This is a genomic window from Streptomyces kanasensis (assembly GCF_043077165.1).
Lineage (GTDB): Bacteria > Actinomycetota > Actinomycetes > Streptomycetales > Streptomycetaceae > Streptomyces > Streptomyces changanensis.
In genome coordinates this window covers 1-46,258 of sequence record NZ_JBIBSF010000007.1, presented here as the reverse complement: position 1 = coordinate 46,258, position 46,258 = coordinate 1, and the positions used below count along the sequence as shown (strand labels likewise).

Here is a 46,258-nt window from a genome sequence, read left to right as displayed (position 1 = left end):
CGTGGGGTCCTGGCCCGCCCCCCGGGGGGGCCGGGGTTGGGCGGTGGGGGCATGCGGGCCCCCCGCGCCCCCCCCCCCCCCCGGCCGGGCGCTCGGGGGGGGGGGGGCGCGGCGCCCCCCCCCCCCTCCGGCGTACCCGCCCCCCTCCCCCGGCTCAGATCAGCGGCCGCGACGGCTTCCCCCTCGCCTCGTCGATCTCCACGTGGGCCTTCTGGAGCAGCTGGGTGGCGATGTCCATCAGCGCGCGGGCGCCCGCGATCTCCTCGCCGACCCGCAGCTGCCCGGAGTCCGAGGGGTGGCGCTGGGCCTGACCGTGCCCGCGTACCTCGGTCCCGTCACCGAGCCGCACCAGAGCGGCGGCCCGGGTGCGGTCGCCGTCCTCGCGGAACTCCATGTCGACGTGCCATCCGACGAGTGTGTGCATGCGGATCACCTCCGGTGGTTCCCTTCCAGAATCCCCCGACCGGCCCGACCGCGCCCCTCCACCGCGACCCGGGCCGTCCGCGTCCTGTCCCCCGCCCGGGAGAAGGAGCTCCAGGAGCAGCAGAACGCCCTCTTCGCCGCCGTCCCCGTGCCCGAGGGCGCCGACCGGCTGACCGCCCCGGCCGCCACCCCGCCCCGGCCGCATCCCGCCCCGGCCGCATCCCGCCGGCGCACCGGTCGCCACGCCCGCCGGACGACCCTGACCCCGGTCGGGGCCGCCCGCCGGACGGCCCCGACCCCGCTCCCCACACCCGCCGGACGACCCCGACCCCGGTCGGCCACCGGCCACCCCCGCCGCGAGTGACCGCCGGTCAGCCCCGGCGCGCCGCCGGCCGGGCGGCCCCCGTCGGCCACCGGCCCGCGGGTCGCCCCGGCCGCGCCCCGGAGAGGCCGGCGCCCCCGACCCCCGGGCCGTTCCCGGCCCCCGGCCCCAGCCCCGATCGCGCCCGGCCTACGATCCCCCCATGCGCTACGCAGACGGCCCGACCGCGACCGCCGAGAGCACGATCGACGCACCCCCCGCGCGCGTGTGGGAGCTCGTGACCGACATCGGCCTCCCCGCCCGCCTCAGCCCCGAACTCCGGTCCGCTGCCTGGCTGGACGGGGCGACCGCCCCGGCCGTGGGGGCCCGCTTCGAGGGGCACAACGACCACCCGCTGGTCGGCACCTGGCGTACCCACGCGCACGTCGTGGAACTGGTCGAGCAGCGGGCGTTCGCCTGGGCGGTCACCGACCCCGACGACCGCTTCGGCGGCGGGGAGCCCGACCCGGACCGGCCGCTGGCGACCTGGCGGTTCGAGCTGTCACCCGTGCCCGGGGGCGGCACCCTCCTGCGCCTCTGCGCGCGCCTGGGCCCCGCCCGGTCCGGGGTGAGCCTGGCCATCGACCGGGCGCCGGACCACGAGGAGCGCATCGTGGCCGTCCGCCTCGCCGAGCTGCGTACCGGCATGGCGGCCACCCTCGACGGCATCAGGGCCCTGGCGGAGGACCGCCCTCCGGCGCCCTGAGCCCGCAGGGTCGCCGGGCGACCGGGCAGGATCCCGTCGCAGAAAAGTTCCGACACCGTGTCATCCGGGTCCGTCCCGGGAGGAGTTCATACGGGTGGAGAGGCGCCACTCCGTCGAGTCCACCCGCACTTCCCGAGGAGACCCGCATCCATGACCCGGATGAAGCAGTACGTGGCGACCGCCGCCGTGGCCGCCGTCCTGGCGGCCGTGCCGACGGGGGCGTACGCCGCCGAGCGGACCGCCCCGCAGCGGGGCGCCGTGGCCGCGCCCGCCGAGCAGGGCGCCACCACGTCCCCGATCCGCACGGTGCGGTCGGGTGAGCGCGTCGACACCGGGCGCGGCTACACGCTGTGGCTGACCCCGCAGGGCAAGCACTGGTCGGACCCGGACGGCGTCGAGAACTTCCGCAGCGTCGTCGACGGCAACATCGACCGCTCCCGGCCGGGCGTCAGCCACCAGTCGGAGGGCGACCGGAACGGCATGTTCCACTCCGGTGTGTTCTACGGCGCGAAGAAGGCCGCCCGCGTCGAGCTCGTCGCCGCCGACGGAACGCGGACCCCCGCGTCCCTCGTCCGGCTGCCGGGGAACCCGGACTGGGGCGCCTGGTACGTGCACACGCCGCCGGCCACCGGCGAGAGCGGCCCGGGCGTGGCCCTGTACGACCGCTCGGGCCGGCTCCTCGCCGAGCTGCCCGTCCGGGACTTCTGACCGGTCCCCCGCGACTCGTGGCAGGGCCCGGTTCGGGGCGGGCCCTGCCACGGAACACCCGGGACGCCGGCCCCCTCGCCCTCCGGCCACCGACCGCCCCAGCCCCGCCACCACCACCGCCACGGGCCGCCCCCGACCGCCCGACCGGTCCGAGCGGCCCCCACCGCCCCACCGCCCCACCGCCACCGCCACCGCCACCGCCGTACGAACGCGAGGTTCCGCACCGTGCCGCACGGGTCCGACGCCGAGGCCACCGACTTCGCCGACTTCGCCACGGCCGCCTGGCCCCGCCTGGTGCGCACCGCCCAGCTCCTCACCGGTGACTTCCACGAGGCGGAGGACCTGGTGCAGACGACGCTCGCCAAGGTCTACGGCCGGTGGCGGAAGGTGCCGCGCGACCAGATCGACCTGTACGTGCGCCGCGCCCTGGTCAACAACAACCTCAGCCGCCTGCGCCGCAGACGGGTCGTCCACCTGCTGACCCCGTTACTGCCGGACACGGCCCGGCACGCCCACGCCGGCCACGCGGACACGATCGACCAGCGGACGGCGCTCATGCGGGCGCTCGCCGACCTCTCCTCCCGGCAGCGGGCCGTGATGGTGCTGCGGTACTGGGAGGACCTGAACGAGCAGGACATCGCGGAGGTGCTCGGCTGCTCGGTCGGCACGGTCAAGACGCACGCCCGGCGCGGTCTGGAGGCGCTGCGCGCCCACCCCGTCCTCGACCCCCACCTCCACGCCTCCCCGGGAGCAGAGCGATGACCCCCGAATCCCCGGCGGACACCGAGGCCGCCGCCCGCAGGCTCCGGGTGGTGTTCACGGAGACCGCCCGCGACATCGCCCCGGCCCCGGTGCCGCTGGCGGCCATCGAACGCGCCGGCCGCGCCCGCCTGCGGCGCCGCTCGGCGGCCCTGGCCACGGGGTGCGCCCTCACCGTGACGGCGGTGGCCCTCACGTTGACACAGTTCCTGGCACCGGCGCGGTCCCCGTCGCCGGCCGTCCCGGCCACCCCCGTGCCGGGCCCGACCGTCCCGCCGTCCCCGCCCCCGTCGCCGTCGCGGCCCGTATCCCCACCGGCCGCGCCGCCCAGGGTGGTGGCGGCCGGTGAGCGGGTCGACGCGGGGGGCGGCTGGAAGGTCTGGCTGACCGCCGAGGGCAAGCACTGGTCGGGCCCCGACGGCTTCGTGAACTTCCGCAGCGTCACCGACGGAAACGTCGACCTCGGCGAGCCGGGCCTCAGCCACCAGTCGGAGGGCGACCAGAAGGGCACGTTCCACTCGGGGGTCTACCACGGCACGAAGGGCGCCGCCCGCGTGGAGCTCACCGGCCCGGACGGCACCAGGACGTCCGCCACCCTGCTGGAGCTCCCCGGCTCGCCCGGCTGGGGCGTCTGGTACGCCAGCACCCCGCCCCGCCCGGAAGCGGGCGCGGGCGCGGGCGCGGGCGCGGGCGGCGACCGCCTGGCCCTCTACGACGCCGCCGGCACGCTCCTCGCCGCGCTACCGGGCTAGGTCCTGTCGGGCAAGGTCCTCGACCCCCCGGGCGGCACCGCCCCTGTCGCAGCGATCCGGCTCCGGCACCGAACACGCGCCGCACAGGAGCTCGCGGGAGGCCCTCACCGCTGCCAGAGGAAGGCGGCCCCGCCGCAGGGGCGGCAGTGGAAGACGTAGCCGCGGCCCCCTCCGCCGAAGTTGGCGGAGGTCTCGAAGTCGGACCCCTCTTCGAGTTCGGCCGTGAAGCTCATACGGGCGGTGCAGGAGGGGCAGCCGGGAGTCTCGTCGCCCTGGAGCCAGTCGGGTTCGCCACCCAGCCGTCCCAGCACCGGCTCCGCGGTCGGGGTGTCGGCCGGGTGGGGGCGCAGGGCCGTGACCGCACCGAGCAGCGTCTCCCCCTCGGCGGGGACGGTGGCCGCCGACAGCGGTCCTTCCCACACGTAGGCGCGGTTGGCACCGGAGGTGGCGTCCCAGTCGTCGCACATGCCCGGGTCGTTCTGGCAGAAGAAGACGCCGATCACCCCCGGATCGAGGGGCAGCTGGGCGAGGAACTGCATGGGCCCGCCACACTCGCGGCAGTTCGGCCAGACGAACCCCTCCGGGACGAGCGGCACTCCCCCCGTGCGCGGTCCGGGGGCGTCGGCTACGGCTTTCCCGCCGTGTACCAGAAGCATGGCCGAAGCCTAGGCGCGACCTCTTCCCCTCCGACCGGGAGGGGGGCCGGGCGCCGGCAGAGCCGAGGCCCCCACCACCGACCGCCGACCGCCGGCTACCGGCTACCGGCCCAGCCGCTGCGCGACCTCCGTCGCCCAGTACGTGAGGATCATCTTCGCCCCCGCCCGCCGGATGCCGGTGAGGGACTCCAGGATCGCCTGCTCCCGGTCGATCCAGCCCTTCTCCGCCGCCGCCTCGACCATCGCGTACTCGCCGCTGATCTGGTACGCCGCGACCGGCACGTCCACCGCGTCCGCGACCTTCGCCAGCACGTCGAGGTAGGGACCGGCCGGCTTGACCATCACCATGTCGGCACCCTCGTCCAGGTCGAGCGCCAGCTCCCGCATCGACTCCCGCAGGTTCGCCGCGTCCTGCTGGTACGTCTTGCGGTCCCCCTTCAGCGACGACCCGACCGCCTCGCGGAACGGCCCGTAGAAGGCGGAGGCGTACTTCGCGGTGTACGCGAGGATCGACACGTCCTCCTTGCCGATCGTGTCGAGCGCGTCGCGGACGACGCCGACCTGGCCGTCCATCATGCCGCTCGGCCCGACGACGTGGACGCCCGCGTCCGCCTGGACCTGCGCCATCTCGGCGTACCGCTCCAGCGTCGCGTCGTTGTCGACGCGCCCGTCGGCGTCCAGCACGCCGCAGTGCCCGTGGTCGGTGTACTCGTCGAGGCACAGGTCCGACATGATCACCAGGTCGTCCCCGACCTCGGCCCGCACGTCCCGGATGGCGACCTGCAGAATGCCGTCCGGGTCGGTCCCCGCCGTCCCGGCCGCGTCCTTCTTCGCGTCCTCCGGCACGCCGAACAGCATGATCCCGGAGACCCCGGCCTCGACCGCCTCCACGGCGGCCTTCCGCAGCGTGTCCCGGGTGTGCTGCACGACGCCGGGCATCGCCGAGATCGGCACCGGCTCGCTCACGCCCTCCCGCACGAACGCGGGCAGGATCAGGTCGGCCGGATGCAGCCGCGTCTCCGCGACCATCCGCCGCATCGCGGGAGTCGTCCGCAGCCGCCGCGGCCGCGCACCGGGGAAGGATCCGTACACAGTCATGCCCCTCACGCTACGCCCGCCCCACCGGTGCCTTTGCCGACGCCCAGTCGGCGCCGCCGGTCGGCGGGCCGCTCCCACCCGGTACCGTGTCCCGGCCGTGACCACACCGCCGTCGGGGGAGACAGACCGTGCGCAGTGCCGCCGTGACAGCAGCCGGGGACCGCGTCCGCTGGGTGGAGCTGCCGGGCCGTGACCCGGTGCGCGTCTACGTGCACGGCCTGGGCGCCACCTCGCCCGCGTACTTCGCCGCGACCGCCGTCCACCCCCTCCTCGCCGGTCACCGCTCCCTCCTCGTCGACCTGCTCGGCCACGGCCACAGCGACCGCCCCACGTCGTTCGCCTACACCCTCGAGGACCACGCCGACACGCTCGCCGCCGCCCTGCGCGCCGCGGACGTCGCCGGGGCCGAGCTCGTCGCGCACAGCATGGGCGGTTCGGTCGCCGTCGTGCTCGCCGCCCGCCACCCCGACCTGGTCTCCCGGCTCGTCCTGGTCGACGCCAACCTCGACCCGCTGCCCCGCCTGCCCGGCACCGCCGGGAGCAGCGGCATCGCGGCGTACACGGAGGAGGAGTTCGTCACCGGCGGCTGGCGCGAGGTCCGCGACCGGGTGGGCGCGCACTGGTGGTCGACGATGCGCCTGGCGGGCCTGGAGGCCCTGCACCGCAGCGCGACCCATCTGGTCCGCGGCACGGTGCCGACCATGCGGGAGCTGCTGCTCGCGCTGCCGGTCCCCCGCACGTACCTGTTCCCCGAGGCCGACGCCCCGTTCCCGGGCGCGCGGGAGCTGGCCGCGGCCGGGGTCACGGTGGCGGCGGTCCCCGACTGCGGCCACAACGTCATGCTGGACAACCCCGAGGCGTTCGCCCGGGCCGTGGCGGAGGCGCTGACCGGCTGAGGCGGCTGTCGGTGCGGGCGGCTAGCCTGCGCGGGTGACGCAGACGCCCGGTGACGACCGCCGCCTCCCGCCCGCCCTCGCCGACGTGGCCCGCGTGGGTTTCGACTACGCCGAGGGCGAGGGCATCGACTTCGAGCCGTACGACGCCTTCGAGGCCGCCGAGGAGACCACCGACTGGTTCCGCCACTGGACCGGCAACCACGACCTGGACGGCGACGCCTACCACGTCTTCGGCCAGGACGGCTCGGGCGGTCTCGCCGCCGTCTGGTGCGGGCGGCCGGGCCGGCCCCTCGCCGAGCAGCCCGTGGTGTTCCTGGGCTCGGAGGGCGAGTCCGGCGTGGTCGCCGGGAACCTCTCCGACTTCCTGTGGGTGCTGGCCGACGGCGTCGGGCCGCTGGAGTCCGTGCTGTACGGGGCCCCCGAGCCCCGCCCGAGCGCGCCGCGCACCGAGCTCACCGCGCTCGCCGAACGCCACGCGACCACCCCGCGCCGCCCGGCCCGCGACATCATCACCGAGGCCCGCGCGGAGTTCCCCACCTTCACCGAGGACCTCGACGAACTGTGCCGCTGACGTCCGGCTGACGCCCCCGGCCGCTCAGGCGGGCCGCCGAGGTAGCCGGCGTCACCCGCGGGCGCGGCGGAGGCCCGGCCGGTCATCTGGGCGCCCCACCGGCCCGGGGCCGGCGAGGGTTCCCGCCCGCAGGACCGTGCGCCGGTCGTGAACGGGACGTCCCGCGGACATCCGCTGCTCCTGCGGCTCGGCCTCCCGGCGGCACGTGGGCTGAGCGCGGTGCGGGAGTGCCCGCTTCCCCGCGGCTGACGGGCCTGACATTTCGTCAGGGGACTCCGCGTGGCCTGACGACCGCGCGAACACGAGCGGCGTTCGAGTTCTGCTTCGCCATGGGTCCGACGATCGCCATGGCGCCACGAGAGGTCCGACGGCACCACCCGGGGGGCCGTGTCGTGGCCGCCGGGGCCGTGGGTGCGGGTCGTGGCCGCCGGGGCCGTGGGTGCGGGTGGTGGCCGCCGGGGCCGTGGGTGCGGGTGGTGGCAGCGGGGGCCGCTCGGACCGGTCGGGCGGTCATTGCCTTGTCGCGCGGTCGAACCGGGCCGCCCAGTCCCGGAGTTGGTCGATCATCTCGGGCGGGTCGACCACGCGGAACTCGGCACCCAGGGAGCCCAGGGCCAGGGTCGGCCAGTCCAGCGAGTCGCTGGTCAGGCGGACCCGGCAGTGCTCGGCGTCCACCTCCTCGACCGTGCTCCACCGCCCGATCCGCTGCCGTACGGTCGCGGCCGGCGCGTCCACCAGGGCCGTCACTCGGTAGGGGCGGGGCAGGCCGCCGATCCCGGCGCGGACGAACTCGGCGGCGTCGCCGACGGGCAGGGCGCGCGGGCGGAACGGCGTGCCGGTGCCCTCCGGCGCGGTGAGTCGGTCGACCCGGAAGCTGCGCCAGTCCTGCCGGGTCAGGTCGTACGCGACCAGGTACCAGCGGCGTGCGAGGCGGACCAGCCGGTGGGGCTCGACCTCCCGGTCGGTGCGGCGGCCGTCGGCGGCGGTGTAGCCGAAGCGGAGCCGTTCGCTGTCCCGGCAGGCCAGCGCCAGCGTGGTGAGCATGCCCGGATCGACGTCCGCCCGGTCCGGGCTTCCCCAGCCGGCGGGCACGGTCATCGCGCGCAGCGCCTCGACCCGGTGGCGCAGCCGGGCGGGCATCACCTGCGCCACCTTGGCCAGCACCCGGATGGACGATTCGGCGATGCCCTCCACTGCGCCCTCCGCGGCGGTGTGCAGCCCGACGGCGAGGGCGACGGCCTCGTCGTCGTCGATCACCAGGGGCGGGAGCGCCGCGCCCGCGGCGAGCTGGTAGCCGCCGTCGACGCCGCGCTGGGCCTCCACCGGATAGCCGAGCTCGCGCAGCCGATCGACGTCCCGGCGCAGGGTGCGGACCGAGACGCCGAGCCGGTCGGCCAGTTCGTTGCCAGGCCAGTAGCGGTGGGTCTGCAGGAGGGACAGCAGTCGCAGGGTCCGGGTGCTGGTGTTCGCCATGCCTCCGATTCTCCCGGCAATTCAGGACGGAAAGTGGCCGCTATGGCTCCTACCGTGGTCGTAGAACGAGGAACACGGAACCCACCGGAGGCGGAAGACCATGACCGAGACCTCGAACCTGAACGGGACGACCCCCCTCACCGGCGAGCATGCCGACCTGCTGCAGACGCTGGGCATGCACCGGAACTTCCTGCGCTTCACCACCCAGGGCCTCAGCGACGAGCAGGCCGGGCGGCGGACCACCGTCAGCGCCCTGTGTCTGGGCGGCCTGATCAAGCACGTCGCCGAGATGGAGCGCCTCTGGGTGGACTTCATCCTGGAGGGCCCGTCGGCCATGCCCGACTTCAATGCCATGGCCGAGGGCGACCAGGCCACGCGGGCGGACGAGTTCCGGCTGCTGCCCGGCGAGACGCTGGCCGGTGTGCTGGCCGAGTACGAGGCGGTGGCCCGCCGGACCGACGAGCTGATCGCCGCCCTGCCCGACCTGGACATGGACCATCCGCTGCCGGAGGCGCCGTGGTTCAAGCCCGGCCTCCGGTGGTCGGCCCGCCGGGCGCTGCTGCACGTCATCGCCGAGACCGCGCAGCACGCCGGTCACGCCGACATCGTCCGCGAGTCCCTGGACGGCGCCAAGACGATGGGATGACCGGGCCGCCCGGCCCCACCCGGACGGAAACCGGTGGTAGGCGGGTACGTCCGCCGGGTGCTTCACGGCGGCGGCGAGGTCGGCGGCCGGCGCGCGGTGGACGGCGGCCGGGGCGGCGCCCCGCGCGAACCGGTCGGCGCCACCCGGGGCCGGCCACGCACGTCGTAGGGGCAGGTGCGGGGTGAGGCGCCCGTACCCGCGGCGCGGGCCCGCGAGGAAGGGGGTGTGACCGAGATACGGGTCAAAGGGGCAACGGGATGATCTTGAAGCCCTGAGCGCCGTCGGCCGTCACCCATTCGGCTCAGTGTCGTTGGTGGTGATGTTGAGCGTCGTCTGGGGCCTGGGGTGGGTTGTGACATCGATCGAACGGACCGCGTATCCACGGTTCAAGCGGCTGATCACCGCGCATGAGCTGCATCTGTTCTTCTCGCCGACTCGCGATGAGCTTCAGTGGGCGGCTGATGCCACAGACTGCGATGAGCATCTGCTGGCCCTGTTGGTGATGTTGAAGTCGTACCGGCGCATGGGGTGTTTCCCGGCGCTGGAGGACGTCCCGGTGATGGTGGTGGACTTCGTGCGGCGGGCGGTGGAGCTGCCGGAGGGCACGCTGCCGGTGTACCGGGCGGAGAGGACGGCGAAGCATCACCGTGGCCTGGTCCGTAAGCGGGTCGGCGTGACGTACGACCAGGCCAGGGCCCGGGGGATCGTCGAGCAGTCGATCCGCAAGGAGGCCGCGGCGAAGAACCGCCCGGCGGATCTGATCAACATCGCGCTGGAGAAGGTAGTGGAGGCGGGGCTGGAGCTGCCCGGGTTCTCCACCTTCGACAAGATGGCCTCGAAGATCCGCACCGAGGTGAACGTCTCGATCCGCACGGGCATCCACGACCGCATGAGCACCGCTCAGCGGGCAGGGCTCATGCGGCTGCTGGAGGAGCGCGACAGCGACGGGACGACGCTGTTCAACCGGCTGAAGAAGCCCGCCAAGGGCCCGACCTGGTCGCACTTCAAGAACCTGACCAAGCGTCTGGAATGGCTGGACGGTCTTGGCGACAGCGATGTGTGGATGGATGGAGTCGCCGCGGGGAAGATCACCGACTTTGCCGGGGAGGCGGACGCGGCGGATGCCTCGGAGCTGCGGGACTTCGTCCCCGTCAAGCGCATCGCGCTGGTCGCGGCCCTGACGCACAAGGCGCGGATGCGGGTACGGGACGACCTCGCGACGATGTTCTGCAAGCGCGTGGCGACGAAGATCAAGAAGGCCAAGGCGGAGCTGGAGGAGATCCGGCTCGCCGAGCGGGAGATCGTCGAGGCCCTGATCGGGAACTACCGCACGGTGCTCAAGTACATCGATGCGGGCGGTCCGGCCCAGGAGGCGCTCACGAAGGCTGCGGCCATGACCGCCGAGGTCCGCCAGGCGCTGGAGGGCCTGGACGAGGATGCGTCGGTGGACGAGGTCGCCACAAGGCTGGAGGGCAGGGTCTCCCCGGCCGTCCTTGCTCTGGTGCATGCCCAGGTGGTGCAGGCCGGCGGGCTCGGCGCCATCAGGCGGGCGGTGGAGGGTTTCGGCGGGTTCGCGGGGCAGTACGAGCAGATCGAGAAGGTCTCCGCCCACCACGGCAACTTCTGGGAAGTGCTGCTGTACGGGCAGATCGGCCGGGACCGGGCGGTGATGTTCGACCTGGCCGGCGCAGAGAACCTGGTGTTCACCGCGACCAGCGAGGACAACCGGGTGCTGGACGCGCTGGCACACGCCCAGCGTCACCAGGCGGCCCGCGGCGAGTACATCACCGCCTTCAACGAGGAGGGCAAAGAGGTCGACATCTCCTTCGCCACCCAGAACTGGCGCAAGGCCGTCCTCGACAAGACCCGGACCGGGCAGTTCGTCCGCAGGCACTTCGAGGCGATGGTCTTCACCGCACTCGCCGAGGAGCTGCGTACCGGCGACGTGGCGGTGGTCGGCTCGGAGGAGTATGCCGACTGGTCCGAGCAGCTGCTGGACTGGGAGACCGTCCAGGAGACACTGGGGTCCTACCTGGTGGAGGTCGGCCTCGCCGAGCCGGGCGAGAGCGCCGAGTTCGACGCGAAGTCCTTCCGCCGGCAGCTGGAGGACAAGCTGCGAAGTGCCGCCGCGGCGGCCGATGCCGGGTACCCGGAGAACGAGGGCCTGGTCATCGACCCCGAGACGGGCATCCCGTTGCTGAAGGCGTTCCGGGCTGACGGTCAGCGGCCCTCGGCGAAGCGGCTGGAGCAGGAGATCAAGGCGAGGATGCCGGAGCGTTCCCTGATGGGGATCGTGGCCCGGACCGCGTACTGGGTGGAGTGGTGGCGCCGCTTCGGCCCGCCGTCGGGCAACGAGCCCAAGCTCACCGACCCCTTGGGCCGCTACGTGATCGTCACGTTCGTCAAGGGCACCAACATGGGCCCGTACGAGGCCGCCCGGCACATCCCGGGCGTGAGCGGGCACGAGCTGTCGTACGTCGCCAACAAGCACTTCTCGATCGTGCTGCTGAACGAGGCGATCGCCGACCTGGTGAACGCGCATGCCCGCCTGGACATCTCGCAGGCGTGGGGCGACGGCACCACGGTGGCGGCGGACGGCACCCACATGGACACCTATCTCGACAACCTGCTCTCCGAGACGAGCGTCCGGTACGGCAAGCCGGGCGGCATCGCCTACCACCACGTCTCGGACACCTACATCGCGCTGTTCACGCACTTCATCCCGTGCGGGGTGTGGGAGGCCGTCTACATCATCGGGGGCCTGCTGAAGAACACCAGCGAGGTGCAGCCGACCACCGTGCACGCGGATACCCAAGGCCAGAGCTTCCCTGTCTTCGCGCTCGCCCACCTGCTGGGCTTCGATCTGATGCCCAGGATCAGAAACTGGAAGGAACTGACCTTCTACCGGCCGAGCAAGCAGACGGAGTACGTGCACATCGACGCCCTGTTCGGGGAGCCGGGCAAGCACGTCATCGACTTCGACCTGATCGAGTCCCAGTTCCGCCACCTGATGCGCGTGGCCGTCTCCGTACGCGAGGGCACCATCTCCTCCTCCACACTGCTCAAGCGCCTGCGCTCCGGGTCGAGGAAGAACGCCACCTACGCCGCGTTCCGCGAGGTCGGCCGCGTGAGCCGCACCGTCCAGCTCCTGCGCTACCTCTCCGACGCACCGCTGCGTCGGCGGGTGACCGCGGCGACCAACAAGGTCGAGTCGTTCAACGGCTTCTCCCAGTGGATCGGCTTCGGCAACCGCGGCGTCATCGCCGACAACGACCCGATCGAGCAGGAGAAGGCGATGAAGTTCAACGCCTTGCTCACGAACGCGGTGATCTTCCACAACGCCCTGGACATCGCGGAGATCGTCCGCCAGCTGCTGGAGGAGGGATGGGCGATCGACCCGGAGGACCTGGCGCACATCTCGCCGTACCTGACCGAGCACATCAACCGGTTCGGCGAGTACAGCACGCACGAGCTCGGCATCCAGCCCGACGCGTACGACCCAAAGCTCGACGTCGACTTCACCCCGCTGCGCGAGCAGGACCTGACCACCGCCGGCCTCGGCCAAGCCGCGTGAGTCTCGCGATTCAGTAGAGCCGCACGCGCGATGTCGCCGAGGTCAGTGGTGTGGTCGGCGCAGCCCTGCGACGAGGAGTTCGACCATGCGGCGTGCGTCGTAGCGGGGATCGCTGTCCGCGCCGATGCAGAGGTTACCGACGCCGCGCATGAGCTGGTACGCATCGATGTCGGGGCGGATCTCGCCAGTGACGGCTGCGGCTTCGAGCAGCTCGGTGCAGACGGGTACGAGGCGGTCGAGGAAGTAGGCATGCAACGCCTCGAAGCCGGCGTTGTCGGCCTGCAGCACTGCGGCGAGTCCGTGTTTGGTGACCAGGAAATCAGCGAAGAGGTTGATCCACCGCCCTAGTGCGGAGTGCGGAGAAGGGCTAGTCGCCAGCAGGGCCGGACCGGCCTCGGCGCAGGCGTCGACCTGGTGCCGGTAGACGGCGATGATGAGGTCCGCTCGCGTCGGGAAGTGGCGGTAGATCGTGCCCACCCCGACGCCGGCCCTGGCCGCGATCTCGCGTACCGGCGCTTCCACGCCCGACGTGACGAAGACCGCGGCGGCCGCATCGAGTAGGGCCTTCTGGTTGCGCCGGACGTCCTTCCGCCTGGCCGGGACCGCCTGCCCTGCACCCTCGTCGCTGTCGTTCACCGCGCCGCTCCTTCCACTCACCGCTTGCAAAAGCGGAACAAGGTTCCGTATTGTTCCGGAACATGGTTCCGTTTTGCTCATGATGTCAGAGCAAGGGCCCGGCAACCAAGCCATGCAATGCATCACGCTTCACCCACAATGAGGAGACACGGCCATGCAGTACCGCACCTTGGGCCGCACCGGTGTGCAAGTCAGCACCCTCGCGCTCGGAGCGATGAACTTCGGAAAGATCGGGCGCACCACCCAAGAGGAGGTCACCGCCATCGTCGACGCCGCCCTGGAGGCGGGGATCAACCTGATCGACACTGCCGACGTGTACAGCGGCGGCGAGTCGGAAGAAATGGTCGGCAAGGCCATCGCGGGCCGCCGCGACGACATCGTGCTGGCCACGAAGGCGACCATGCCGATGGGCGACGAGCGCAATCGCCAGGGCAGCTCGCGCCGCTGGCTGGTCACCGCGCTGGAGGACAGCCTGCGTCGGCTCGACGTCGACCACGTCGACCTCTACCAAATCCACCGGTGGGACCCGAACACCAGCGACGAAGAGACTCTGTCGGCGTTGACCGACCTGCAGCGCGTGGGAAAGATCCGCTACTTCGGCTCCTCGACCTTTCCGGCCTACCGCATTGTGCAAGCCCAGTGGGTCGCCCGCGAGCACCACTTGAGCCGTTACGTCGCCGAACAGCCCAGCTACTCGATCCTGCAGCGCGGCATTGAGGCCCATGTGCTGCCCGTGACCGAGCAGTACGGGCTCGGTGTGCTGGCATGGAGCCCGCTGGCCTCGGGCTGGCTGTCGGGCGCGATCCGCGAGGGCAGTGAGATCACCACCAGCCGCTCAACGTTCATGCCGCAGCGCTTCGACACCGCCATTCCCTCCAACCGGGCCAGGCTCGACGCCGTCGAGCAACTGGCCAAGGTCGCCGACGAGGCGGGCCTGACGATGATCCAGCTCGCGCTCAGCTTCGTGACCACGCACCCCGGCGTGACCAGCGCGCTCGTCGGCCCCCGCACACTGGACCACCTGCACTCGCAGCTTGCCGCCGCGGACATCACGCTCTCCGCCGACGTACTCGACGCGATCGACGCCATCGTCACCCCCGGCACCGACCTCGCCGCACACGAGAAGAACGACACCCCGCCCGCGCTGCTCGACCCGTCCCTGCGGCGCCGCCGATCGTCCCAGTAACAGCCTCCACGTGCGCGACATCCCGAAGCTGCTGCGAAGTGACAAGTAGCTCAGCATGAGGCTCCAGCCTTGGGCCATGGATGAGGACCAACGGGCAATGGATGGCGGTAGCAGTATTCCGCTTCATGGTCGGCTTACGGAACTTTCATCAGCCGGCGGTCCATCAGTAATCTGCCGCAGTAAATGCCGGATTTACTGCGGCGGACCTTCTACCGTGATCGTCGCGACCTGCGGCGGACGATTCCGGCCGCCGGGGTGAGGTGTACGCATTTACTGCGGCAGTGCCGGAAGGGCGGGACGGGCGTGACGATCGAACCGGTGACCGAACTCGGAGGCGGGGGCGCGGTGCGGCTGCCGCGCGCCCGAGTCGTGCCCCTGTCCGCCCCGCCTGCGTCGTACACCGCGGCGGTAGAGCGCTACCTCACCGGCGCGGGCATCGCGAAGTCCTCCGCGCGGATCTACCGGATCTCGCTGACAACGTGGGGGTGGATGCTCGCCGGCGAACCGGCGCCGACCGGCCCGGCTCGCCGGGGCGCGAAGCCACCCGTCTTCCCCGTCGCCGCGATCGACGACCCGGCAGTGCCGGAAGTGCTGGCCGAGCTGGCGGCGGCTCGGGCGGACGAGATGGACGCCGACACCGTCAACCGCGAACTGTCCATCGCGCGCAAGGCGATCGGCTGGTGGCAGCGCCAGGGCTGGATCGACGGGGACCCGACGATCGGCATCGAGCGGCGGCCGGCACCGCCCGACCGCACCAAGGCCCTGGCCGAGAACCAGATCGCCGCCCTGTGGCGCCTGGACGTCGGGATTCGGGAGAAGACGCAGTGGAAGATGCTCTACGAGTCGGCGGCGCGGGCCGACGAGGTGCTGTGCCTGAACGTGGAAGACCTGCACCCGCAGGACAAGCGCGGGAAGATCACCGCCAAGGGCGGGGCGACCGAGTGGATTCACTGGCAGTCCGGCACCGCCCAACTGCTGCCCCGCTTGATCGCCCGCCGCACCCGCGGCCCGCTGTTCCTCACCGACCGCAAGGCACCCGCCGGGACACCGACGCTCGACGTGTGCCCGGAGACCGGCCGGGCCCGGCTCTCCTACCGCCGGGCTGAGGAGGTCTTCGAGGAGAACACCCGGCTGCTGGCCAACCCGCTCGCCTCACCCGAAGACATCGAGGACCTGGACGGTTGGACCCTTCACCGGCTCCGCCACAGCGCCCTCACACACGACGCCGAAGACGGCACGTCCACGCCGATGCTGCTGGCCCGCTCCCGCCACGCGTCCGTCCGCTCCCTGGAGCGGTACGCCCGCCCCGGCGTCGACGCGGTCGCCCGACACGTCGCCGAGCGAGACCCCGCCGCTCGCCGTCGCAAGTGAGTCCGAGCGCTCAGGGCTGCTTCAAGATCATCCCGTTGCCCCTTCGACCCGAATCTCGGTCACGCCCCAGGAAGGCGGCCGCCCCTTCGCACCACCCTCCCGGTCCGGCAGGGGACGGTCCCACGGACGCGGAAGCCTCCAGGGGCCCCACCCGCGTCCCCGGAACGTCCGCCCACGCCTTCGGGGGCCCTCCGCTGGAAGACCCCCGACGCGGCCTCACGCCGGGACGAGAGGTAACGCGAGCTCAGATGGTCGGGGTGTCGTCGACGATCGGCCTGTGGATCTCGACGACCGGCTTCCACCCCGCGGAGAACTCGATGAACTCCGCACGGGTGGGGTAGGTGTCGATCGCGCGACGGTCACGCTTGGGGTTGTCGCCCCCCTTGCGCCCCCGGGGAATCTGCTCCTCGAAGATGTCGACCTTCACGTCGGGAACCTCCTTGAGGCTCTGGCGCCAGATCTGCACGACGTCGGCGCCGAACGCCTGCCGGGCCGCGGCGTAAAGGGCCGTGAGGGAGCCCCTGTCCCCACCGGGGACGAAAAGCGCCAGGTCCAGCACGACACCGGCCGACTGGAGGACCTCGATGGTCTCCGAGCCGTCCTCGTCGGCCACGTAGACCCCGGCTTCGTTCTCGTCGTCGGGAAGGCAGGAGACCTCTTCCTGGAATACGGTCCTCGCCGTGATCGAGCCGCCCTCGAAATCCTCACCGGGCTTGGTCAGAAAAGCAGGGACGTAGCAGTCGGGGAGTTTGAGTTCTGCCGTGTCGGCGGAAACGAGGATCCTGTCCTTCACGCCGAGCTTCGTCACCTCTTCCAGCGAGAGGCGGCGAGCGGCGATCTTCTCCGTGTTCACGATTTCCCTTTCAGGTCGCACTGTCCCTCCGAGCGAGGACGCTACCACGAAACCGCGAGGTCAACTGCCTCGTAAACCCTGGGTAGATGACCTCCGACAACCCGCGCGGGAGGGCATCGGAGCGCGCGCCACTCGGCCGGGAGCACGCATTCGCCAGACAGTGGCCCTCGTCGTGGTGCCGGGGGTCAAATGGCTGTTGCATTGTGGTGCGTCGGGCGGCACGGAGGGACTAAAAAAGGGCTTACGGCAGATATCCCCCATATCACCTTCGGGGAGGTGGCGGCGAGGTAAGGCGATCCATTCGTCGTGCGCCTCGAAGAGCGCAGTGGAAAACCGACCGGATAGCCCGATCACGCAACACCGGGGACCTCCACCGGCGACATCCGGACGGAGCGCGAACCGGGAGTCGCGTACTACCGCCCTGGGGCGGGGCTCGCCCCCGCGGCGTCCCGGATCCGTGAGCCGTGCCGGAAGGCGCCTCCCCGGGTCCGCACGCCGTCGCTCACGGGCCGTCGCCGGGCGCGGGGTCCGGCTCCGCCCACACCGTCTTGCACGGCACCGGCCGGTGACGCACGCGAAGCCCTCGTGGAACGTCAGCCCTGCGGCGGCACGGGGACGAGCGCCTCGCTCGGCCGGCTGGTCGGGGTGAAGCGGGTGGTTCCGGGCCCGGTCGGCACCAGGGCCTTGTGGATGGCCTGGGAGACGTTCTGGATGGTGGTCACGCCGTAGTCCATGGTGCTGTTGTCGTGCGTCAGCACGGTGATCGCGTAGTCGCGGCCGGCGCCCTGGAAGGCGCCCAGGCTGTGCACGCGCCAGCCGTGCGTGGAGCGCTGGAGCCAGCCGTTCTTGACCCCCACGGAGACGGAGGACGGGACGCCGGCCGGGGTGCCCCAGCGCTGCGAGGAGACGACCTGGCCCATCAGTTTCCGTATGTAGGCGCGGGCGTTGTCGCTCAGCACGCTGTTCCTGGCGGTGATGAGCGACAGCAGCCTCTGCTCGTCCCTGACGTTCACCTGGGTCAGGCCCCAGTAGCCGCCGCCGCCCGGCACGGTCCCGGTCATGCCGGCGGCGCTCAGGAAGCCCTTGATCTTCGTCGTGCCGAGCTGCTTCCAGAGTTGGCTGGTCGCGGCGTTGTCGGACTTGGTGATCATGGCTGTGGCGAGCGACTGCTCGGTGCCCGTCAGGTACCTGTCGTGCTTCTTGGCGTCCCACAGCAGTGCGGCGAGCACGGTGACCTTGACGGTGCTGGCCGAGTCGTAGGAGTGGGTGGCCCGCAGGGTGCAGCTGGTCTTGGTGGCGCGGTCGTAGAGGCCGACGGCGACGGTGCCCCTGCGACCCGCGAGGGCGGCCGTGATGTCCTTCTTCAGCTTGGCGGCGAGGCCGTCCTTGGCCGACGTGCAGCTCACGGTCGGAGTGGCGGCGACGGCGGTGGTCGGGGTGAGAGCGGGTACGAGCAGCGCGGCACTGACGACGGCCGCGAGCGCGCCGCCCCGGCCTATGGTCCGGCGAGTCATGCAGAAATCCCCTTCGAGGTCCTACGGGCGTCCCCCGAGCGCCGTCGAGCGCACGCGGGCATCGCCTCGTGGGACTCACCGGGACGATCGGAGGTTGTACACGGGTTCAGGGAGCGCAGGGTTCCGGGGCCGGCCCTCCGGAGCGGGCACCCCGACGAGCGGCCGGGACGGCCCGAAGAGGGCCCGTACGCCGCCGCTCACGGACCGCCGCCGGGAGCCGGGTCCAGCTCGGCCCACACCGTCTTGCACGGCACCGGCCCGTGCCGCACGCCCCAGCGGTCCGCCAGCTCCTCGACCAGCACCAGCCCGTACCCGGACTCCCCCGGCACCTCGGCCGCCAACCGCCCCCGCACGGGGGGCCGGTCGCCCCGCGTGTCGGTGACCTCGACGCGGAGCATGCCCGAGCCGGTCACGGCGAGGGTGAGACGGAAGCTCCGCCCCGGCACCCGGCCGTGCAGCACGGCGTTGGCGGCGAGTTCTCCGACGACGAGCAGGGCGGCATCCGACTCGGCACCCCACTCCCGCAGCCGCTCGGCCGCGAGCAGCCGGGCGAGCCGGGCACCGCGCCGGGTGGCGGACAGCGGTACGGAGAACCGGTGCAGGGGGTCGGCGCACAGCGGGCCGACGGCGGCGCTTTCACGAGTCACGCCGCCCAGCGTGGCCGCGCCCGGCCGCCGGTTGAAGGACGGCCGCCCGTGCGGACACCCGCTGTCCGCCCCCGTCCCGCCCACGTCCGGGCTGTCCGGGGTTACCGGGACGCCGCCCACACCGTTGAGCAGGGAAGGGCCGACGCGGAGGGAGGGCGGCAGACGTGATCGACGGGGACTCGTGCCTGGACGACGAGGAGGCGGGCGCGGTGGTGCGCGCGGTGGCCCGCCAGCTGAAGCTGTGGCGCGAGGCGGCCGGCCTCACCCAGGCGGAGTTCGGCCGGGCCATCGGGTACGGGGAGGAACTGGTCTCCTCGGTGGAGCGGGGGCGCCGGATCCCGCGCCCCGAGTACCTGGACAGCGCGGACGAGGCCCTGGCGGCGGGCGGTCGCATCGTGGCGATGAAGGAGGAGCTGGCGGAGGTCAGGTACCCGAAGAAGGTCCGGGACGTGAAGCGCCTGGAGGCGGAAGCCGTCGAGATCTGCTCCTACAACAACTCGGTCGTCGACGGACTGTTGCAGACGGAGGAGTACGCGCGGGCGGTGTTCGGCTCGCGTCGGCCTCCGTTCACGGAGGAGGAACTGACGCAGCAGGTCGCCGCGCGCACGGCACGCCAACAGATCGTGACCAGTGCTGCCGCTTCGCCCGTCCTGAGCTTCGTCCAGTGCGAGTCGACTCTGCGGCGGCCATACGGGGGCACAATGGTGATGCGCAGGCAACTCGAACACCTATTGCAAATGGGCGAGTTGCGGAGTGTCGACATCCAGGTCATGCCCCTCGCGCGTGAGGGCAACGCCGGGGTCGACGGCCCCTTCCGGGTGCTCAGGCTCAAAGACGGGACCACGATGGGCTACAACGAGGTGCAGCTCACCAGTCGTGCGATCGTCGAGCCGAAACTCGTACAGGTCCTTGAGATCCGCTATGGGATCATCCGTGCCCAGGCGCTCACGCCCGAAGAGTCCCTTGCCTTCATCGAAAAAATGCTGGGAGAGCCATGAGCTTCAAGCCCGCCTGCGGGGACGGGACAGTGCTCGAATGGATAAAGAGCAGCTACAGCGGCGCAGACACCCCCTCCTGCGTCGAGGTGGCGACCGCCCCCGACCACATCCTCGTCCGCGACTCCAAGAACCCCACCGGCCCCCGCCTCGCCCTCGCCCCCACCACCTGGGCGGCCTTCCTGCCCTACGCCTCCGGACACTGACGCGGCAACGCACACGGCCCGCCCCCGGCAGCGCGGGGCGGGCCGCGTACCCGTCGGTCAGGCCGCCAGGCCCTCCGCCATCTCCTCCGCCTGCTTCAGCACCCGTTCGATCGCCTCGGGCTGCTTGCCCGGCGGGTACCCGTGCTTCCGCAGCAGACGCAGTACGCGCGCCATGATCCGGTCACGTGCCTGCTCCTTGACCTTCCAGTCGACCGTGACGTCCTTCCGGATCTGCTCGTACAACTCGTGCGCGATCTTCGCGAGGACGCTGTCCTCCATCTCCTCCAGTACGGAGGGGTCGGCGGCGAGCGCGTCGTAGAAGGCCAGCTCGTCCTCGGTCAGGCCGAGCTTCTTCGCCCTCCCCCGGTCGGCCGACACCTCCCGCGCCAGCTCCACCAGGAACTTCATGAACTCGGCGGCCGTGAGCAGGCCGTTGGTGTACCGGTTCATGGCGGCCTTCATCTTCTCGGTGAAGGTCTCCTGGCGGGTGAGGTTGCTCGGGTGGGCGTCCTTGATCTCCTTGAGCAGGGCACGCCGCAGTGCCGCGATGGCCAGGTTGGGATGCTTGCTGCTCTGGAGGTCGCGCAGTATCCGGTCGTCCAGGTGGGACAGGTCCGGCTTGGTCAGGCCGGCGGCGTCGTAGATGTCCACCACGCCGTCGGCGGCGACGACGGACTCGTTGAACTGCTTGATCACCAGGCGCAGGTCGGCGGCCGAGACGAGACCCTGTTCCTCCCGCTCCTCCATGGCGTACTTCTCGCGGGAGGTGCGCACCGCCTCGAAGAACCGGATGTCGGGAAGCAGGTCCTCCACTCGCCGGTCGGTCGGGCAGAGGGAGAACGCCTGGCGCAGCACGTTGGCGTGGTGCGTGAACCGCTGCCGGCGGGTGGCCTTCCCTGGTCCGAGTCGCGGTTCCGGCGCGATCAGGAACTCCAGGGCCTCCCGCAGCGCCTCGCGGTACGCCGAGCGTTCACCCGAGTTGAGAATGCGCCGCCACGCGCAGTCGGCGAGGAGAGCGTCAAGGTGCTGGTGGCTCTCCCGTACGAGCTTGACGGCTTCGTCCAGGTCCGCACCGAGCATGGGCCGCTGCCGGTCCTGCTCGGAGTACTCGGCCAGGGCTTCCTTGATCTCGCGGATGACGCCCTGGAAGTCGACGACCAGCCCGGACGGCTTGCCGGGCCAGGTGCGGTTCACGCGCGCGATGGCCTGCATCAGGGCCGCGCCACGCATGCGCTTATCCAGGTACAGGGTGTGCAGCGGCGGGGCGTCGAAGCCGGTCAGCCAGAGGGACTGGACGATGACGAGTTCCAGTTCGTCGTCCGCGTCGGTCACCCGCTTCTGGATGTCCTTGATCTGGGTGGGCGTGCGTACGTAGTCGGCGATCCCGAGAACAACGTCCTTGGCCGGGTTGCCGGTGAACACCACCCTGATCCGGCCGGTGTCGTCCGTCAGCAGACCGGTCTTGGGGTCGCGCTCGCCCGCCCAGTCGGGGCGGCGGCGGACGATCTCCTCGAAGAGGCGGGCGGCGATGAGGCGGGACGCGCAGACGATCATGCCTTTGCCGCGGTGGCCGGTGAGCTTGACCATCTCGCTGCTGCGGGCGTCCCAGTGGTCGAGCACCCGCCCGGCGAGTTCCCTGATGCGCTCCGGGGCGCCGATCAGGTTCTCATACGTGGCGAACTCCCGGCGGGCCTTGCGCTTCTCCTCCTCGGACAGCCCCTCCAGCAGCCCCTCGGCGCGGGCGTCGAGCTCGTCGAGGTCCACGTCGGCGGGCAGGCGCACCTTGACGAGGTGCGGCTCGTAGAAGACGGGGACGGTCGCCCCGTCGTCCACGGCCTGGGTGAGGTCGTAGGTGTGGATGTCCTTGCCGAACACGCCGCGGGTGCTGCCGACCCCGTTCTCGATGGGGGTGCCGGTGAAGGCGATGAAGGTGGCGTTGGGCAGGGCGTCGCGCAAGTTGCGGGCGTAACCGTCGATGAAGTCGTAGTGGCTGCGGTGTGCCTCGTCGACGACCACGATCACGTCGCGGCGAGCGGAAATGAGCGGGTGCCGGACGCCGGACGCCCGCTCCTCCTCGGTGAGACGGAACTTCTGGAGGGTGGTGAAGATGACCCCGCCGGCCTGCCGTTGGAGGAGTTTCCGGAGTTGGCCGACGTCGTCCGCCTTCTCCGGCTTCTCGCCGATGGCCTTCTCCAAGGTGCGGCTGGTGGTGAAGGTCCTGCGGAGCTGGGTGTCCAGGTCGATGCGGTCGGTGAGGAGGACGAACGTCGGCTTGGCCAGCTCGCCGCTCCTCGTCGCCTTGACGACGTAGAACAGCATCTCCTCGCTCTTGCCGGCGCCCTGCGTGTGCCAGACGACGCCCGCGCGCCCGTCGGTGGCCACGGCGGACTCGGTGGCGCGTACGGCGGCGTTCACGGCGATGTACTGGTGGGCCTTGGCGAGCTTGACCGTGTCGACGACGCCGGACTCCGGGGCCGAGTACGACAGGAAGTTCGCCAGCAGGTCCAGGAAGCGGGCCGGTTCGAAGGCGCCGTACAGCATCCGCTCCAGGGCGCGCCCGTCCTGCCGCTCCTCCTTACGGAGCATGATGTCGTGCTCGTCGGCGTGCCAGGGGGCCATGTGCTGCCAGGGCGTGAAGGGGGTGCCGACGCGGGCGGTGATCCCGTCGGACACGAGGGCAACGAGGAGCGTGGCGAAGGCCGCGGTGTCCTTCAGCTCGCGCCGGTAGCCCTGGAGCTGGTCGTAGGCGGTGCGGGAGCTGTCCTTACTGTCGGCCTTCTTCAGCTCGAAGACGGCGAGGGGCAGGCCGTTGACGTACAGAACGATGTCGAAGACGAACGTCCGGTTCCTGTTGCTGCGCACCCGTACCTGGGAGGCGGCCACGAGGTCGTTGGCGTGCGGGTCGGCGAAGTCGACGGGGCGGATGGTGGCGTGCCGCGTCTCGCCGGTGTCGGCGTCCTCGTAGGGGACGCGGACACCGGCGGTGAGGCGTTCGTGGAAGCGGTGGTTCTCCCGGAGGTCGTTCTTGGTGTGCCAGCGCAGCAGCTCGCCGGCGGCGTCCTCGGCCACGTGGTCGGGCAGGCGCGGGTAGCGGGCGTGGATCGCCTTGACCAGGCGCGGGCGGAGGACGAGGTCGTCCCAGTCCGCCCGCACGCCGTAGGCCGGCCCCAGCTCCGGACCGGGGATGTGCCGCCACCCGTACTCGGCGAGCACATCGAGCGTGTGCGCCTCCAGCTCCTTCTCGGTGAGCCGCTCTATCGGGGGCTCACCGAGCGGCGGCTCGGCACCTGCGGTCATACGGCCTCCTCGACGGTACGGACCGCGTCCTTGACGCGGATCTTTCCGGAGAGCAGCTGGGGGAGCAGGGTGTCGCGGAGCTCGGAGAGGGTGCGGTTTTCGTGTTGCAGGTGGGCAGCTGTTGCATCAAGCCCGGAGAGGCGCTCGTTGACCTGTCGCACCGTATCCGCGGGGGGCAGCACGACGGGTACCTCACCCAGAATCGCGGTATTCAGGTTCGGCATCGTGGCGCCGACCGCATGTTGTGCGACCCACTCTTGAATCTCGGGCTCACCCAAGTAATAGCTCATGAACAGCGGCTCCGTAGCCGTCCCGACACGGACACGCAGACATCCTGTGCCGCAGAGCCAGCCGTCCTCGTATTTGCGTACCAGCGCCCGCCGCTTCACATCGCCTCGACGGGAGTAGACGATGTCTCCCTCCATCAGGCGATACTTTGACAGCCTTTCGGCATCTGCCACAGTGATGCGCGCGATCCCATCCTCCGCGATGCGGTTGTCTCCGATGTTCTGTGGCATCACGCTTGGGATTCCGGGATCAACATAATCGGAGGCGTGCAATTGACTTCCGAACGGACCTGTTTGGATAGCTCCCCCGCCGGTTGCACACAGAACCCCGAGAGTCGTACGCCGCCAGCCGCCAGGGACGCCCGCGTCACCACGTACTAGCGATGTGACACCCGCCTTGCCCCAGAGCTCCGCCATAACAGCGCGGGTGAGTTCGCTTACCGTGCGGGAAATCCGCTCATTGAGCGCGATCTTGTCGTCCAGGGCACCCAGCACTTCGGCTACCGCGATCTGTTGCGGGAGATCAGGAACCGGGACCCGGATCTTGACCAACTCTTTCTGGCGGATCCCAAGTACCGTCGTTCCTGACGATCTCCCATAAAGCCGCTCTTGAATCAGATCTGACTGCAACGCATAAAACAGGAAACGGCCATCCATGACCTCAGGTTTAGACCGTAGGCCAAAAACTCGCTGCCCAAGAGCAATCGGATCGCCAGATCGAACCAGGGCGCATCTACCGAGGGGCGCCTCCGACGTCAATACAACGTCATTCTCCCTGACGGGAATGGGCATCCACTTTCGATACATGTCATGCGAAATGCGCCGCGCTTCAGAGATATGAAGGCGCCCCCTCTTGACAAGTAGAGCCGAGATGACCGGAACCCCGTTCACCACAAAGTCCCCGCCAAGCTTTTTAGGGGTCCTTCCCCTGTGATCAATCAAGACTTCCAGTACGTCGGCCAACGGCAGCTCGCGCATCACACCCTCCCCAACTGCTCGACAACAACCCTCGCCAACCGCTCCGACTCCGCGAACTGCTCCCGCAGCAGGGCCGTCAGGCGGGCGATCTTCTCCTCCACCGGCTCCGCGTCCGGGTCCACCTCCGCCTCCGCGACGCCCACGTACCGCCCCGGTGTCAGCACGAAGTCGTGCTCGGCGATCACGTCCAGCTGGGCGCTCACGCAGAAGCCCGGCACGTCCTCGTACGGAGCCGCCCCCTCGACGCCCCGCCAGGCCCGCACGGTGTCGCCGATCCGGTGGACGATCTCCTCGTCGGTCAGCACCCGCAGCGTGCGGTTCTCCATCACGCCGAACTCGCGCGCGTCGACGAAGAGCACCTCGCCCTTGCGGCCCGGCGCCCAGCCGGAGTGGCGGCCCTTGCCCTCCGCGAGGAACCACAGGCACGCCGGGATCTGCGTGGACCGGAACAGCTGGCCCGGCAGGGCGATCATGCAGGCCACCAGGTCGGCCTCGACGATCGCGCGCCGGATGTCGCCCTCGCCGGACTGCTTGCTGCTCATCGAGCCGTTCGCCAGGACCACACCGGCCCGGCCGCCCGGCGCCAGTTTGCTGATCATGTGCTGGAGCCAGGCGTAGTTGGCGTTGCCGACCGGCGGGGTGCCGTACACCCACCGCCGGTCCATGCCGAGCATCTCCCCGCCCCAGTCGGAGATGTTGAAGGGCGGGTTGGCCATGACCACGTCCGCCTTCAGCTGCGGGTGCTGGTCGTTGCGGAACGTGTCGGCCGGCTCGTCGCCCAGCTTGGCTTCCACGCCGTGGATCGCCAGGTTCATGTGGGCCAGCTGCCAGGTGGTCTGGTTGAGCTCCTGGCCGTAGACAGCCACATCCAGCGGGTTGCCGCCGTGGGTCTCGATGAACTTCTCCGCCTGGACGAACATGCCGCCCGAGCCGCACGCCGGGTCGTACACCCGCTCGCCCTGCTTCGGTTCCAGGACCTCCACCAACAGCTTCACCACGGACCCGGGGGTGAAGTACTCACCACCCTTGCGGCCCTCCTTCAGGGCGAACTCGGCGAGGAAGTACTCGTAGACCTCACCCATGAGGTCCCGCGCACCCTTGCGCCGGCCGTCCTCGCCGAGCTGCTCCTGGAAGACCAGCCGGTCCAGCAGCTTCACCAGGCCGGCGAGGCGTTCCTCGTCGACGCGGCCGCTGTTGTAGATCTTCGGGAGTGTCCGGTTCAGCGCGGGGTTGAACTTCTCGATGGCGCGCATCGCCGCGTCGATGGCCTCGCCGACGCTGTCGCCCTCGACCGTGCCCTTCGCCCGCTCCAGGACGCTCTCCCAGCGGGCGGTCGGCGGCACGTAGAAGATGCCGGAACCGGTGTACTCGCGGCGCTCCTCCAGCGTCGCGAGGATGTCCTCCTCGCTCCAGCCGCCCTCCTCGCGCAGCTCCGCCTCCAGTCGGGCGCGCTTCTCGGCCATGGCGTCGGAGACGTACTTGAGGAAGACCAGGCCCAGCACGAAGTGCTTGTACTCGGCGGCGTCCAGGCTGCCGCGCAGCTTGTCCGCCGCGGCCCACAGCACCTTCTTCATGTCCTGCGGTTCTGCCGTCTTCTTCTTGCGTGGCGGCACGGGTGCCTCACTTCTCTCTCTGGTCGTGCTGTGCTCGTCGTGCGCCGCGGTGGGCGGCGCCGCCGCTGTCCTTGCCGTGTCCGTGGTGCCGAAGGGCCCGGCTTCCTCACGTGCCGCCGGGTCTGCGGCGCAACGCCAGGTTCCCGTCGGCGACGCCCGCCGCGAGCCGCCGCGCCAAGGTGTCCAGGGCGTCCAGCTGCCGTCGGACGTCCGCGCGCTGCCGTTCCGTCTCCGCCAGGATCACCTCCAGCTCGGCGACCTCCTCGGGGGAGAGCCCCGGCAGGTCCATGTCGCGCACGCTCACCCGGCGCACCAGTGAGCCGCTGCCGCGCTGTTGGTTGCGGGGGGCGGCGAGCAGCCCGGCCAGGACGTGCGGGCGCATCCACACCTCCTCGGGCCGGGCCTCGCCGGCGAGGAACTTCCGGTAGGCCGGGACGCGCAGCCCCTGCACCGGCGCGAGCAGCACGCAGCCCCCGGCGTCGTCCACCCGGGTGCGCACCCCGTGCTCGGTGAGCAGGAAGACGTCACCCCGCTCGGTGGTCTGGGCCTGCGGGTACTCGGCCAGGTCCTCCAGCGCGATCCGCCGCTGCCCGAGCGGCAGCGCGCCGAGCATCTCCTCACGGCCGACGACCGCCAGACCGGCTTCGCCGATGTCCGGCTCGCGGATGCGGTGGCCCGTCAGCACCTGGAGCTGGCCGGCGCGCAGATACCCCCCGACCTTGCGGTGGGTCACCCCGGCGTCCTCGGGCCGCCGGGCGATGCCGAGACCACCGATCCACTCCTTCAGCCGCGGCAGCGCCACCGCCGCATCGCGCCGCGCGTCCAAGGTGGCCTCGAAGTGGTCCACCCCGTGCTCCTTCGAGGCGAGCCGGTGCGCGGGCAGGACCGAACGGCCGTCGAGGAGGTGCTCCGACCTCGGACCACCCGCCGACACGGGGAAGAAAGCGGCCTCCTCGTCCACCGGCGACCGCCCGGACTCCACGACCTCGGCGACGTACGCCTGCCACTCACCACCGACCCGGCGGGCGATCCGGTCGGCGTCGACCAGCAGCACCCGGCCGCGGTCCTCCGCCGCCGCCCCGTTCCGCAGGACGAGCAGCGCGTGCTCCGCGCCCGTACGGAAGGGGTGGATGCGGCGCGGCAGTTGGACGACCGCCGCCACCGCGTCCCGGCCCAGCAGTTCCTCGCGGAGCCGCACGTTCGGGGTCGGTGCCGTGCCGCGCGGCCGGCTCAGGGTCCACGACGGTACGACGACGAGGCCCAGGCCACCGGGCTTCAGGCGGTGCACGGCTTCCAGGGCCCAGGCAAGCGGCCCGTCCTCGGCGGACTCCCGCTCCCCGGCCGCGTACGGCGGATCGGCGACGACGACGTCACCGAACGGGACACCCCCAGGGTGTCCGGGGTCCGGACCGGGCCCTGGTTGCCCCCAGGACGGCTGGGCGTCCAGGTCGGTGGGGTGCGCGCAGATGCCCAGGGCGGTGCGGCGGTGGGCGAGGAGCCGGTAGACGATGATCTTGCGGCGCAGGGGGTCGGGCTCCACCGCCACCACGTCGCCGTGTCCCTCGGTGTCGAGGGCGAACAGCAGCTCACCGGTGCCGGCACACAGGTTGATCACGACCGGGCGGGCGGGACCGTACGAGGTGGTGCCCCTGCGACGGGCCAGCGTGCTGATCAGTTGGACGACGGCGGGCGGAGTCATGTCCGTGACGAGGTCCGACTCCAGGCGTTCGACGAGGCTCAGCACGGTGTCGGCCGCGGCCCTGGGCGAGCCGAGCTCCTCGATCAGCTCGTGGACGGCGGCGGACACGCGGGGGTCGGCTGCCTCCGCGTCCTCCAGCGGGCCGGGCGGCAGGCTCTCGGGGCCCGGGTAGCTGCCGGCGTCGGCCACGGCGCACACCGCCAGCGCGTCGACCACGAGCCGTTCCGCCGAGCCCACCTCGTGGCGGAGGGCGACGAGTCCGCGCAGCCGCAGGTTGCGCCGGAAGCGGTCGCCGTAGGTCGGGTGCGTGCCGTCCTCCTCCGGCTCCATGTCGGGGATCGGGCGCAGGTCCAGCCAAGAGGCCACTTCCTCGGCCTGGAAGAGCGGCTTGCTGTCGCTTCCCGCCACGGGGTCGGGGAAGGGCGGGCGCCTGTCACCGGCCGCCTCCACGGCGCTCCTGGCGAACCTGCGCCGCCAGTTGCTGACCGTGGGCCGACCGACCTCGGCGAGCTCCTTGATCTCGCCCAGTGACACCAGCAACGCCGTGTGCGCCTCGTCCGGCACCCTTCCCACTCCCATCGGTCCCGCCCCTTCCGCCATGGCCCGCGCCGTCGGCACCCCCGGCCTCACAGCCGCAGGGGTTCCCTGCCGGACAGCACCGCCTCCCTGCGGGCCAGCACCTCCGGAACCTGCCCGTACTTCTCGTGCCGGTCGGCCATCTCCGGCGAGACGTACCGCAGCAGTACCAGCGCGGTCTTCAGGTCCCGCTCCAGGTGCCGCTGGAAGACGCTCTCGTGGTGGGCGATCCGGTTCCGCAGCGTGAGCATGAACTGGAACTTCTCGTACAGGTCACTCCGTCCACCGCGGTGCTCGCGGAAGACGTGACGGAGCGAGGAGTTCCAGTACTTCATCTCGTAGTTGTCCCTGCCGCCACGCCCCAGGAGGCCGACCCAGAAGCCGAAGGGCAGCTGCGCCACGACGTCGCACGGGCCGAAGGGGCGGCGCGGGCGCCTGTTCTCCAGGGTCTCCATCGCCCGGTCCAGCATGTCCTGCCCCTTGTAGTTGGGGCGGGCCTTCGGGACGTCCCACCACGCCTCCTGGCCGTGACGCCCGGCGAGCTGGCGGTGCAGCCGGTTGCGCAGGCTCACCTCCAGGTCGCGCAGGGGACTCTGCAGCGCCCTGGCTACTTCCGAGTCCCAGGCGTAGAGCCGCAGGGCGCGGTTCCGGTCGCCGTCACACTCGCACAGGAACGGCCGGAACCGCTCCGGGGAGATGGCCGCGATTAACCGGTCATCCTCACTGCCCGCCTGATCACCCAGCGTCATCACGCTCCCTTTCCCCCGCGACCCACCCGTGGTAAAGTCGCTCAAGTAAGCCTTGGATCACTGTCACTGCTTCGCATACAGCCCTTGGCAGTGCTTGGTTGTAGCCCTCGAGTCCGCCCGCCGTTATCAGGCGGACTCGGGGGCGCAACTGCTTCTGGAGCGCGGCAGACCTGTCCCGACGACACCTTGACCTCAGCGCCCTTGATCACAGTAGTGGACCCCGCATCTTGCGGTCAACACTTTCAAGCGCGGCCTTGCTGAGAAGCCCACTTCTCAGCAGCACTCCGCCCTGTGTCTTCGCGTGAGAACGGCGCTGGGAGCGGCAGGCGACCGCCCCTCTCCCAACAAGGGCGGAAGCCAGAAGTGCTCGCCTCACGCTCTCAGCTCCCGCCCCCATCGCTTGGGCGACCTTCCCGCCGTACACGTCCAGGAGCTCCGGAAACCGACCGACCGGACGCATGCGGCCCCGCACCCGAGTCCACGGGTGCGGGGCCTTATGCGCTCGCCCTCCGGGGCCGGAGCCCTACGTCGTCGTCCGCCGTCGCCGCGCCCCCGGGCGCCGCTCGGAGGGCCGGGTGACCGGGTCGCCGGCCTCCACCGCCGCCGCGCGGCGCTTCGCGCCGAACTCCGCCAGCGCCTCCGCCAGCTTCGTCACGGACGGCTCCGGCGACAGGACGTCGACCCGCAGGCCGTGCTCCTCCGCCGTCTTGGCCGTCGCCGGCCCGATGCACGCGATCACCGTCACGTTGTGCGGCTTGCCCGCGATGCCGACCAGGTTCCGCACGGTCGACGACGACGTGAACAGCACCGCGTCGAAGCCGCCGCCCTTGATCGCCTCGCGGGTCTCCACCGGCGGGGGCGAGGCGCGCACGGTCCGGTACGCCGTGACGTCGTCGACCTCCCAGCCGAGCTCGATCAGCCCGGCCACCAGCGTCTCGGTGGCGATGTCGGCCCGCGGCAGGAACACCCGGTCGATCGGGTCGAAGACCGGGTCGTACGGCGGCCAGTCCTCCAGCAGCCCCGCCGCGGACTGCTCCCCGCTCGGCACCAGGTCCGGCTTGACGCCGAACTCCACGAGCGCGCGGGCGGTCTGCTCGCCGACCGCCGCGACCTTGATCCCGGCGAAGGCGCGGGCGTCGAGCCCGTACTCCTCGAACTTCTCCCGGACCGCCTTGACGGCGTTGACCGAGGTGAAGGCGATCCACTCGTACCGGCCGGTGACGAGCCCCTTCACCGCGCGCTCCATCTGCTGCGGCGTGCGCGGCGGCTCGACGGCGATGGTGGGCACCTCGCTGGGCACGGCGCCGTACGACCTGAGCTGGTCGGAGAGCGACGCCGACTGCTCCTTCGTGCGCGGCACGAGGACCTTCCAGCCGAACAGCGGCTTCGACTCGAACCACGCGAGCCGGTCGCGCTGGGCGGCGGCGCTGCGCTCACCGACCACGGCTATGACGGGCTGGTGGCCGTCCGGCGAGGGCAGCACCTTCGCCTGCTTCAGCGTCTGCGCGATGGAGCCGAGCGTGGCCGTCCAGGTCCGCTGCCGGGTCGTCGTCCCGGCGACCGTGACGGTCAGCGGGGTGTCCGGCTTGCGGCCGGAGGCGACCAGCTCGCCGGCGGCCGCGGCGACGGCGTCCAGCGTCGTGGACACCACCACCGTGCCGTCGGACGCGCCGACCTCCGTCCAGCAGCGGTCGCTGGCGGTGCGGGCGTCCACGAAGCGCACGTCGGCGCCCTCGGCGTCACGCAGCGGCACACCGGCGTACGCGGGCACGCCGACGGCGGTGGCGACACCGGGCACGACCTCGAACGGGATGCCCGCGGCGGCGCAGGCGAGCATCTCGGCCCCCGCGTTGCCGTCGAGCCCCGGGTCGCCGCTCAGCGCACGCACCACCCGCTTGCCGCCGCGCGCGGCCTCCATGACAAGATTGGCCGCGTCCCTCAACACGGGGACGGCGGCGGTCATTGACGCATCGTCAACTACCGTCAGCTCGGGCGTGCTCACGCCCGCCCGCGCATGGCCGCGTACGACGTCGAGCACATCCGGCTCGGCGATCAGTACGTCCGCGCCGGCGAGCGCCTCGACGGCGCGCAGTGTCAGCAGTCCCGGGTCACCGGGTCCGGCGCCGAGGAAGGTGACGTGCCCCCACGCGGAGAACGCGGAGGAAGCCTTGGATGCGGTGGTGGGGCTCAAAGTGCTCGCTCCCCCATAAGACCGGCCGCGCCCTTGGCGAGCATCTCGGACGCGAGTTCGCGACCGAGCGCCACCGCGTCGTGGTGCGACGTGGGTACGGGACCGGTGGTGGACAACTGCACCAGCGTGGAGCCGTCGGTCGTGCCGACGACGCCGCGCAGGCGCATCTCATGAACATCGTGGTCGCCGGACGGCGGCAGGTCGGCGAGCGCGCCCACGGGCGCGGAGCAGCCGGCCTCCAGGGCGGCGAGCAGGGACCGCTCGGCGGTGACGGCCGCCCGCGTGTGCGGGTCGTCGAGCCGCGCCAGCACGGCGACGAGTTCCTCGTCGGCGGCCGGGCACTCGATCGCCAGCGCGCCCTGGCCCGGGGCGGGCAGGACGGTGTCGACCGACAGGTACTCGGTGATCTCGCCGGACCTGCCGATGCGGTTCAGGCCGGCCGCGGCCAGCACGACCGCGTCGAGCTCCCCGTCGCGGACGAAGCCGATGCGCGTGTCGACGTTGCCCCGGATGGGGACGGTCTCGATCCGCAGGCCGTGGTCCCGGGCGTAGGCGTTGAGCTGCGCCATGCGGCGCGGCGAGCCGGTGCCGACGCGGGCGACGCGCCCCTGCGCGGGGGCGGCCAGCTCCGCGAGCGGCAGCCCGTCGCGGGCGACGAGGACGTCGCGCGGGTCCTCGCGCCGCGGGATCGCCGCGAGGGCGAGCTCGTCGGGCTGCGTGGTCGGCAGGTCCTTCAGCGAGTGCACGGCGAAGTCGACCTCACCGGCGAGGAGCGCGTCGCGCAGCGCGGTGACGAACACACCGGTGCCGCCGATCTGCGCGAGGTGCTCGCGGGAGACGTCCCCGTACGTGGTGATCTCGACGAGCTCCACGGGGCGGCCGGTCAGCCGGCGGACGGCGTCCGCGACGTGCCCGGACTGGGCCATGGCGAGCTTGCTGCGCCTGGTTCCCAGCCTCAGTGCCCTCTGGGTGCTCTGGGCCCTCTCGGTCATACTCGCCCTCGGTTCACGTCGGCGTCCGTCAGGTCGGCCCGCGAGACGGCGGCGACCGTCTCCGGGTCGAGGTCGAAGAGTGTGCGCAGCGCGTCGGCGTACCCGGCGCCACCCGGCTCGCTGGCGAGCTGCTTCACGCGCACGGTCGGCGCGTGCAGCAGCTTGTCGACGACGCGGCGCACCGTCTGGTTGATCTCGGCGCGCTGCTTCTCGTCGAGTGCGGGGAGGCGCCCCTCCAGGCGGGCCATCTCGCCGGCCACGACATCGGCGGCCATCGTGCGCAGCGCGACGACGGTCGGGGTGATGTGCGCCGCGCGCTGGGCCGCGCCGAAGACGGCGACCTCGTCGGAGACGATGGAGCGGACCCGGTCGACGTCGGCGGCCATCGGCGCGTCCGCGGACGCCTCGGCGAGCGACTCGATGTCGACCAGCCGGACGTTCACCATGCGGTGCACCGCGGCGTCGATGTCGCGGGGCATGGCCAGGTCGAGCAGCGCCAGCGGCGCGGTGCGGCCCGCCAGGGCGGTCTCGACGGCCTGGCGGGTCAGGACGAGGCCGGTCGCGCCGGTGCAGGAGACGACGACGTCGGCCAGGGACAGCTCGGCGCCGACGGCGGACATGCGGACCGCGCGGGCGGTCACGCCCGTGCCGCCGGGCTCGGTGAGGATCCGTACGAGGCGGTCGGCGCGCTCGGCGGTCCGGTTGGCGATGACGATCTCGTCGACGCCGGCCCGGGCGAGGGTCGCGGCGGCCAGCGACGACATGGAGCCGGCGCCGATGACGAGGGCGCGCTTGCCCTTCGCCCAGGCGTTCACGTCCGTCCTGCCGACGGCGAGCTGCTCCAGGCCGAAGGTGACCAGGGACTGGCCGGCGCGGTCGATGCCGGTCTCGCTGTGGGCCCGCTTGCCGACCCGCAGGGCCTGCTGGAACAGGTCGTTCAGCAGCCGTCCGGCGGTGTGCAGCTCCTGGGCGCGGGCGAGGGAGTCCTTGATCTGGCCGAGGATCTGGCCCTCCCCGACGACCATGGAGTCCAGCCCGCACGCCACCGAGAACAGGTGGTGGACGGCACGGTCCTCGTAGTGGACGTAGAGGTGGGGGGTCAGCTCCTCCAGCCCGACGCCGCTGTGCTGGGCGAGGAGCGTGGACAGCTCGGCGACACCGGCGTGGAACTTGTCCACGTCGGCGTAGAGCTCGATGCGGTTGCAGGTGGCCAGGACCGCCGCCTCGACGGCCGGCTCGGCGGCGAGGGTGTCCTGGAGCAGCTTGGCCTGCGTGTCGGAGTCGAGGGAGGCCCGCTCCAGCACGCTGACGGGCGCGCTGCGGTGGCTGAGGCCGACGACGAGGAGACTCATGCCGGCATCACGGCGGGGACGTCCCCGTCGGGTCCCTTCCGGCCGGTCCGGGCGGCCGGTGCGGCGGTCTCGCGCTCGACGGCGGCAGCGGTCGGCAGGACGGCGGCGTCCGCGACGACCGCGTCCTCACCGGCCTTGCGCTGCTCGTGGAAGGCGAGGATCTGCAGCTCGATGGAGAGGTCGACCTTCCGCACGTCGACGCCGTCGGGCACGGACAGCACGGTCGGCGCGAAGTTCAGGATCGAGGTGACGCCGGCCGCGACGAGCCGGTCGCAGACCTGCTGGGCGGCGCCGGCCGGGGTGGCGATGACGCCGATCGAGACGCCGTTGTCGTCGATGATCTTCTCGAGGTCGTCGATGTGCTGGACCGGGATGCCCGCGACGGGCCGCCCGACCATCGAGGCGTCGGCGTCGAGCAGCGCGGCGACGCGGAACCCGCGGGAGGCGAAGCCGCCGTAGTTGGCGAGGGCCGCGCCGAGGTTGCCGATGCCGACCATGACGATCGGCCAGTCCTGCGTGAGCCCGAGCTCACGGGAGATCTGGTAGACGAGGTACTCGACGTCGTACCCGACACCCCGCGTGCCGTACGAACCGAGGTAGCTGAAGTCCTTGCGCAGCTTGGCGGAGTTGACCCCGGCCGCCGCGGCGAGCTCCTCGGAGGAGACCGTGGGTACGGAGCGCTCCGACAGCGCGGTGAGGGCCCGCAGGTACAGCGGGAGCCGGGCGACGGTGGCCTCGGGGATGCCTCGGCTACGGGTCGCCGGTCGGTGAGTTCGGCCAGTTGCCACGGTGCTCCTGCGGGATGAGCGGGGCTGCGGGCGGCCCGTCCCGAGACCGCCCCGTCGACAGCAGGCTATGTCTTTGTGAACGCGTGCACAAAGATGATGTCCGCTTTGTCCGCGCAAAGTGACCGGGGTCACGCGCCCCCATCGCGCCATCTTGGAACCGAGGGGAGTCATCACGCGTTCGATCTCTGGATAGGGCAAAACCGAGCACACTCCCTACGATGACGCCCCCGAAACCGAACAAAACGCACACGATGGTAACCGTCTTTTCCCGGTCACCACGCCATTCGGCCCAGTCGGGCCGGACTTCGCGCGCCGGCCTCAGTCGAGCAGCTCCGCCCGCAACCGTGCCGGGTCCACGCGCCAGAAGGTGTGCTGCTCGCCGTCGACCAGCACGACGGGGATCTGCTCCCAGTAGGCCCGGTGCAGCTCCTCGTCCGCGGTGATGTCCTTCTCCTCCCAGATCGCCCCCGTCTCGGCGCAGACCCGCGCGACGACCTCGCGCGCGTCGTCGCACAGGTGGCAGCCGGGCTTGCCGATGAGCGTGACCGTCCGGGGCCCGTCGGCCCTCTTCTTCCTGCGTCCGAACATGCGCCCATTGTCCGCGCCCCCGCGGCCCCGGTTCACCCTCCGGCCCCCGGGCGTTCCCCCTGACGGCGTCCCCGCGTGTCGGGCAGGACCGAACACACTGGCTATGCTCGCGTCATGGCCGCACTCGGATGGCTCCCCCCGCGCAGGCGCTCCGCCACGGCACGCAGCGTGCTGGCCGGCGAGGCCGCCGCGGAGGCGGCCCGCAAGACCTCGCGGCAGCTGCAGCTCCTGGCCGAACCGGAAGCCGAGTTCCCGGTGCGCGGCGACGTCCGCGCCGCCGCCTTCTTCGACCTGGACAACACCGTGATGCAGGGCGCCGCCCTGTTCCACTTCGGCCGCGGCCTGTACAAGCGGAAGTTCTTCCAGCGCCGTGAGCTGGCCCGCTTCGCCTGGCAGCAGACCTGGTTCCGGCTGGCCGGCGTCGAGGACCCCGAGCACATGCAGGACGCCCGCGAGAGCGCCCTGTCGATCGTGCGCGGCCACCGCGTCTCCGAGCTGATGACCATCGGCGAGGAGATCTACGACGAGTACATGGCCGACCGCATCTGGCCGGGCACCCGCGCCCTCGCCCAGGCCCACCTGGACGCCGGCCAGAAGGTGTGGCTCGTCACCGCCGCGCCCGTCGAGACGGCGACGATCATCGCCCGCCGACTGGGGCTGACCGGCGCCCTCGGCACGGTCGCCGAGTCGGTGGACGGCGTGTACACGGGCCGGCTGGTCGGCGAGCCGCTGCACGGGCCCGCCAAGGCGGAGGCGGTCCGCGCGCTGGCGTCCAAGGAGGGCCTGGACCTGGAGCGCTGCGCCGCCTACAGCGACTCGCACAACGACATCCCGATGCTGTCGCTCGTGGGCCACCCGTACGCGATCAATCCGGACGCGCAGCTGCGCCGGTACGCCAGGGAGCGGGAGTGGCGGCTGCGCGACTACCGCACCGGACGCAAGGCCGCGAAGGTCGGCATCCCCGCCGCCGCGGGCGTCGGCGCCCTGGCCGGCGGCACGGTCGCCGCGGTCGCCCTGCACCGCCGCCGCCGCTGACCCTCGCCCCGCTCCCCTCCGTCGGCCCGGCCGTCCCGCGGCCCGCGCCCGGCTCGACGTCCGGCAGCCGTCCGGGTGTCCAGAGCCGTCCAGGCGACGTCCAGGGGCGTACCGGAGCGCGCCCGGGGCCAAACACCGGTCTTACCCGCCCGGCACGGGCCCCAGTCGCGCCCGACGCACTCGACCACAACTCATCCTGCGGTCAGACAGAATTCGAAGCGATCCCATCAGAAAACGGTCATGAAGTGCGCCTCGACCCGTCGCCCAGCCGTAAGAGAAGCGACTGAATCGATGATTTGAGCAACTCGGTGTAGCGCTCCCTGCACGAAGCGTTATTCTCCTCAGACGCATACGGAACCCCCCACACGTCGCCATGACGAGTGAACGGTCCCGCACTGCACGTGATGGAAGCTCTGCCTCTGGGAGTCCCGTGTACCCACACGTCGGGGTTGACGCCTCGGGCCTGGCTACGCTGCGCGCAACGGTCCTCGACCACTTGCGCGGCTTCGTCCCCACCGCGTACGCCGTCCCCGCCTTCGCCGTACCGGCCCCCGCCGGTCCCTGCTACGCCCTGGCCGACGGCGGTGCCGCCGCCGTCGGAAGACGGGGCGGACGCGGCGGCTCGGGCACCTCGACCGCCGCCCGGCGGCCCACCGCCGACAGCGACAGCGCCCGCATGATGGAGCTGGTCGAGCGCGCCCAGGCCGGTGAGGCCGAGGCGTTCGGCCGCCTGTACGACCAGTACAGCGACACCGTCTACCGCTACATCTACTACCGCGTCGGCGGGAAGGCGACCGCGGAGGACCTCACCAGCGAGACGTTCCTGCGCGCCCTGCGCCGCATCTCCACCTTCACCTGGCAGGGGCGTGACTTCGGCGCCTGGCTGGTCACGATCGCGCGGAACCTGGTCGCCGACCACTTCAAGTCGAGCCGGTTCCGACTCGAAGTGACCACAGGGGAGATGCTCGACGCCAACGAGGTCGAGCGCAGCCCGGAGGACTCGGTCCTGGAGTCCCTCTCCAACGCCGCCCTGCTCGAAGCGGTGCGCAAGCTGAACCCCCAGCAGCAGGAGTGCGTCACCCTGCGCTTCCTGCAGGGGCTGTCGGTCGCCGAGACCGCGCGCGTCATGGGGAAGAACGAGGGCGCGATCAAGACCCTCCAGTACCGGGCCGTGCGGACCCTCGCCCGGCTGCTCCCCGAAGACGCCCGCTGAGCCCGCTCCCCGGCCGGCCGCCCACCCCCTCCGGCCCCGCCCGCCACGTCCGCCCCCTCCCCGTCTACCGACCCCGGTGACCACCCCATGACGCGCTGGTCCGATCATCCTCCGTCCGTAACCCAAGTGCCGCGACGCTCGTTGTGCGGGATGCAGGCTCCCTGTGGTCGCGCCGTGCCCACAGCCACTCACTCGTTCGTGTGGATGTGTTCAAGGTGTGCAACCGTCCGGACCCCCTGGGGAGTCGACCGTCATGACGAGAGGAGGTGCCGCCAGTGATCGCGAACGTATCGGCGCACCGGCGGGCGAACGCCTTCGCCCAGGCCCTGGAAGATCAGGCGGCCCAGCAGCCCGAGGCGTCGGCCGGACCCACCGAGCACGGCCGGTTGTCGGCCCTGGCGAACGGCCTCGGCGCACTGCCGAAGCCCGTGTTGGACCCCGAGGTGAAGGTGGTGCAGCGAGCGCAGCTCGTCGCCGCCATGGAAGCGATGCTCCAGGAGGGCACGGCCGCGGGCGGTGCGTCCGCGGACCCTACGGTTCCGGAGCAGCGGACGTCGAGCGGCCGGGGCGCGCACCGCGCCACCGCCCTCCGGAAATTGCGGCCCCGCAGCCGCTGGTCGAAGGGCCTCGCCGCCGGCGGTCTCACCGTGGGTGTGGCGGCGGGCGCGTTCAGCGGGGTGGCCGCTGCCAGTTCCGACGCCCTCCCGGGTGACTCGCTGTACGGGTTGAAGCGCGGCATGGAAGACCTGACGCTCGGTCTGGCGGACGACGACGCCGACCGGGGGGAGATCTACCTCGACCACGCCTCCACCCGGCTCAGCGAGGCCCGGCGGCTGATGGAGCGCGGCCGTGCCGGCGAACTGGACCACGAGTCGCTCAACGAGATCCGCCGCGTGCTCAACGGCATGCAGCACGACGTCTCCGAGGGACACCGACTGCTCCGCCTCGCCTACGAGCGGGACGGCCGCATCGGCCCGATGGCGACGCTCGACTCGTTCGCCCGCAACCACCGCGGCACGTGGAACGGGCTGCGCGACAAGCTGCCGCCCCAGCTGACCGACGTCCGCGACCAGGTGACGTCCGTGTTCGACGCCATAGACGAACAGGTCGGCCCGCTCCAGGCGCGACTGCCCAGCGCCCCGGAGAAGGGCGGCGGCCGAGGCTCCGCCAAGCCGGGGACCCCGGAGGGCTCGACGGGTCCCGCCCCGTCCCGCCAGTCGCCGTCCCACCCGCACGCCCAGCCGTCCGGCGGCGACACCGCGGACAGCCCGGGACCGTCCGACTCCGGCCCCTCCGCGGACCAGGGCCTCATCGGCGGCGACACCGGCGGCCTCCTCGACCCGGACGGGCCGGCCACCTCGGCACCGCCCAGCCAGGGCGGCACACCGGAGGCGCCCGTCCCCGCCCCCGACGTCACCCTGCCGCCGATCCTGCCCGGCATCCTCCCGGGCCTCGGCATCGACCAGGACGACGCCCGCTAGCGCGGCGTTCCCACCCCCCGGCGGCCGTACGACGGGCGCCGCTCCCCACGGAGCGGCGCCCGTCGCCGTGCGTCCGGGACGGAGCGGGAGCCAAGGCCAAGGCCGGGGTCGGGTCGGGGTCGGGGTCGGGGCCGGTCAGAAGAAGACCGACCGCCTGCGCACCAGCAGCTTGTACAGCGTGTGCTGGATCTGCTCCCGCACCTGGTCCGTCAGGTTGAACATCAGCATCGGGTCCTCCGCCGCCTCCGGCGCGTACCCGTCGGTCGGGATGGGCTCGCCGAACTGGATCGTCCACTTCGTCGGCAGCGGCAGCGCGCCCAGCGGCCCCAGCCACGGGAAGGTCGGCGTGAGCGGGAAGTACGGGAAGCCCAGCAGGCGTGCCAGCGTCTTGGCGTTGCCGACCATCGGGTAGATCTCCTCGGCGCCGACGATCGCACAGGGGACGATCGGCGCGCCCGCGCGCAGCGCCGTCGACACGAAGCCGCCGCGCCCGAACCGCTGGAGCTTGTACCGCTCGCTGAACGGCTTGCCGATGCCCTTGAAGCCCTCCGGCATCACCCCCACGACCTCGCCCCGCCGGAGCAGCCGCTCGGCGTCCTCCGCGCACGCCAGCGTGTGCCCGGCCTTGCGGGCCAGCTCGCTGACGACCGGCAGCATGAACACCAGGTCTGCGGCGAGGAGCCGCAGGTGCCGGTCGGCCGGGTGGTGGTCGTGGACGGCGACCTGCATCATCAGGCCGTCCAGCGGGAGCGTGCCCGAGTGGTTCGCCACGACCAGGGCGCCGCCCTCGGCCGGGATGTTCTCGACGCCGAGCACCTCCACCCGGAAGTACTTCTCGTACAGGGGCCGCAGCAGCGACATGAGGACCTGGTCGGTGAGCTCCTCGTCGTACCCGAACTCGTCGACCTCGTACTCGCCGGTGAGGCGGCGCCGCAGGAAGGCCAGGCCGCCCGCGACGCGCCGCTCCCACGTGCCGTCGGCGGGCCGTTCGGCCGGCGGCGGCGCGGGGTCGGCGGCCGCCGGCGCCGGCGGGCCCGGCAGCGGGGTCACCCGCGCCGCGGCGCCACCGGCCGCCGACCGCCTGCGGGCCGCGCGCGGCGCACCGCCGCGCGGCCGGTCCTCGTCGAAGGGGATGACCTTGGCGTCCGCCATCGTTAGCCCGCGCTCCTTGTCCCGTCCGTCCCGGCTGTTGCTCGTGCCCCGGCCGGCGCTTCCGCCCTGGCGGTCGCGCCCGTCACGCCTGCTGCTCGTGCTCCGGCGGTCGTGCCCGCGCGGGCCGTTGCCGCGCGGGCCGTTGCCGCGCGGGCCGGCGTCACGCGGGCCGGCGTCACGCGGGCCGGCGGCGCCACGGGAACCCGCCCGTGCCGCGCCGTCACGACCGCTTCGCCGTCCACTGGGCGACGCCGTCACCGAGGCGGGCGGCCACGCCGTCGACCGCCGCCGTGATGGCGGCGGGGGGCAGGATGCCCGGGCCCCGGTGACGGACGAAGTCCGCGAAGGTCTCGGCCGTGGTGTACGTGGGCGTGAAGCCCAGGGTCTCGCGCATCTGCGTCGTGCTGACCACCCGGCCGTGCGTCAGCAGCCGGACCTGCTCCGGCGAGAAGTCGCTCAGGCCGACGGCCCGCAGCGCCGTTCCCACCCAGGTGACGGCCGGCGGAAGCACGGGCACGGTCGGCCGGCCGAGCCGCCTCGCGCACTGAGAGAGCGTCAGCACGCCGTCGCCCGCGACGTTGAAGGTGCCGCTGTTGAGCGTGGCCCGGCGCGGCTCGGACGAGGCGATCCGCAGCACGTCCAGTACGTCGTCCTCGTGGACGAACTGGAGGCGCGGGTCGTACCCGAGGACGGTCGGCAGCACGGGAAGCGAGAAGTACTCGGCAAGCGGGGAGTCGGCCCCGGGGCCGAGGATGTTCGCGAAGCGCAGCACGCACACGGCGACATCGGGGCGGCGCCGGGCGAAGCCCCGTACGTACCCCTCGACCTCGGCCACGTCCTTCGCGAAGCCGCCGCCCGGCAGCGACTTGGGCGGCGTCGTCTCGGTGAAGACGGCGGGGTCGCGCGGGGCGGAGCCGTAGACGCCGGTGCTGGAGCGGACGACGAGCCGGCTGACCGTGGGGCACTTCTGGCAGGCGCCGAGCAACTGCATCGTGCCGATGACGTTGGTCTCCTTGACCGCAGTCCGGCCGCCGCCGCCCAGCGGGGTCGCCGACACGTCCATGTGGACGACCGTGTCCACCGCGTGCTCGGCGAGGAGGCGCCCGAAGACGGGCTGCCGGATGTCCGCGCGGACGAAGAGGGCGTCACCGAGCGGATGGGCGGGGGCGACGGCGTCCACCCCGATGACGCGGTCGACGTCGGGATCACGGGTGACGCGCCGTACGAAACGGCCGGCGAGCGGCCGGGCCACCCCGGTGACGAGCACGACCCTGCCCAAGATCAGCGCCTCCCGTTCGGTCCCGAGCGTGTGGCTGCCACCGTAGCGGGTGGTTGTCGCGCTGTGACGACCACCGACGCGGAAACGTCCGGAACCGAAAGCCGCCGGGACCGCCCCGGACATGACCGCGGCCCTCCCACCGTCACCGGTGGGAGGGCCGCGAGGCGCACGTGAAGCCGCCGCTTACTTCTTGTTACGACGCTGCACACGGGTGCGCTTCAGAAGCTTGCGGTGCTTCTTCTTCGCCATCCGCTTGCGCCGCTTCTTGATAACAGAGCCCACGACTACCCTCGCTCACTTCTCGGAACACCCCCGCATGAGCGGGGATCTCGGTGCGGGGCGTCTGGGCCCACACGACCTACGTCGGCCTAGCCTACCCGCCGAAGCGCCGAGGTCGTAATCCGAGGGGGACGGGACTCCGCACTATGCGGTCTCCACCCCCACGAAGGACTCGCGGAGGTACTCGTGCACCGCCTGCTCCGGCACCCGGAAGGACCTCCCCACCCGGATGGCCGGCAAATGACCGCTGTGCACCAACCGGTACACGGTCATCTTCGATACGCGCATCACCGAGGCAACTTCTGCCACGGTCAGGAACTTGACCTCGTTGAGAGGTGTCTCGCCAGCAGCAACCATGACCCACCTGTACCTTCCGCACATGACGCCACCGGCTTCCCCTCCGGTGACTCTTCGTCGCTGTGCGCTCACACCCCAGACTAGGGGCGGTTGATACGGGTGGGGAAGAGGAGCAGCCATCCGCCGCCTACTGTGACAGACACGCCCGATTGAGTACATAGCGAGTGAGCGGGCGGTAGTAATCGGACCGCACGCCGTCGTCGAGCGGCACCGTCACGGCGACCCGCCCCTCGGCCTCCGCGACGAACGGCGCGGGGTCGTCCGCGTCGGCCAGCCCGATGGCCTCGATGCCCAGCTGACCTGCCCCGCAGACCCATCCGTGGTCGCCCACGACCAGCTCCGGGAGGGGCCCGTCGCCCTCGGCCGCGGCCCCCAGCGCGACCCGTACGGGCAGCGGTGAGTGGGTGTGTGCGCCCGGCTCACAACCGGCGCCTGTGACCTGCGGTTCCCGCACCAGCGCGACTCCCCGTACGTAGTCGAGGTTGTACGTGCGTAGACCCAATCGGGTCGTTATGTCGACACATCTCCCCTGCGCGGGGGTGAGAACGAGACATCCTGCCGACGACATGGCGTCCGCCAACATGGCGTAGAACGACAGGAGTCGGTGGGGGTGGCCGGTGCCGAAGAGGACGGGGGCGCCGCGCGCGGCCGCGGCGGCGAGCCGCTCCGCGAAGGCGTCCAGCGCGCGCAGGGTGCGGTCGGGGTCGATGACGTCGGCGCCGGTCCGGTACCGGGGGTCGGGGGAGACGCCGCACTTCTCCGCCATGAGCCGCAGCAGGGCCGTCTCGTCCCAGGGCCGGTCGGGGTCGAGCCCCAGGGTGGCCCGCGGGTCGCCGGCGGCGAACAGCCGGTAGTTGCGCAGGCTCCGTTCGCGGAGGGTGGCCACGGGGCCGGCCAGCCCGGCCGCCAGCAGGTGCGCGCGCAGCGCCGCGGTCGTCAGCACCCCGTCGATGCTGCCGCACCGGGCGGCCGCGCGCGCCGGAATCCCCGGGGCTGCGCACGGTCGGCGTAACGCCGGCGGGCCTCCGGCGGAGTGCCGGTGGGGTACCGGTGGGCGGGGTCGGTCAGACGAGGAGCCCGCGCAGCGGGAAGGCGGCCCGGCGGGTGGCGAGGACGGCTTGGTCGAGCCGGTCCTCCGGGTCGTAGCCGTCCTCCCAGGCCCGCCAGGTGACGGGCCACCGGCCGTCGGTCATCCGCCGTGGGGCGGGCTGCCGGGTCCGCGCGTACACGAGGTCGCGCCAGGACGGCGGGACGTGCGTCGCGGGGGGTACGTCCGCTCCGGCGACGATGCCGACGAGGTGCGTCCAGGACCGCGGTACGACGTCGACGACCGCGTACCCCCCACCGCCGAGCGCGACCCAGCGGCCGTTCTCGACGTGCTCGTCGGCGAGCCCGCGGCACGCCAACTGCACGGCCCGCTGGGCGTCGAGGGAGACGGCGAGGTGGGCGAGCGGGTCCTCGAAGTGGGTGTCGGCGCCGTGCTGGGTGACGAGGACCTGGGGCCGGAACTCGGCGAGCAGCTCGGGGACGACGGCGTGGAAGGCGCGCAGCCAGCCGGCGTCGCCGGTGCCGGCGGGCAGGGCGACGTTGACGGCGGTTCCCTCGGCGGGCCCCTGGGCGCCGGTCTCCTCGGGCCAGCCGGTGCCGGGGAAGAGCGTGCGGGGGTGTTCGTGGAGGGAGATGGTGAGGACGCGGGGGTCGTCCCAGAACGCGGCCTGCACGCCGTCGCCGTGGTGGACGTCGACGTCGAGGTAGGCGACGCGTTCGGCGCCGAGTTCCAGGAGCCGGGCGATGGCGAGGGACGCGTCGTTGTAGACGCAGAAGCCGGCGGCGGCGCCGGGCATGGCGTGGTGGAGGCCGCCGGTGAAGTTGACGGCCCGGGTGGCGGTGCCGCGCCACACCGCCTCGGCGGCGCCCACGGAGAGCCCGGCGATCAGCGCGGACGCCTCGTGCATCCCGGCGAACGCCGGGTCGTCGAGCGTGCCGAGCCCGTACTCCTGGTCGGCGTGGGCGGGGTCGGCGGACGCGGCGCGGACGGCGGCCACGTAGTCCTCGCGGTGGACGAGCCGCAGCGTCGAGTCCCCCGCGGGCTTGGCCGACACCACGTCGACGGACCGGTCGAGCGCGAAGGCCCGCACCAACTCCATGGTCAGCGCGAGCCGTACCGGGTCCATCGGGTGGCTGGGCCCGAAGTCGTACCCGGTGACTGCGTCATCCCACATCAACAGTGCGCGGCCGCTCATGACCGCCACCGTATCGGTCTGGTTGCCCGGTGAACGACCGGGCGTGCGCGAGGGTGAGGAGGACGAGGACGAGCGGTACGGCCATGGCGCCCCGGTGGCTCCACGCCGCGCCGAGCGCGCCGACGAGGGGCGCCCCGACGAGGTAACCGAGGTAGGTGAAGACGTTGAGCCGGGCGACGGCGGCGTCGGTGGCGCCGGGGCCGCGGTCCGCGGCGACCCGTCCGGCGGCGGCGAAGGTCTGCGGGACGAGGACGCTCAGACCGAGGCCGAGCACGGTGAACCCGGCGAGTCCGGTGAGGGGCCCGGGGGCCGCGCCGACGACCGCGAACCCGCCGGCGGCGAGGAGCGCGCCGCCCCGGACGACGGCCGGCGCCCCGAACCGCCGTACGGTCCGGTCGCCGACGGCCCGTCCGATGAGGGTGGTGGCCGCGTAGGCGTTGTACGGGAGGGTCGCCAGCGCCTCGGAGCCGCCGAGGACGTCCCGGAGGTAGGTGGCGCTCCAGTTGGAGACGGTGGCGTCGCCCATGTAGGCGACGGCCATGACGACGCACAGCGGCATGAGCGCCCGCCCGCCCGCCCCCGGGGTGGCGGGAGGGCGTCGGGCGGCCGTGGTGGCGGCCTGGCGGGTCTCGTGGGGCGTGTGGGGGACCGTGGCGCCGTCGGTGCAGCGGCGGCCCGTGAGGAGGAGCGCGGGCAGTAGGACGAGCACGACGGGGGCGTAGGAGGCGCCGAGGGGCAGTCCGGCCCGTACGGCGGCCCAGGCGAGGGTGGCTCCGACGATCCCGCCGAGGCTGTACGCGGCGTGGAAGCCGAGCATGATGCTCCGGCCGTGGGCCTGTTGGAGGCTGACGCCGAGCATGTTCATGGACGCGTCGACTGCGCCGACGGCCAGGCCGAAGGCGCCGAGGGCGACGGCGAGGTGCCAGGTGTGGTGTCCGGCGCCGACGACCAGGAGGGCGAGCAGGACCAGGGGCTGGCTGCACCGCAGGAGGGTGCGGGCGGGGACGCGGGTGACGAGCGTCCCGGCGGTGAGGCTGCCGACGCCGGCGAGGAGGGGCACGGCGGCGAGGAGGGCGGGGAGGACGGTGTCGGGGACGCCGTAGCGGCTCTGGACGGCGGGGACGCGGGTGACGAGCAGGGCGAAGGTGATGCCCTGGGCGAGGAAGGAGAAGGCCAGCGCTCTCCGCCCGCGCCGCAGTCGCGCGTCGGTCCCGGCCGCATCGGTCATGGCCGGAAAGGGTACGTCGGGGGTCAGGCCGTGGACAGTCCTGTCACAGGAGGAGGTCGGGCAGCTGGGCCATGTCGCCGAAGTACCCGGTGGCGCCGGGGAGTTGGGCCGCAGCGCTCATGCCGGTGTACGCGTACACGTCCATGCCGGCGGCGATGGCGGCCTGCACGCCGAGGGGGCTGTCCTCGATGACGACGCAGCGCTCGGGGGCGACGCCCATGCGCCGGGCGGCGTGGAGGAAGAGGTCGGGGGCGGGTTTGCCGCGGCCGACGTCCTGCGCGCTGAAGACGGCGTCGGGGGCGAACCAGAGGTCGAGGCCGGTCCTGCGGTGGCCGACGCGGATCCGCTCGTGGCTGCCGGAGGAGGCGACGCAGTAGGGGACTCCGGCGGCGACGAGCTTGCCGAGGGTGTCGGTGACGCCGGTGACGGCGGTGAGGTCCCGCTCGAAGGCGGCGAAGACGCGGGTGTGGAACGTCCGGTCGAAGTCGTCGGGCAGCTGCTGTCCGGTCCGTTCGAGGACGGTGTCGTGGACGCGGTGCATGGCCCCGCCCATGTAGTCCCGCAGGGACTCCTCGTACGTGGTGGGTGCCCGAGTTCGGTCAGGTAGCCGGCCAGGATGGCGTTGGAGATGGGCTCGCTGTCCACGAGGACGCCGTCGTTGTCGAATATGACCAGGTCGTAGCGCATGGAATACACCCTAGACGCAAAAAAGCCCCGGCCCCGAGGAACGGATTCCTCGGGGCCGGGGCCACAATTTGTTCGGCGGTGTCCTACTCTCCCACAGGGTCCCCCCTGCAGTACCATCGGCGCTGAAAGGCTTAGCTTCCGGGTTCGGAATGTAACCGGGCGT

Annotated in this window: 40 protein-coding genes, 1 rRNA gene and 1 pseudogene; 15 read left to right on the top strand and 27 right to left on the bottom strand. The window is 72.0% G+C overall.

Going from position 1 to position 46,258, the window contains the following annotated elements:
* Window positions 1-154 precede the first annotated feature (154 nt).
* Window positions 155-424, bottom strand: coding sequence for a DUF1876 domain-containing protein (locus ACF053_RS18445; protein WP_228983566.1), 270 nt, complete (start codon window positions 422-424; stop codon window positions 155-157).
* A gap of 523 nt (window positions 425-947) precedes the next feature.
* On the opposite strand from ACF053_RS18445, the gene ACF053_RS18440 reads away from it, so the two are divergent.
* From ACF053_RS18440 to ACF053_RS18425, 4 genes are all read left to right on the top strand, one after another.
* Window positions 948-1,490: an SRPBCC family protein gene (locus tag ACF053_RS18440; RefSeq protein ID WP_391954888.1), complete on the top strand. Its 543-nt coding sequence runs from the start codon at window positions 948-950 to the stop codon at window positions 1,488-1,490.
* Between the two features lie 150 nt (window positions 1,491-1,640).
* Window positions 1,641-2,198, top strand: coding sequence for a hypothetical protein (locus ACF053_RS18435; RefSeq protein WP_391954887.1), 558 nt, complete (start codon window positions 1,641-1,643; stop codon window positions 2,196-2,198).
* A 225-nt stretch (window positions 2,199-2,423) separates the two neighbouring features.
* The gene (locus ACF053_RS18430) at window positions 2,424-2,960 is read left to right on the top strand and encodes a SigE family RNA polymerase sigma factor (RefSeq protein ID WP_391954886.1); all 537 of its coding nucleotides are present in this window, start codon (window positions 2,424-2,426) and stop codon (window positions 2,958-2,960) included.
* Window positions 2,957-3,709 carry a hypothetical protein gene (locus ACF053_RS18425; protein WP_391954885.1) on the top strand — a complete coding sequence of 251 codons (753 nt, stop codon included), beginning with the start codon at window positions 2,957-2,959 and terminating at the stop codon, window positions 3,707-3,709. The genes ACF053_RS18430 and ACF053_RS18425 overlap by 4 nt, the downstream gene beginning before the upstream one ends.
* Before the next feature lie 104 nt (window positions 3,710-3,813).
* On the opposite strand, the gene ACF053_RS18420 is transcribed toward ACF053_RS18425, so the two are convergent.
* Both ACF053_RS18420 and hemB read right to left on the bottom strand, forming a co-directional pair.
* Window positions 3,814-4,365 carry a hypothetical protein gene (locus ACF053_RS18420; RefSeq protein WP_391954884.1) on the bottom strand — a complete coding sequence of 184 codons (552 nt, stop codon included), beginning with the start codon at window positions 4,363-4,365 and terminating at the stop codon, window positions 3,814-3,816.
* Between the two features lie 102 nt (window positions 4,366-4,467).
* Window positions 4,468-5,463, bottom strand: coding sequence for a porphobilinogen synthase (gene hemB, locus ACF053_RS18415; protein WP_391954883.1), 996 nt, complete (start codon window positions 5,461-5,463; stop codon window positions 4,468-4,470).
* Between the two features lie 128 nt (window positions 5,464-5,591).
* Here hemB and ACF053_RS18410 point away from each other — a divergent pair, with 128 nt between their 5' ends.
* A complete protein-coding gene (locus ACF053_RS18410) occupies window positions 5,592-6,359 on the top strand; it encodes an alpha/beta fold hydrolase (RefSeq protein ID WP_391954882.1) in 768 nt (255 codons plus the stop codon).
* 34 nt (window positions 6,360-6,393) lie between these two features.
* Window positions 6,394-6,930: an SMI1/KNR4 family protein gene (locus ACF053_RS18405; protein WP_391954881.1), complete on the top strand. Its 537-nt coding sequence runs from the start codon at window positions 6,394-6,396 to the stop codon at window positions 6,928-6,930.
* Between the two features lie 510 nt (window positions 6,931-7,440).
* Here ACF053_RS18405 and ACF053_RS18400 read toward each other — a convergent pair.
* Window positions 7,441-8,403, bottom strand: a complete 963-nt coding sequence (locus tag ACF053_RS18400) for a helix-turn-helix transcriptional regulator (protein ID WP_391954880.1) — start codon at window positions 8,401-8,403, stop codon at window positions 7,441-7,443.
* 100 nt (window positions 8,404-8,503) lie between these two features.
* On the opposite strand from ACF053_RS18400, the gene ACF053_RS18395 reads away from it, so the two are divergent.
* Together ACF053_RS18395 and ACF053_RS18390 are read left to right on the top strand one after the other, a co-directional pair.
* Window positions 8,504-9,049 carry a DinB family protein gene (locus ACF053_RS18395; RefSeq protein ID WP_391954879.1) on the top strand — a complete coding sequence of 182 codons (546 nt, stop codon included), beginning with the start codon at window positions 8,504-8,506 and terminating at the stop codon, window positions 9,047-9,049.
* A gap of 319 nt (window positions 9,050-9,368) precedes the next feature.
* Window positions 9,369-12,623, top strand: coding sequence for a Tn3 family transposase (locus tag ACF053_RS18390; protein ID WP_391955132.1), 3,255 nt, complete (start codon window positions 9,369-9,371; stop codon window positions 12,621-12,623).
* Window positions 12,624-12,665: 42 nt separating this feature from the next.
* On the opposite strand, the gene ACF053_RS18385 is transcribed toward ACF053_RS18390, so the two are convergent.
* Window positions 12,666-13,259, bottom strand: coding sequence for a TetR/AcrR family transcriptional regulator (locus ACF053_RS18385; protein ID WP_391954878.1), 594 nt, complete (start codon window positions 13,257-13,259; stop codon window positions 12,666-12,668).
* Between the two features lie 154 nt (window positions 13,260-13,413).
* Between ACF053_RS18385 and ACF053_RS18380 the strand changes: the two genes are divergently transcribed.
* Window positions 13,414-14,445: an aldo/keto reductase gene (locus ACF053_RS18380; protein WP_391954877.1), complete on the top strand. Its 1,032-nt coding sequence runs from the start codon at window positions 13,414-13,416 to the stop codon at window positions 14,443-14,445.
* Between the two features lie 318 nt (window positions 14,446-14,763).
* Window positions 14,764-15,816, top strand: coding sequence for a tyrosine-type recombinase/integrase (locus tag ACF053_RS18375; protein ID WP_391954876.1), 1,053 nt, complete (start codon window positions 14,764-14,766; stop codon window positions 15,814-15,816).
* Between the two features lie 244 nt (window positions 15,817-16,060).
* On the opposite strand, the gene ACF053_RS18370 is transcribed toward ACF053_RS18375, so the two are convergent.
* The 3 genes from ACF053_RS18370 to ACF053_RS18360 all read right to left on the bottom strand — a co-directional run bounded on the left by ACF053_RS18370 (window position 16,061) and on the right by ACF053_RS18360 (window position 18,830).
* Window positions 16,061-16,669, bottom strand: coding sequence for a hypothetical protein (locus ACF053_RS18370; protein WP_391954875.1), 609 nt, complete (start codon window positions 16,667-16,669; stop codon window positions 16,061-16,063).
* Between the two features lie 593 nt (window positions 16,670-17,262).
* Entirely contained in the window at window positions 17,263-18,183 is a 921-nt protein-coding gene (locus ACF053_RS18365; RefSeq protein ID WP_391954874.1) for a serine hydrolase, read from the bottom strand.
* A 197-nt stretch (window positions 18,184-18,380) separates the two neighbouring features.
* Window positions 18,381-18,830: an ATP-binding protein gene (locus ACF053_RS18360; RefSeq protein ID WP_391954873.1), complete on the bottom strand. Its 450-nt coding sequence runs from the start codon at window positions 18,828-18,830 to the stop codon at window positions 18,381-18,383.
* A 164-nt stretch (window positions 18,831-18,994) separates the two neighbouring features.
* Here ACF053_RS18360 and ACF053_RS18355 point away from each other — a divergent pair, with 164 nt between their 5' ends.
* A complete protein-coding gene (locus tag ACF053_RS18355) occupies window positions 18,995-19,828 on the top strand; it encodes a helix-turn-helix domain-containing protein (protein ID WP_391954872.1) in 834 nt (277 codons plus the stop codon).
* Window positions 19,825-20,031 (top strand): DUF397 domain-containing protein, encoded by a 207-nt coding sequence (locus ACF053_RS18350; RefSeq protein WP_391954871.1) that lies wholly within the window; start codon window positions 19,825-19,827, stop codon window positions 20,029-20,031. Before ACF053_RS18355 ends, ACF053_RS18350 begins: the two co-directional genes overlap by 4 nt.
* A gap of 57 nt (window positions 20,032-20,088) precedes the next feature.
* On the opposite strand, the gene ACF053_RS18345 is transcribed toward ACF053_RS18350, so the two are convergent.
* The 10 genes from ACF053_RS18345 to ACF053_RS18300 all read right to left on the bottom strand — a co-directional run bounded on the left by ACF053_RS18345 (window position 20,089) and on the right by ACF053_RS18300 (window position 35,141).
* Window positions 20,089-23,328 carry a type I restriction endonuclease subunit R gene (locus ACF053_RS18345; protein ID WP_391954870.1) on the bottom strand — a complete coding sequence of 1,080 codons (3,240 nt, stop codon included), beginning with the start codon at window positions 23,326-23,328 and terminating at the stop codon, window positions 20,089-20,091.
* Window positions 23,325-24,593: a restriction endonuclease subunit S gene (locus ACF053_RS18340; RefSeq protein WP_391954869.1), complete on the bottom strand. Its 1,269-nt coding sequence runs from the start codon at window positions 24,591-24,593 to the stop codon at window positions 23,325-23,327. Before ACF053_RS18340 ends, ACF053_RS18345 begins: the two co-directional genes overlap by 4 nt.
* Window positions 24,593-26,206 carry a class I SAM-dependent DNA methyltransferase gene (locus tag ACF053_RS18335; protein ID WP_391954868.1) on the bottom strand — a complete coding sequence of 538 codons (1,614 nt, stop codon included), beginning with the start codon at window positions 26,204-26,206 and terminating at the stop codon, window positions 24,593-24,595. Before ACF053_RS18335 ends, ACF053_RS18340 begins: the two co-directional genes overlap by 1 nt.
* A gap of 106 nt (window positions 26,207-26,312) precedes the next feature.
* Entirely contained in the window at window positions 26,313-28,484 is a 2,172-nt protein-coding gene (locus ACF053_RS18330) for an N-6 DNA methylase (protein WP_391954867.1), read from the bottom strand.
* 47 nt (window positions 28,485-28,531) lie between these two features.
* Entirely contained in the window at window positions 28,532-29,230 is a 699-nt protein-coding gene (locus ACF053_RS18325; protein WP_391954866.1) for a hypothetical protein, read from the bottom strand.
* A gap of 523 nt (window positions 29,231-29,753) precedes the next feature.
* A complete protein-coding gene (locus ACF053_RS18320; RefSeq protein WP_391954865.1) occupies window positions 29,754-31,421 on the bottom strand; it encodes a bifunctional uroporphyrinogen-III C-methyltransferase/uroporphyrinogen-III synthase in 1,668 nt (555 codons plus the stop codon).
* Entirely contained in the window at window positions 31,418-32,413 is a 996-nt protein-coding gene (gene hemC, locus ACF053_RS18315) for a hydroxymethylbilane synthase (protein WP_391954864.1), read from the bottom strand. Before hemC ends, ACF053_RS18320 begins: the two co-directional genes overlap by 4 nt.
* A complete protein-coding gene (locus tag ACF053_RS18310; protein WP_391954863.1) occupies window positions 32,410-33,765 on the bottom strand; it encodes a glutamyl-tRNA reductase in 1,356 nt (451 codons plus the stop codon). The genes hemC and ACF053_RS18310 overlap by 4 nt, the downstream gene beginning before the upstream one ends.
* Window positions 33,762-34,553 carry a redox-sensing transcriptional repressor Rex gene (locus tag ACF053_RS18305; RefSeq protein ID WP_391954862.1) on the bottom strand — a complete coding sequence of 264 codons (792 nt, stop codon included), beginning with the start codon at window positions 34,551-34,553 and terminating at the stop codon, window positions 33,762-33,764. The genes ACF053_RS18310 and ACF053_RS18305 overlap by 4 nt, the downstream gene beginning before the upstream one ends.
* A 318-nt stretch (window positions 34,554-34,871) precedes the next feature.
* Complete coding sequence (locus ACF053_RS18300; protein ID WP_391954861.1) at window positions 34,872-35,141, bottom strand: glutaredoxin family protein; 270 nt, start codon at window positions 35,139-35,141, stop codon at window positions 34,872-34,874.
* Window positions 35,142-35,255: 114 nt separating this feature from the next.
* Here ACF053_RS18300 and ACF053_RS18295 point away from each other — a divergent pair, with 114 nt between their 5' ends.
* From ACF053_RS18295 to ACF053_RS18285, 3 genes are all read left to right on the top strand, one after another.
* On the top strand, window positions 35,256-36,176 hold the full coding sequence (locus ACF053_RS18295; protein WP_391954860.1) for an HAD family hydrolase: 921 nt from the start codon (window positions 35,256-35,258) through the stop codon (window positions 36,174-36,176).
* 430 nt (window positions 36,177-36,606) lie between these two features.
* Window positions 36,607-37,389 carry an ECF subfamily RNA polymerase sigma factor, BldN family gene (locus ACF053_RS18290; RefSeq protein ID WP_058944271.1) on the top strand — a complete coding sequence of 261 codons (783 nt, stop codon included), beginning with the start codon at window positions 36,607-36,609 and terminating at the stop codon, window positions 37,387-37,389.
* 275 nt (window positions 37,390-37,664) lie between these two features.
* Complete coding sequence (locus tag ACF053_RS18285) at window positions 37,665-38,870, top strand: DUF5667 domain-containing protein (RefSeq protein WP_391954859.1); 1,206 nt, start codon at window positions 37,665-37,667, stop codon at window positions 38,868-38,870.
* 135 nt (window positions 38,871-39,005) lie between these two features.
* Here ACF053_RS18285 and ACF053_RS18280 read toward each other — a convergent pair whose 3' ends face one another.
* The 9 genes and pseudogenes from ACF053_RS18280 to rrf all read right to left on the bottom strand — a co-directional run.
* Window positions 39,006-40,022, bottom strand: coding sequence for a lysophospholipid acyltransferase family protein (locus ACF053_RS18280; RefSeq protein ID WP_391954858.1), 1,017 nt, complete (start codon window positions 40,020-40,022; stop codon window positions 39,006-39,008).
* Between the two features lie 220 nt (window positions 40,023-40,242).
* Window positions 40,243-41,301, bottom strand: coding sequence for an NAD-dependent epimerase/dehydratase family protein (locus ACF053_RS18275; RefSeq protein ID WP_391954857.1), 1,059 nt, complete (start codon window positions 41,299-41,301; stop codon window positions 40,243-40,245).
* Window positions 41,302-41,484: 183 nt separating this feature from the next.
* On the bottom strand, window positions 41,485-41,583 hold the full coding sequence (locus ACF053_RS18270) for a 30S ribosomal protein bS22 (RefSeq protein ID WP_003948845.1): 99 nt from the start codon (window positions 41,581-41,583) through the stop codon (window positions 41,485-41,487).
* A gap of 141 nt (window positions 41,584-41,724) precedes the next feature.
* Window positions 41,725-41,937 (bottom strand): helix-turn-helix domain-containing protein, encoded by a 213-nt coding sequence (locus ACF053_RS18265; protein WP_058944276.1) that lies wholly within the window; start codon window positions 41,935-41,937, stop codon window positions 41,725-41,727.
* A gap of 127 nt (window positions 41,938-42,064) precedes the next feature.
* Window positions 42,065-42,880 (bottom strand): phosphatase, encoded by an 816-nt coding sequence (locus tag ACF053_RS18260; RefSeq protein WP_391954856.1) that lies wholly within the window; start codon window positions 42,878-42,880, stop codon window positions 42,065-42,067.
* A 121-nt stretch (window positions 42,881-43,001) separates the two neighbouring features.
* Window positions 43,002-44,180, bottom strand: coding sequence for an acetoin utilization protein AcuC (locus ACF053_RS18255; protein ID WP_391954855.1), 1,179 nt, complete (start codon window positions 44,178-44,180; stop codon window positions 43,002-43,004).
* Window positions 44,149-45,408, bottom strand: coding sequence for an MFS transporter (locus ACF053_RS18250; protein ID WP_391954854.1), 1,260 nt, complete (start codon window positions 45,406-45,408; stop codon window positions 44,149-44,151). Before ACF053_RS18250 ends, ACF053_RS18255 begins: the two co-directional genes overlap by 32 nt.
* 43 nt (window positions 45,409-45,451) lie before the next feature.
* Window positions 45,452-46,095, bottom strand: a pseudogene (locus tag ACF053_RS18245) (HAD family hydrolase).
* Between the two features lie 70 nt (window positions 46,096-46,165).
* Window positions 46,166-46,258, bottom strand: a 5S ribosomal RNA gene (gene rrf / locus ACF053_RS18240); the annotation flags it as partial.

Bases quoted from the DNA above. Each gene is read 5' to 3' on its own strand.
- ACF053_RS18445 (WP_228983566.1), bottom strand. From the start codon at position 424: ATGCACACACTCGTCGGATGGCACGTCGACATGGAGTTCCGCGAGGAC.
- ACF053_RS18440 (WP_391954888.1), top strand. From the start codon at position 948: ATGCGCTACGCAGACGGCCCGACCGCGACCGCCGAGAGCACGATCGAC.
- ACF053_RS18435 (WP_391954887.1), top strand. From the start codon at position 1,641: ATGACCCGGATGAAGCAGTACGTGGCGACCGCCGCCGTGGCCGCCGTC.
- ACF053_RS18425 (WP_391954885.1), top strand. From the start codon at position 2,957: ATGACCCCCGAATCCCCGGCGGACACCGAGGCCGCCGCCCGCAGGCTC.
- ACF053_RS18420 (WP_391954884.1), bottom strand. From the start codon at position 4,365: ATGCTTCTGGTACACGGCGGGAAAGCCGTAGCCGACGCCCCCGGACCG.
- hemB (WP_391954883.1), bottom strand. From the start codon at position 5,463: ATGACTGTGTACGGATCCTTCCCCGGTGCGCGGCCGCGGCGGCTGCGG.
- ACF053_RS18400 (WP_391954880.1), bottom strand. From the start codon at position 8,403: ATGGCGAACACCAGCACCCGGACCCTGCGACTGCTGTCCCTCCTGCAG.
- ACF053_RS18395 (WP_391954879.1), top strand. From the start codon at position 8,504: ATGACCGAGACCTCGAACCTGAACGGGACGACCCCCCTCACCGGCGAG.
- ACF053_RS18390 (WP_391955132.1), top strand. From the start codon at position 9,369: ATGTTGAGCGTCGTCTGGGGCCTGGGGTGGGTTGTGACATCGATCGAA.
- ACF053_RS18380 (WP_391954877.1), top strand. From the start codon at position 13,414: ATGCAGTACCGCACCTTGGGCCGCACCGGTGTGCAAGTCAGCACCCTC.
- ACF053_RS18365 (WP_391954874.1), bottom strand. From the start codon at position 18,183: ATGACTCGCCGGACCATAGGCCGGGGCGGCGCGCTCGCGGCCGTCGTC.
- ACF053_RS18350 (WP_391954871.1), top strand. From the start codon at position 19,825: ATGAGCTTCAAGCCCGCCTGCGGGGACGGGACAGTGCTCGAATGGATA.
- ACF053_RS18345 (WP_391954870.1), bottom strand. From the start codon at position 23,328: ATGACCGCAGGTGCCGAGCCGCCGCTCGGTGAGCCCCCGATAGAGCGG.
- ACF053_RS18340 (WP_391954869.1), bottom strand. From the start codon at position 24,593: ATGCGCGAGCTGCCGTTGGCCGACGTACTGGAAGTCTTGATTGATCAC.
- ACF053_RS18330 (WP_391954867.1), bottom strand. From the start codon at position 28,484: ATGGGAGTGGGAAGGGTGCCGGACGAGGCGCACACGGCGTTGCTGGTG.
- ACF053_RS18325 (WP_391954866.1), bottom strand. From the start codon at position 29,230: ATGACGCTGGGTGATCAGGCGGGCAGTGAGGATGACCGGTTAATCGCG.
- hemC (WP_391954864.1), bottom strand. From the start codon at position 32,413: ATGACCGAGAGGGCCCAGAGCACCCAGAGGGCACTGAGGCTGGGAACC.
- ACF053_RS18310 (WP_391954863.1), bottom strand. From the start codon at position 33,765: ATGAGTCTCCTCGTCGTCGGCCTCAGCCACCGCAGCGCGCCCGTCAGC.
- ACF053_RS18300 (WP_391954861.1), bottom strand. From the start codon at position 35,141: ATGTTCGGACGCAGGAAGAAGAGGGCCGACGGGCCCCGGACGGTCACG.
- ACF053_RS18295 (WP_391954860.1), top strand. From the start codon at position 35,256: ATGGCCGCACTCGGATGGCTCCCCCCGCGCAGGCGCTCCGCCACGGCA.
- ACF053_RS18280 (WP_391954858.1), bottom strand. From the start codon at position 40,022: ATGGCGGACGCCAAGGTCATCCCCTTCGACGAGGACCGGCCGCGCGGC.
- ACF053_RS18265 (WP_058944276.1), bottom strand. From the start codon at position 41,937: ATGGTTGCTGCTGGCGAGACACCTCTCAACGAGGTCAAGTTCCTGACC.
- ACF053_RS18255 (WP_391954855.1), bottom strand. From the start codon at position 44,180: ATGAGCGGCCGCGCACTGTTGATGTGGGATGACGCAGTCACCGGGTAC.
- ACF053_RS18250 (WP_391954854.1), bottom strand. From the start codon at position 45,408: ATGACCGATGCGGCCGGGACCGACGCGCGACTGCGGCGCGGGCGGAGA.